At 73.4% G+C, this 56,676-nt stretch carries 56 protein-coding genes and 2 pseudogenes (2 of these 58 only partly in view); 38 read left to right on the forward strand and 20 right to left on the reverse strand.

What is annotated here, in order from left to right; genetic code table 11:
* The 7 genes from QSK39_RS45250 to QSK39_RS45280 form a co-directional block, all read left to right on the forward strand.
* Positions 1-111 carry the 3' portion of a hypothetical protein gene (locus tag QSK39_RS45250; RefSeq protein ID WP_285483987.1) on the forward strand. 510 nt of this gene lie to the left of the window's left edge, so only the last 111 of its 621 coding nucleotides appear in the window; the start codon falls outside the window, past its left edge; it ends in the stop codon at positions 109-111.
* A gap of 351 nt (positions 112-462) precedes the next feature.
* On the forward strand, positions 463-2,676 hold the full coding sequence (locus QSK39_RS45255) for a hypothetical protein (protein WP_285483988.1): 2,214 nt from the start codon (positions 463-465) through the stop codon (positions 2,674-2,676).
* Entirely contained in the window at positions 2,669-3,934 is a 1,266-nt protein-coding gene (locus tag QSK39_RS45260) for a hypothetical protein (RefSeq protein ID WP_285483989.1), read from the forward strand. The genes QSK39_RS45255 and QSK39_RS45260 overlap by 8 nt, the downstream gene beginning before the upstream one ends.
* A gap of 24 nt (positions 3,935-3,958) precedes the next feature.
* The gene (locus tag QSK39_RS45265) at positions 3,959-4,555 is read left to right on the forward strand and encodes a hypothetical protein (RefSeq protein WP_285483990.1); all 597 of its coding nucleotides are present in this window, start codon (positions 3,959-3,961) and stop codon (positions 4,553-4,555) included.
* A gap of 18 nt (positions 4,556-4,573) precedes the next feature.
* Positions 4,574-5,887 carry a hypothetical protein gene (locus tag QSK39_RS45270; protein ID WP_285483991.1) on the forward strand — a complete coding sequence of 438 codons (1,314 nt, stop codon included), beginning with the start codon at positions 4,574-4,576 and terminating at the stop codon, positions 5,885-5,887.
* Between the two features lie 5 nt (positions 5,888-5,892).
* Positions 5,893-7,431, forward strand: coding sequence for a DUF4056 domain-containing protein (locus QSK39_RS45275; protein WP_285483992.1), 1,539 nt, complete (start codon positions 5,893-5,895; stop codon positions 7,429-7,431).
* Positions 7,428-8,522, forward strand: coding sequence for a hypothetical protein (locus QSK39_RS45280; RefSeq protein WP_285483993.1), 1,095 nt, complete (start codon positions 7,428-7,430; stop codon positions 8,520-8,522). The genes QSK39_RS45275 and QSK39_RS45280 overlap by 4 nt, the downstream gene beginning before the upstream one ends.
* Positions 8,523-8,537: 15 nt before the next feature.
* Here the strand turns inward: QSK39_RS45280 and QSK39_RS45285 are convergent, their stop codons facing one another.
* The 3 genes and pseudogenes from QSK39_RS45285 to QSK39_RS53370 form a co-directional block, all read right to left on the reverse strand.
* Positions 8,538-10,379, reverse strand: coding sequence for a bifunctional sugar phosphate isomerase/epimerase/4-hydroxyphenylpyruvate dioxygenase family protein (locus QSK39_RS45285; RefSeq protein ID WP_285483994.1), 1,842 nt, complete (start codon positions 10,377-10,379; stop codon positions 8,538-8,540).
* Positions 10,366-10,680 (reverse strand): annotated as a pseudogene (locus tag QSK39_RS53365) (shikimate dehydrogenase); the annotation flags it as partial. The gene QSK39_RS45285 and the pseudogene QSK39_RS53365, both read right to left, overlap by 14 nt.
* Before the next feature lie 252 nt (positions 10,681-10,932).
* A pseudogene (locus QSK39_RS53370) lies at positions 10,933-11,589 on the reverse strand (shikimate dehydrogenase); the annotation flags it as partial.
* A 111-nt stretch (positions 11,590-11,700) separates the two neighbouring features.
* On the opposite strand from QSK39_RS53370, the gene QSK39_RS45295 reads away from it, so the two are divergent.
* Complete coding sequence (locus QSK39_RS45295) at positions 11,701-12,363, forward strand: TetR/AcrR family transcriptional regulator (protein WP_285483996.1); 663 nt, start codon at positions 11,701-11,703, stop codon at positions 12,361-12,363.
* Here the strand turns inward: QSK39_RS45295 and QSK39_RS45300 are convergent.
* From QSK39_RS45300 to QSK39_RS45310, 3 genes are all read right to left on the reverse strand, one after another.
* The gene (locus QSK39_RS45300) at positions 12,341-13,111 is read right to left on the reverse strand and encodes an N-acyl homoserine lactonase family protein (protein WP_285483997.1); all 771 of its coding nucleotides are present in this window, start codon (positions 13,109-13,111) and stop codon (positions 12,341-12,343) included. The two genes, QSK39_RS45295 and QSK39_RS45300, sit on opposite strands and share 23 nt — an antisense overlap.
* A complete protein-coding gene (locus QSK39_RS45305; protein ID WP_285483998.1) occupies positions 13,108-14,451 on the reverse strand; it encodes an MFS transporter in 1,344 nt (447 codons plus the stop codon). The genes QSK39_RS45300 and QSK39_RS45305 overlap by 4 nt, the downstream gene beginning before the upstream one ends.
* A gap of 132 nt (positions 14,452-14,583) precedes the next feature.
* The gene (locus QSK39_RS45310) at positions 14,584-16,734 is read right to left on the reverse strand and encodes a hypothetical protein (RefSeq protein WP_285483999.1); all 2,151 of its coding nucleotides are present in this window, start codon (positions 16,732-16,734) and stop codon (positions 14,584-14,586) included.
* Positions 16,735-16,908: 174 nt separating this feature from the next.
* Between QSK39_RS45310 and trpM the strand changes: the two genes are divergently transcribed.
* From trpM to QSK39_RS45330, 5 genes are all read left to right on the forward strand, one after another.
* Positions 16,909-17,073: a tryptophan biosynthesis modulator TrpM gene (trpM, locus tag QSK39_RS53375; protein WP_502873372.1), complete on the forward strand. Its 165-nt coding sequence runs from the start codon at positions 16,909-16,911 to the stop codon at positions 17,071-17,073.
* A gap of 94 nt (positions 17,074-17,167) precedes the next feature.
* A complete protein-coding gene (gene trpB / locus QSK39_RS45315; RefSeq protein WP_285484000.1) occupies positions 17,168-18,397 on the forward strand; it encodes a tryptophan synthase subunit beta in 1,230 nt (409 codons plus the stop codon).
* A gap of 2 nt (positions 18,398-18,399) precedes the next feature.
* Positions 18,400-19,188: a tryptophan synthase subunit alpha gene (trpA, locus tag QSK39_RS45320; RefSeq protein ID WP_502873377.1), complete on the forward strand. Its 789-nt coding sequence runs from the start codon at positions 18,400-18,402 to the stop codon at positions 19,186-19,188.
* A 122-nt stretch (positions 19,189-19,310) separates the two neighbouring features.
* Positions 19,311-20,756: a helix-turn-helix domain-containing protein gene (locus QSK39_RS45325; RefSeq protein ID WP_285484002.1), complete on the forward strand. Its 1,446-nt coding sequence runs from the start codon at positions 19,311-19,313 to the stop codon at positions 20,754-20,756.
* Between the two features lie 265 nt (positions 20,757-21,021).
* The gene (locus tag QSK39_RS45330; protein WP_285484003.1) at positions 21,022-21,423 is read left to right on the forward strand and encodes a DUF302 domain-containing protein; all 402 of its coding nucleotides are present in this window, start codon (positions 21,022-21,024) and stop codon (positions 21,421-21,423) included.
* 3 nt (positions 21,424-21,426) lie between these two features.
* On the opposite strand, the gene QSK39_RS45335 is transcribed toward QSK39_RS45330, so the two are convergent.
* The 5 genes from QSK39_RS45335 to QSK39_RS45355 all read right to left on the reverse strand — a co-directional run bounded on the left by QSK39_RS45335 (position 21,427) and on the right by QSK39_RS45355 (position 25,364).
* The gene (locus tag QSK39_RS45335; RefSeq protein WP_285484004.1) at positions 21,427-22,122 is read right to left on the reverse strand and encodes a hypothetical protein; all 696 of its coding nucleotides are present in this window, start codon (positions 22,120-22,122) and stop codon (positions 21,427-21,429) included.
* Positions 22,119-23,003, reverse strand: coding sequence for an ATP-binding cassette domain-containing protein (locus QSK39_RS45340; protein ID WP_285484005.1), 885 nt, complete (start codon positions 23,001-23,003; stop codon positions 22,119-22,121). Before QSK39_RS45340 ends, QSK39_RS45335 begins: the two co-directional genes overlap by 4 nt.
* Positions 23,000-23,368, reverse strand: a complete 369-nt coding sequence (locus tag QSK39_RS45345) for a GntR family transcriptional regulator (RefSeq protein WP_285484006.1) — start codon at positions 23,366-23,368, stop codon at positions 23,000-23,002. The genes QSK39_RS45340 and QSK39_RS45345 overlap by 4 nt, the downstream gene beginning before the upstream one ends.
* A gap of 122 nt (positions 23,369-23,490) precedes the next feature.
* A complete protein-coding gene (locus tag QSK39_RS45350; protein WP_285484007.1) occupies positions 23,491-24,618 on the reverse strand; it encodes a mandelate racemase/muconate lactonizing enzyme family protein in 1,128 nt (375 codons plus the stop codon).
* Positions 24,615-25,364, reverse strand: a complete 750-nt coding sequence (locus QSK39_RS45355; protein WP_285484008.1) for a creatininase family protein — start codon at positions 25,362-25,364, stop codon at positions 24,615-24,617. The genes QSK39_RS45350 and QSK39_RS45355 overlap by 4 nt, the downstream gene beginning before the upstream one ends.
* Before the next feature lie 41 nt (positions 25,365-25,405).
* On the opposite strand from QSK39_RS45355, the gene QSK39_RS45360 reads away from it, so the two are divergent.
* On the forward strand, positions 25,406-26,335 hold the full coding sequence (locus QSK39_RS45360; RefSeq protein WP_285484009.1) for an ROK family protein: 930 nt from the start codon (positions 25,406-25,408) through the stop codon (positions 26,333-26,335).
* A gap of 5 nt (positions 26,336-26,340) precedes the next feature.
* Here the strand turns inward: QSK39_RS45360 and QSK39_RS45365 are convergent, their stop codons facing one another.
* Genes QSK39_RS45365 through QSK39_RS45385 form a run of 5 tightly spaced genes read right to left on the reverse strand, consistent with a single transcriptional unit; the run spans position 26,341 to position 31,310 of the window.
* Complete coding sequence (locus QSK39_RS45365; protein WP_285484010.1) at positions 26,341-27,141, reverse strand: ATP-binding cassette domain-containing protein; 801 nt, start codon at positions 27,139-27,141, stop codon at positions 26,341-26,343.
* Entirely contained in the window at positions 27,138-27,932 is a 795-nt protein-coding gene (locus QSK39_RS45370; RefSeq protein ID WP_285484011.1) for an ATP-binding cassette domain-containing protein, read from the reverse strand. The genes QSK39_RS45365 and QSK39_RS45370 overlap by 4 nt, the downstream gene beginning before the upstream one ends.
* Complete coding sequence (locus QSK39_RS45375; RefSeq protein WP_285484012.1) at positions 27,929-28,816, reverse strand: ABC transporter permease; 888 nt, start codon at positions 28,814-28,816, stop codon at positions 27,929-27,931. Before QSK39_RS45375 ends, QSK39_RS45370 begins: the two co-directional genes overlap by 4 nt.
* Positions 28,813-29,778: an ABC transporter permease gene (locus tag QSK39_RS45380; protein WP_285484013.1), complete on the reverse strand. Its 966-nt coding sequence runs from the start codon at positions 29,776-29,778 to the stop codon at positions 28,813-28,815. Before QSK39_RS45380 ends, QSK39_RS45375 begins: the two co-directional genes overlap by 4 nt.
* On the reverse strand, positions 29,775-31,310 hold the full coding sequence (locus QSK39_RS45385) for an ABC transporter substrate-binding protein (RefSeq protein ID WP_285484014.1): 1,536 nt from the start codon (positions 31,308-31,310) through the stop codon (positions 29,775-29,777). The genes QSK39_RS45380 and QSK39_RS45385 overlap by 4 nt, the downstream gene beginning before the upstream one ends.
* A gap of 69 nt (positions 31,311-31,379) precedes the next feature.
* Here QSK39_RS45385 and QSK39_RS45390 point away from each other — a divergent pair, with 69 nt between their 5' ends.
* From QSK39_RS45390 to QSK39_RS45415, 6 genes are all read left to right on the forward strand, one after another.
* Positions 31,380-32,168 (forward strand): IclR family transcriptional regulator, encoded by a 789-nt coding sequence (locus tag QSK39_RS45390; protein ID WP_285484015.1) that lies wholly within the window; start codon positions 31,380-31,382, stop codon positions 32,166-32,168.
* Positions 32,158-33,159 (forward strand): serine hydrolase domain-containing protein, encoded by a 1,002-nt coding sequence (locus tag QSK39_RS45395; RefSeq protein ID WP_285484016.1) that lies wholly within the window; start codon positions 32,158-32,160, stop codon positions 33,157-33,159. The genes QSK39_RS45390 and QSK39_RS45395 overlap by 11 nt, the downstream gene beginning before the upstream one ends.
* Before the next feature lie 43 nt (positions 33,160-33,202).
* Positions 33,203-34,318: a methyltransferase gene (locus tag QSK39_RS45400; RefSeq protein WP_285484017.1), complete on the forward strand. Its 1,116-nt coding sequence runs from the start codon at positions 33,203-33,205 to the stop codon at positions 34,316-34,318.
* A 43-nt stretch (positions 34,319-34,361) separates the two neighbouring features.
* Positions 34,362-34,970, forward strand: coding sequence for a TetR/AcrR family transcriptional regulator (locus QSK39_RS45405; RefSeq protein ID WP_285484018.1), 609 nt, complete (start codon positions 34,362-34,364; stop codon positions 34,968-34,970).
* An 86-nt stretch (positions 34,971-35,056) separates the two neighbouring features.
* On the forward strand, positions 35,057-35,458 hold the full coding sequence (locus tag QSK39_RS45410; RefSeq protein WP_285484019.1) for an ester cyclase: 402 nt from the start codon (positions 35,057-35,059) through the stop codon (positions 35,456-35,458).
* Positions 35,455-36,141: an SDR family NAD(P)-dependent oxidoreductase gene (locus QSK39_RS45415; protein ID WP_285484020.1), complete on the forward strand. Its 687-nt coding sequence runs from the start codon at positions 35,455-35,457 to the stop codon at positions 36,139-36,141. Before QSK39_RS45410 ends, QSK39_RS45415 begins: the two co-directional genes overlap by 4 nt.
* Here QSK39_RS45415 and QSK39_RS45420 read toward each other — a convergent pair whose 3' ends face one another.
* Positions 36,142-36,345, reverse strand: a complete 204-nt coding sequence (locus QSK39_RS45420; RefSeq protein WP_285484021.1) for a hypothetical protein — start codon at positions 36,343-36,345, stop codon at positions 36,142-36,144. It abuts the gene before it with no gap.
* A 107-nt stretch (positions 36,346-36,452) separates the two neighbouring features.
* Between QSK39_RS45420 and QSK39_RS45425 the strand changes: the two genes are divergently transcribed.
* Positions 36,453-37,820, forward strand: a complete 1,368-nt coding sequence (locus QSK39_RS45425; RefSeq protein ID WP_285484022.1) for a PLP-dependent cysteine synthase family protein — start codon at positions 36,453-36,455, stop codon at positions 37,818-37,820.
* A gap of 28 nt (positions 37,821-37,848) precedes the next feature.
* The gene (locus QSK39_RS45430; RefSeq protein WP_285484023.1) at positions 37,849-38,967 is read left to right on the forward strand and encodes an LLM class flavin-dependent oxidoreductase; all 1,119 of its coding nucleotides are present in this window, start codon (positions 37,849-37,851) and stop codon (positions 38,965-38,967) included.
* A 7-nt stretch (positions 38,968-38,974) separates the two neighbouring features.
* On the opposite strand, the gene QSK39_RS45435 is transcribed toward QSK39_RS45430, so the two are convergent.
* Positions 38,975-39,802, reverse strand: a complete 828-nt coding sequence (locus tag QSK39_RS45435; protein WP_285484024.1) for a LysR family transcriptional regulator — start codon at positions 39,800-39,802, stop codon at positions 38,975-38,977.
* 95 nt (positions 39,803-39,897) lie between these two features.
* Here QSK39_RS45435 and QSK39_RS45440 point away from each other — a divergent pair, with 95 nt between their 5' ends.
* On the forward strand, positions 39,898-40,734 hold the full coding sequence (locus QSK39_RS45440; protein WP_285484025.1) for a TIGR03620 family F420-dependent LLM class oxidoreductase: 837 nt from the start codon (positions 39,898-39,900) through the stop codon (positions 40,732-40,734).
* A gap of 316 nt (positions 40,735-41,050) precedes the next feature.
* Here QSK39_RS45440 and QSK39_RS45445 read toward each other — a convergent pair whose 3' ends face one another.
* Entirely contained in the window at positions 41,051-42,193 is a 1,143-nt protein-coding gene (locus QSK39_RS45445; RefSeq protein ID WP_285484026.1) for an acyl-CoA dehydrogenase family protein, read from the reverse strand.
* A gap of 163 nt (positions 42,194-42,356) precedes the next feature.
* Here QSK39_RS45445 and QSK39_RS45450 point away from each other — a divergent pair, with 163 nt between their 5' ends.
* From QSK39_RS45450 to QSK39_RS45515, 14 genes are all read left to right on the forward strand, one after another.
* Complete coding sequence (locus QSK39_RS45450; protein WP_285484027.1) at positions 42,357-43,466, forward strand: LLM class flavin-dependent oxidoreductase; 1,110 nt, start codon at positions 42,357-42,359, stop codon at positions 43,464-43,466.
* Entirely contained in the window at positions 43,463-44,095 is a 633-nt protein-coding gene (locus QSK39_RS45455) for an alpha/beta hydrolase (protein ID WP_285484028.1), read from the forward strand. The genes QSK39_RS45450 and QSK39_RS45455 overlap by 4 nt, the downstream gene beginning before the upstream one ends.
* A gap of 8 nt (positions 44,096-44,103) precedes the next feature.
* Positions 44,104-44,526 (forward strand): RrF2 family transcriptional regulator, encoded by a 423-nt coding sequence (locus tag QSK39_RS45460; protein ID WP_285484029.1) that lies wholly within the window; start codon positions 44,104-44,106, stop codon positions 44,524-44,526.
* 14 nt (positions 44,527-44,540) lie between these two features.
* On the forward strand, positions 44,541-44,969 hold the full coding sequence (locus QSK39_RS45465; RefSeq protein WP_285484030.1) for a cupin domain-containing protein: 429 nt from the start codon (positions 44,541-44,543) through the stop codon (positions 44,967-44,969).
* 3 nt (positions 44,970-44,972) lie between these two features.
* Entirely contained in the window at positions 44,973-45,671 is a 699-nt protein-coding gene (locus QSK39_RS45470) for a DsbA family oxidoreductase (RefSeq protein ID WP_285484031.1), read from the forward strand.
* 141 nt (positions 45,672-45,812) lie between these two features.
* Positions 45,813-46,781 carry an ABC transporter substrate-binding protein gene (locus tag QSK39_RS45475; RefSeq protein WP_285484032.1) on the forward strand — a complete coding sequence of 323 codons (969 nt, stop codon included), beginning with the start codon at positions 45,813-45,815 and terminating at the stop codon, positions 46,779-46,781.
* Positions 46,778-47,581 carry an ABC transporter permease subunit gene (locus tag QSK39_RS45480; RefSeq protein ID WP_285484033.1) on the forward strand — a complete coding sequence of 268 codons (804 nt, stop codon included), beginning with the start codon at positions 46,778-46,780 and terminating at the stop codon, positions 47,579-47,581. The genes QSK39_RS45475 and QSK39_RS45480 overlap by 4 nt, the downstream gene beginning before the upstream one ends.
* 9 nt (positions 47,582-47,590) lie before the next feature.
* Positions 47,591-48,556, forward strand: a complete 966-nt coding sequence (locus tag QSK39_RS45485; RefSeq protein WP_285484034.1) for an ABC transporter substrate-binding protein — start codon at positions 47,591-47,593, stop codon at positions 48,554-48,556.
* Positions 48,553-49,251, forward strand: a complete 699-nt coding sequence (locus QSK39_RS45490; protein ID WP_285484035.1) for an ABC transporter ATP-binding protein — start codon at positions 48,553-48,555, stop codon at positions 49,249-49,251. The genes QSK39_RS45485 and QSK39_RS45490 overlap by 4 nt, the downstream gene beginning before the upstream one ends.
* A complete protein-coding gene (locus QSK39_RS45495) occupies positions 49,248-50,711 on the forward strand; it encodes an FAD-dependent oxidoreductase (protein WP_285484036.1) in 1,464 nt (487 codons plus the stop codon). The genes QSK39_RS45490 and QSK39_RS45495 overlap by 4 nt, the downstream gene beginning before the upstream one ends.
* The gene (locus QSK39_RS45500) at positions 50,708-51,061 is read left to right on the forward strand and encodes a 4Fe-4S dicluster domain-containing protein (protein WP_284740137.1); all 354 of its coding nucleotides are present in this window, start codon (positions 50,708-50,710) and stop codon (positions 51,059-51,061) included. Before QSK39_RS45495 ends, QSK39_RS45500 begins: the two co-directional genes overlap by 4 nt.
* Positions 51,058-52,116, forward strand: a complete 1,059-nt coding sequence (locus QSK39_RS45505) for an LLM class flavin-dependent oxidoreductase (RefSeq protein ID WP_285484037.1) — start codon at positions 51,058-51,060, stop codon at positions 52,114-52,116. Before QSK39_RS45500 ends, QSK39_RS45505 begins: the two co-directional genes overlap by 4 nt.
* The gene (locus QSK39_RS45510; RefSeq protein WP_285484038.1) at positions 52,113-54,338 is read left to right on the forward strand and encodes a molybdopterin-dependent oxidoreductase; all 2,226 of its coding nucleotides are present in this window, start codon (positions 52,113-52,115) and stop codon (positions 54,336-54,338) included. The genes QSK39_RS45505 and QSK39_RS45510 overlap by 4 nt, the downstream gene beginning before the upstream one ends.
* Complete coding sequence (locus QSK39_RS45515) at positions 54,335-54,826, forward strand: flavin reductase family protein (RefSeq protein ID WP_285484039.1); 492 nt, start codon at positions 54,335-54,337, stop codon at positions 54,824-54,826. Before QSK39_RS45510 ends, QSK39_RS45515 begins: the two co-directional genes overlap by 4 nt.
* A gap of 58 nt (positions 54,827-54,884) precedes the next feature.
* Here QSK39_RS45515 and QSK39_RS45520 read toward each other — a convergent pair whose 3' ends face one another.
* Positions 54,885-56,459, reverse strand: coding sequence for a DUF8189 domain-containing protein (locus QSK39_RS45520; protein WP_285484040.1), 1,575 nt, complete (start codon positions 56,457-56,459; stop codon positions 54,885-54,887).
* A 182-nt stretch (positions 56,460-56,641) separates the two neighbouring features.
* Between QSK39_RS45520 and QSK39_RS45525 the strand changes: the two genes are divergently transcribed.
* Positions 56,642-56,676: the 5' end (the start) of an AfsR/SARP family transcriptional regulator gene (locus QSK39_RS45525; RefSeq protein ID WP_285484354.1), read on the forward strand. The gene runs 2,965 nt beyond the window's last position; only the first 35 of its 3,000 coding nucleotides appear in the window; the start codon lies at positions 56,642-56,644; the stop codon falls past the right edge of the window.

A 56,676-nucleotide genomic window follows, 5' to 3' on the forward strand; every position in this document is an offset into this window, starting at 1 on the left:
AAGTTCGAGACGTGCACGCTGCAGGGCGCCCGCGAAGGCAGCGAGGTCGGCGCCGCGACGTTCGACAAGGGCGACGGCTACGACAAGTCCCCGCTGGTCTGGAAGAACTGACCCACGCGCGGGCACCACGGCCGGGTCGCGGCCGTGGTGCCCGCCCTCGTCACGGCGTGGCCGAACACACCCGCAGCGGCCCGCCGGGCGTGCGGCTACCCGGCCACGGCCCGCGACCGCCCGGGCCCGCGAACGGGCGATCGCGATCTGCGCCGAGCTGGAGCTGGCGGCCGCCGACGGGACACGCGCGGAACTGGCCGCCCTCGGCTGACGACGTTGCACGCGGCCTTTCCCTTCCACGGCAACGATCATGTACACCGTCGCTCCCGAACTCACTGTCGACGAATTGTCGACGGGCGCTGGAACCGTGGTCCGGTACCAGAGGAGTCCGGCGAGGCGAGGGAGTTCCAGATGAGCATGCCAGTGCTCAGGCCGTACGGTCCGGGCGGCGAGGCCGTGACGACCGAAGCGGGCGCGATTTCGCCCTTCGCACCGGTGACCCTGTCGGGCGACGCCGAGCCGAGACCGGCCCCGCCGCCCGGGCAGGTGCTGCACTCCCCGTTCGCCGAGGCCGCGTCCGCGGTGGGTGCGTCCGACCTGGGTGCCGAGGCGACCGGGGCGTTGCTGGCCGAGCTCGACGACGCCCGGTTCGCCGAAGCCCTGGAGATGCTGGAGGACGACGTCGCCGCGCGGCACCTCCGGTCGATCGGCACCTGGTCGAGCGAATCCGCGGCGCCCGTCCTCGCCACCGCCGACACCGCGCAGTGGATGGCGGAACTGGCCGAAGAAGCCGACCGCATGCTCGGCGCCCTCGAAGCACACTTCGGGGACCGGCTGGCGGATTCCGTGCAGGCGAGCGAAATCGACGCGGTCGCCGGCTACCGCGAGGCGGACGGATTCACCAATCCGCTGACCTCCCAGCAGCTTTTCCTCGGCGGGTTGCTGGACAAGGCGAAGAAACTGGCGAAGGGCGTGGGCAAGCTCGCGCGCAAGGGGCTCGCCTTCGCCGGCAAGCTCGCGCTGGGACCGCTGTTCGGGATCCTCCGCAAGCTCGTCCGGCCGCTGCTGCGGAAGGTGCTCGACAGCGCCATCGGCCGGCTGCCCGAGTCCCTGCGCCCGCTGGCCACGCAGCTGGCGGCCAAGCTGCGGGGCAGCGGCGAACTGTCCACCGAGGACACCTTCGCGGAGGAGTTCGACCGCGAGCTCGCCACGGCCGTCACCTCTCCCGGCGAGACCGGTCAGCCGGCCGGGGACCCGGAGTTCACCGGCGACGACCCCGGACCGGGCCACGACCTGGACGACGCCCGGGCCCGGCTGTCGCGCGAGCTGGCCACCGCCGACCCCGGCGTGCCCCCGACCGAGCAGCTGGAGCAGTTCATCCCCGTGGTGATGGCGGCGCTGCCGCTGATCCGGACGGGCATCGGCATCATCGGCCGCGACAAGATCGTCGACGCGATCGCCGGCCCCCTCTCCCAGCTGATCTCGGGCATGGTCGGCGCGGACGCCGCCCAGCTGCTGTCCCGGCACATCGCCGGCGCCGGGCTGGGGCTGCTCGGACTCGAGGCCGGCGGGGACGGCACCCTCGGCGGCGAGGCCCTGGTGGCCGCGGCCGAGGACACCGTCCGGCAGGTCATGACGCTGCCGCCCGAATCGCTGGGGCACGAGCTGCTCGTCGAGACCGAGGTGCAGGACGCCTTCGCCGAAGCGGCCGCCCGGCACCTGCCCGCGGCGGTGCTGCGCGCCGAGCTGGTGGGGCCGGAGCACGGGGTGTGGGTCATGATGCCGCGCGCGACCCGGCCCTGCTTCCGCTACAAGAAGTACGGCCGCGTCATCCCGGTCCGGCTCACCCGGCCGATGGCCCGCGCGGTCGTCCTGGCCGGCGGCGACACGCTCGAACGGCGGCTGCTCGAATCCGGCGTCCAGGCGTGGCCGGTCGAGGGCGAGGTGGAGCTGTACGAGCTGCTGGCCGGCGGCCGGCCGGGCCACATCGCCGCGTACGAGTCGGCCGACGGCGCGAACGCGGCCGAGTTCGAAGAGCTGACGCAGACCGCCGCGACGCTGCTGACCGGCAATCCCCGCTTGGCCGGGCCCCACCGGCACGGGCACCACCGCCGGGCGGGCGGCCGGTACTTCCGGTTCCGCCGGCAGGGGCGTCCGCTGCACCGCGGGTACCGGCAGGGCTTCGTCGTGGGGTTCGACCTGACCGCGCCGCAGCCGGTGCTGCGGGTGAACCTGCTGATCGGCGAGCGGGACAGCCACGAGCTCGCGGCCCAGCTCCAGCGCCGGCAGCTCGTCCAGGTCGTCTCGACCGTGCGGCGGCTGCTCGACGACGCCGCGCTCCAGGCGATGACGACCCGGCTGGAACGGCTGCTGACCAAGCACGGCATCACCGCCCCGGCCGGCGCCGGCAGGCAGCTGGCCCAGCGGCTCGCCGACGGGATGCTGCGGACGGTGTCGGAGCAGCTGCCCGCCTCGGCCCAGACGCTCGCCCAGGCGGCCCAGGACCCCGCCCCTGGGGCGACGCTGACCTTCACGTTCTCCTTCGCCGACCGCGCCGCGGTCGCCGCGGGCACGCCGGCCGGCGACCCGGCCGTCACCATCCGGCCGGGACTGCACCGTGACTGACCTCGCCGCGGACCGGCAGACCGAGGCCGAGCTGGTGCACTGGCAGCTCGCGGTCGAAGCACTGGCCGATCTCGACACGGTGGCCGCGCCCGAGGCGTGGCAGGCGCTGGAGGACTACCTGCAGCGCCAGGTCCGGGGCCGGCTGTCGGAGGTGGTCGCGGTGCTGGTCGCCGAGGGCCGGGCGCTGCACCGCAGGCTGGGCGCGGACGGCGATCCCGCCGGGATCCGGCAGGCGGTCCTGCGGCTGCGCGCCCGGTACCTCCAGGTGGAGACGATCCTCGACTTCTACGGCGACGCGGTGAACAGCCGGACGAACCCGGCGCTGCGAGCGCTGTTGCGCGGGTACGACACGCTGGCGGGCGACAGCATGGCCGCCGTCCTGAACCGGCTGGGCATCGAGTCCCCGCCCGCGCTGATCTACCTGGACCGCGGGCTGGGCGCGGCGATCCTGCGCGCCGGGATCCGGCTGTGGGACCACAGCCACCCGTCGCCGGCCGCGGCGATCAAGCTGACCCGGCACAACCTCGCCTACCCGACCGCGCTGCTGCACGAAACCGGCCACCAGGTGGCGCACCTGACCGGCTGGACCACCGAGCTGGCCGACTCCCTGGCCGCCGTGCTCGCGCCGCGCTCGACGGAGCTGGCCGAGCTGTGGCGGGGCTGGGCCGGGGAGATCGCCGCCGACGTCCACGCCTTCGCGCAGGCCGGGTGGGCGCCGGTGGCCGCGCTGGCCAACGTCGTCGACGGCCCGCCGCAGGCCGTGTTCCGGGTCCGCTTCAACGATCCGCACCCCTTCCCGTACCTGCGGGTGATGCTCAACGCCGAGCTGTGCCGCAGCTGGTTCGGGGCCGGGCCGTGGGACGACGTCGCCGCCGTCTGGCGGCAGCGGAACCCGCTGGCCGACGCCCCCGGCGACGTGGCCGCGCTGACCCGCCTCAGCCTCGCCGCGCTGCCGGACGTCGTCGACGTCTGCACCCGCCGGCCGATGGCCGCTTTCGGCGGCGCACCGCTGTCGGCACTGCTCGATCCGCGTCGCGTTTCCCCCACCGCGCTGGAGTCCCTCGCCCGGCAGGCCGGTCCGTCGCTGCTGGCTTCGGCGTACCTGAGGCGGCGTGAACCGCTGCGGATCCTCGCCCACCTCTCCACGCGCGCGGTGCTCGAACCGGCCAGTGCGGCCGAGCACCAGGCCCGGCTCCTGGCCTGGGTCACCGATGTCGGTGCCGACGCCGCACCGCGCTCCCACCACCAAGCCGCTTGACCCGGAGGGGAACAGGAAACCGCCATGACCAATCCGAAGACAGCCGAATCCCGCGCCACCGCGGGACGGCCGAAACCGGCCACCGCGCCGGCGGCCAAGACCGGGAAGCCGCCCGCCACCACGTCCACGGAGGACAGACCGGCGCCCGGCCCGGCGCACAACGGGCAGAACCCGGTGCTCGACCAGCTGGTCGCGCTCACCCGCTCGATCGGCGACCTCGTCCAGCAGAACGTCGGAACCCGCGACGACCAGCTCACCACCGCGGACACCGACGCCGAGGAGCAGGCCCGAGTCGTCTTCGCCTACGACTTCCTCGGCGTCGTGCTCGGCCGGCGCGCGCCGAGTGTGTTCCAGCTGACGACCGTGACCGTCGTGCGCGACTTCGGCACCCTGACCTTCACCGGCCTCGGCGCGGCGACGGCGGCCAAGATCCGGGCCGCCGACAACACCGTCCAGTTCCTGGAAGGACTGCGGGACGGCATGCCCGTCACCATCGACGAGGGGCCCAAGGCCATCTCCGACAACCTGCGGATCGACTCGATCATCACGTTCACCGCCCTCGGCGGCACGCCGGTGGCGATCGGGCCGTGCCTCGGCCCGGTCGTCGGGGGCGTCGGATAGACGACAGGAGACATCGTCATGTTCTTCCCACTGGCCAAGGCCCTCGGCAACCAGAACGCCGAACTCGGGGCCCAGCGCGTGTTCCGCCTCCACCCGAACCAGATCGCCGCCCTCCTCGACGAAATCTGGGGTTCGGCGCGAAGAACGCCCCAGATCCCCGATCCGTCCGGGGAGAAGGACCTGGTCTTCTTCGCCCGGTTCTTCGACGACACCGTGCTCGACGCGCTGGACCTGCCGACCCAGCCGGGCGACGACCCGTTCCTCTCGACCGACGGGCTCGACGCCTTCCTCGCCCCGTCCGGGGTGAGCACCGCCGGGTCGTTCGAGTGGAGCGGCCGGCCGAACGAGCTGTTCTGCCCGCCGCTGCTGTGGCACCACCTCGCCTACGCCTACGTCCTGGAGAGCACCGGCATCGTCGAGATCTTCGCCGAGGTGGTCCGGCGGCTGGTCGTCGGCGAGACGATGGGGGTCCTGTCCCCGGACAGCATCGCCTGGCTGCGCGCGACCGAGCAGCTGTTCTTCCGCGACCTGCCGACCTTCTCGGTGGCGAGCGTGCTGAGCCAGGTCCGCCCGTTCGACCGGACCAACCGCCGCAACGCCTACTGGCGGATGTTCGGGCTCGACCTCGCGCACGCGGTGCCGCCGCTGTGGGCCGGGTCCGGGCCGCTGGCCGACTGGAAGGACCTGACCGGTCCGGTGAACCACGACTTCCGGCAGAAGTGGAGCGAACTGCTGCGGCAGATCTGGATCGGCGTGGAGAACCGGGCGAACAACAGCGGTGCCAACCCGACCGACCCGAGCTACATCGCGCTGCTTTCCCGTGCGCTCAAGGACCTGCTCGGCAACCGCCGCCGCGGCGGCGCGCTCGCCCGTGAAGAGTTCGCCTACGTGACGATGCTGAACTGGTTCCACCTGACCGTGGACAGCGACACGTCGCTGATCGTCGACCTGCAAGCGCAGGCGAGCAGTGCGGCCGACCGGCTGGGAGCGCTGGGCCAGAAGGTCGGGATCACGCCCGCGTTGCGGTCCCGGGAGCTGTTCGACCTGGCCGAGCCGATGTCGACGCTGCTGCGCGGGATCGAGCTCGGGCTGTTCGACACCGAGTCGACCGCGGCCACGCTGTTCACCGGCGGGACGAACATCTTCCGGGACGTCCTCGACACGATCAACAACTGGCAGTCGGCCACCGGTGAGCGGGTCAAGGAAAGCCCCGCGCGCCAGGTCACGACCGCGACCGGCGGGCAGCCGCTGCGCGTGCCGGTCCCGGCGGCGTCGCCCGCGGCGATGGCACCGCTGAACGGTTCGGCGCCGGCCCTGTCCCCGAAGGGCTGAGCGCCGTGCCGGCCGCGAGCCAGCCGACCTGGGCGTGGACACCGCCCGATCCGCTGGCGGAAGGAGAGGATTCGGGCTACGAGCCCGAATGGCACGACGAGCCGGACGGCTCGCTCACCGAGGAGGAGCCGCGGCGGTGGGCGGGCGAGCTGACCAGCCCGTTCGCGGCCGCTCCCGAGGCCGATCCGGTGGTGCCCGAGGAGGCGGGCCCGTTCTCCGTCGAGGGCGAGCTCCTGCGGTGGGCCACCGAGCTGGCCCAGGCACCGCAGCGGGTCCGGGCGGCTTTCGACCGGCAGGAGGAGACCGAAGCCGTGCGCTTGCTGGTCGGCAGCGGGGTCCGGGACGCGGAGTGGCTGACCGACCTCGTCTTCCACACCCGGCACCGCGAGCTAGGCGGCCAGGCGGTCTCCGGCGATGCCCTGCTGGAGGAGGAACGGCAGGCCATCCACGACGAGGAGATCCGGCCCCGGCTCGCCGGCGACCCGGCGGAGCTGCTCGAAGGCGAGGGCTTCTTCGGTGCTCTCGTCGGCGATGTGCTGGCGACGAACGCCGTCCACGCCGCGTTCGCCGGGGGTGAGCGCGACGAGAACAAGCTCACGGACATCGGCTACCGGGCGGTCCCGGGCACGGCCGCGAAGATCAAGCCGGGTGATCCGCCCGAGCTGAAGGAGCGGTGGACCCGGATCCGGGACCGCATCGTGCGGCCGTTCCTCCGGTTGAAGAAGACCGGTCTCGACCGGCTGGTGCCGAGGGGAAAGCCGTTCGTGCGCCTGTGCTGCCTGCTGTTCGGGCCCGCGGTCCTCGACCTGGCCGGCCTCGGCACGCACGGGACCGCCCCGGTCGACGCGCTCGGCGAGGTCTACACGCGCAAGCTCGGCTTCGTCGACCTCGGCCACGCCCGCGAGACCGCGGACGTGACGCTGTGGGCTCTGAACCAGCTCCAGCACCAGGCGACGGCCGGCGCCACCGTCGCCCTGTTCCACGGTTCGGCCCGCCTGCTGCGCGACGTCCCGCTCGAGCGGCGGCTGGCGCTCGCGCAGCAGCTGGCGTACGTCGATGCGGTCGAGCACGAGATCGCGACGTTCGGCGTCCCCGGGCCGGGCCTGGACAACTCGTCGTTCTCGCCGGAAGACCTGCCGTCCAACCTGTTCGGCACGCTCGTCGCCGCGGCCGCCTTCCGCGCCGACGGCGGTACCGACGCCGCGATCACGCAGCAGCTCAAGCAGCAGCTGACGGCCGCCGGTGCGCAGCCCGTGGCCGTGGCGGTGCAGGTGCAGCAGGCCGCGGCCGGCCGGGGCTGGTGGGGCCCCGCGACGGCGTGGTGGGCGGATGCCCCGCTGCGCAAGCGGAACTTCACCGCGGACCCCTGGCTCATCGACGAGCAGGGCGCGGTGCGGATCGCCCAGGGCGCGCTGCCCGCGGCGCCGCCCCTGGTCGGCGCGGACTTCGAGTACGAGTCGGCGGCGCACCTCAAGAACACCGAGTTCGCGCAGAAGATCGCTGCCATCCGCGCGCAGGTCCCGGCCTCGGCGAGGACGCCGTGACCGTCCCGTTCTCCGTCGAGGGTGAGCTGGAAAGCTGGGCGGACACGCTGCTGCGGCTGCCGGCCGGGGTCCGGGCGGCGCTCCTGGCCGGGCACCCCGAGGAAGCCGTCCGCCTGCTCGCCGCCGGGGGCAAGCGGGACGAGGCCTGGCTGACCGACGTCGTCTTCCACACCCGCCACCCCGAGCTGCGCGGGCGGGCGATCCGCCGCACCGAGCGGGCCTTGGCCCAGGAGTGGCGGGACCTCCGCACCACCGTCGTGCACGCGGCGCTGACGGCCCCGCCCGCTCCCCCACCGGCCCCGGCGGTTCCCGCCGCACCGGCCCGGCCGGTGACGGACTGGCGGCTGCGCGCACTGCGGTCCGCCGGGATCGATCCGGCCAAGTGGGACCCGGACGCGGGGTTCACGGCGATGAAGCCGATCGTCGAGCGGGTCTACGCCTACGACATGGACTTGTTCAACCACAACGAAAATCTCCTATGGGCCGGGATGGCGAAACTGGCCGGCGGTCAGGTCTACCGCGGGCTGAGCGTCACCCAGGCGACCATCGACGCCGCCGCGATGACGGCCGACCAGGTCGTCACGGCCGACGTCCTCATCACCTACGCGCAGAGCGTTCAGGTGAAGCTGCTCTTCGCGCAGCGGGCGATCTTCGGCGACCTGGCGTGGCAGCACCAGGCTTTCGTGGAGGGCGGCCTGCCGGCGCTGGAGGCCGTCTCCCCCGCCGCGCCGGTCGACGCCTGGCGGGACATCGCCTCCGGCGATCCCGGGCGGGTCCGGCGGGGCAACCGGGCGCTGCTGCGCCGCGAGCAGGAAGTGGTGCTGGCGCCGTTCTACGCGTCGATCCGCGACATCCCGGACTTCGACCAGATCCCGAAGCGCATGTCCGCCGAGGCGCTTTCGCCGGTCACCGGCGGGAAACCGTTCCGGGACGTGGTGCCGGGTGGCGACATCACGGTGTTCGCGGACCGGTGGAAGTGGATCGAGACCGACATGCTGCCGGCCTACGAGGTGCTGACGCCGGCGCGCCGCCGTCAGCTCGTCAACGCTCCGCTGGCCGACCTCGCCGCCCGGCGCTGGCCACCCGGCTGACGGTGGCGGGCTCGGTCAGGCTTCGCGCCGCCGGGCCTCGCGTTGCCTGCGGTGCGCCGCCATCCGCACCGGGGAGTTCACCGCACCGTCGCCCGCGTACCCGCCGATGCGGTGCACCACCTCGAAGAACACCCGGCCGCCGAGCACCACCGTGAAGAAGTGCAGCAGCTCGCCACCCTCGTCGCGGTCGTAGAGCACCGACTGCTGCCGCAACCGCGCCAGCAGCGCGGGATCCGGAGCCAGCCGGGCATCGAGGTCGTCGTAGTAGTTGCCGGGGATCTCCAGCAGCGGTGCCCCCAGCTCGCGCATCCGGCGGGCGCTCGCCAGCGCGTCACCGGTCGTCAACGCGACCCGCTGCGGCTCGCGCACCCCCGGCGCCCACTCCCCCCGCCGGAGCAGGGCCGATTCCAGCGCGATGCGGACGCGGCCGGACGGGTCGGCCACCGTGCGGCTGCGCACCAGCCCGAACGGGGCGGCGAACTCCGTCACCGGTTCCGGCTCCAGGCCGAGGACCGCCCGGTAGAACAACGCCGCCTCGTCGAAGTGGTCGAACGGCTGGGTCAGCGCCAGGTGGTCGATCCCGGTCACCCCGGCTTCGCCGCCCGCCGCCGGGGTCTGGGTGAAGTCGCCGAGCCAGCTGTCGGCCGTGTCGGCGCCGGTGCGGCAGAAGAAGACCGACGTCCCGTCGGGCGCGGCGATCGCCGAGAGGTCCGCCTCGTCCGCGCGGTGGGTGCGCGGCAGGATCGGAGCGAGCAGCCGCTGCGCGCGCCGGGCCGAGGCGACCGGGTCGGCGCTCTCGACCGCGACCGCGCCGACCGACGCGCCCCCGGGGCCGGAAGCGTTGAGCAGGATCCGCGCGTCCCCCTGCTGCCACAGCCGGACGGGCTTGGACCGGTGCCGGCCGGTCTCCGCGAACCCGAGGCCCCGCAACGCCTCCGCCATGGTGGGTTCCGTTTCGCCGTCGACGGCCAGCTCGACGAACGCGTGCCCGGCGAGGGCCGGCGCGGGCGGCAGGTCCGTGACCCCGAGCGTCTCCTGCAGGCCGAGCAGGGAGCGCATCGCGTCGACCGCCGCCGGTCCCGGGTCGGCCTGGCGGAAGACGTCGTTGAACACCTCGAGCGACAGCGGCCCGCGGTAGCCGGCCGCCAGCACGTGCCCGGTGAACGCGGTCAGGTCGAACGCGCCCTGGCCGGGGAAGAGCCGGTGGTGGCGGCTCCACTGCAGGACGTCCATCTGCAGCCGCGGCGCGTCGGCCAGCTGCAGGAAGAACAGCTTCTCGCCGGGGATCGTGCGGATCGCGGCCGGGTCGCTGCCCCGCGACAGGATGTGGAAGCTGTCCAGGCACAGCCCGAGCGCGGGGTGGGCGGCGCGGCGCACGATCCGCCACGAGTGTTCGTAGGTGTTGACGAACCGGCCCCACGCCAGCGCTTCGTAGGCGATCCGGATGCCCCGCGCCGCGGCGCGGTCGGCGAGCAGGTGCAGCTGCTCGGCGGCGAGGTCGTCGTCGTCGACCGCGTCCGGGGAGACCGACGAGCACACCAGCATCGTGTCGGCGCCGAGCTGGTCCATGACGTCGAACTTGAGCTCCGCGCGCCGCAGGTTGCGCGCGAGCACGTCCGGCGGGACCGCTTCGAAGTCGCGGAACGGCTGGTACAGGTCGATCGACAACCCCAGCTCGGCGCAGTGTTCGCCGATCTCCTTCGCCGGCCACGACGAAGCGACGAGGTCGTTCTCGAAGATCTCCACCCCGTCGAACCCGGCGCGGGCGGCGGCGGTCAGCTTGTCTTCCAGGGTCCCGGACAGGCAGACGGTGGCGATCGAGCGGCGGGCTTCGGCTGCGGTTTCAGTCGAGGACATCGGCGGGCTGCCTTTCCAGGGAAGCGGTTCCGGTGAGGACGGCGAAGTGCCGCAGCATCCGCGCGGCATCGGGTTCGGAGCCGGTGAAGAGGCGGAAGGCTTCGGCGGCCTGGAAAACGGCCATGCGGCCGCCGTCCAGCACGCGGGCCCCGACGGCGCGCGCGGCGCGGACGAGGTCGGTTTCGAGCGGCCGGTAGACAACCTCGGCGACCCACAGGTCCGGGCGGAGGAGGCCGGCGGGCACCGGGAGTCCGGGGTGGGCGGCCATGCCGGTAGGGGTGGCGTGCACAAGCCCATCCGCGGCACGCATGGCGGCTGCGAGATCGGTGCCCGCCGACGCGCGGCCGGTCCCGAGTCGGCCACCCACTGCGGCCTCGATGTCCGCCGACCCGCGCCCCTCGAAGCCCGGCCCCACCGACCCGCGGCCGCCGACCCCCTTCTCGGGATCCGATCCCGCTGCCCCGCACCCCTCCCCAGCTCGGCCGCCCATCCCTGCCTCAGACCCCGGCCCCGCCGAAGCGCGACCGGACCCGAACTGACCGCCCACCGGCGTCCCCGCATCCGACCCCGCCGACCCGCGACCCTCCACCGCGGCCCCGAGCCCCGCCCCTGCCGCCGCCCGGCCCGACCCGAACCGGTCAGCCAAGGCAGCCGCCAGCTCCGCCGCCCGGCCGGTGTCGAGGTCGAAGACCCGGACGTGGCCCGCGCCCGCCGTGAGCAACCCGTGGGCCACCGCGGCTCCCGCGCCGCCCGCGCCGAGCAGCACCACCGACTCCAGTTCGGCTTCCGGCAGGCCGGTCCGCAGGCCCCGGGCGAAGCCGGACCAGTCGGTGTTGTGGCCGATCGCGCGGCCGTTCTCGAACACCACCGTGTTGACCGCCGCCAGCGCCGCCGCGTCCGGGGACAGCTCGTCCAGGTGCTCCAGCACCACCTGCTTGCACGGGTGCGTGATGTTCAGCCCGCGGAACCCGGCGTCGCGGCCCGCCGCCAGCAGGGGCCCGACGGCGGTCGCCGGCACGCCGAGTTCGTCGAGGTCGAAGCGGGCGTAGACCAGCTCCACCCCGAGCCGGCGGGCCTCGGTCTCGTGCAGCGGCGGGCTCAGCGACGGCCCGATGCCCGCGCCGATCAGCCCGGTGAGCACCGTGCCCGGGGTCGCCCGCGCGGCGTGCGCGCGGATCGCGTCGATCGCTGAAGACAAGGTCACGAGCACTCCCGTAATGTACGAACCAGTACGTTATTTGTACCTCATGGTGTCGCCGCCGTGAAGGGCCCCGGCGAGGTCCTACAGTGGGAACACCACCTGCAGCGAGGAAGGAAGTCCGTGGCCGCACCCTCGTCGGACGCCGTGGCGAACGGCGGACCCGCGCGCATCCGCGACGCGGACCGCACGCGCGCCGAGATCCTCGACACCGCCGCCCGCGAGTTCGCCGAGAAGGGCTTCGACGGCGCCCGGGTGGACGAGATCGCCGCGAAGACCCGCACCACCAAGCGGATGATCTACTACTACTTCACCAACAAGGACCAGCTGTTCGTCGAGGTGCTCGAGCGGGCCTACACAGTCATCCGCTCCCTCGAGCAGGACCTCGACGTCGACCACCTCGACCCCGCCGAGGCGATCCGGCAGCTCGCCGGGCTCACCTTCGACCACCACGAGTCCCACCCGGACTTCGTGCGGCTGGTCAGCATCGAGAACATCCACCGCGCCGAGCACATCGGCCGGTCGAACGCGCTGTCCAACCTGGCCAACCCGGCGCTCGACGTGCTCACCCGCATCCTCGCGCGCGGCCGCGAAGCCGGGCAGTTCCGCGACGACGTCGACGCGCTCGACGTGCACATGGCCATCAGCGCGTTCTGCGTGTTCCGCACCGCGAACCGCTACACGTTCAACGCCATCTTCGACCGCGACATGCTCGACCCCGCCTTCCGCGACCACCACCGGCGCATGGTCGCCGACATGCTCGTCAGCTACCTGACGGCGCGCTGAGCCGCACGACCCGGTCGGCGACGGGCGGGTACCGGGCCAGCACCTCCGGATCGTGGCCCGGGACGACCGGACCGCCCCCGGCCAGCTCCTTGACCCGGTCGAAGGCGTCGTACACGCCGGTCATCGAGTGCAGCAGCGGCGCCGGGCGGTCGTCGTCGAGGTTCTCGTGGAAGTGACTGGCGTCCGAGGCCAGCACGACCGGCCCGGCGGCGGTCTCGACCCGCACGACCTGCATGCCCGCGGTGTGCCCGCCGACGAGGTGGACGCTGAGCCCCGGCACCACCTCGGCGTCCCCGTCGACCAGGTCGACCGGACCCGCCCGCACATGGTCGAGAGCCACGTCGTCGAGCAGCCACCGCTCCCGCTCGATTCGCTTGGCCCACGGGCCGGTCCAATAGTCCACTTCGGACTGCTGGACCACGAACCGCGCGCCCGGGAAGTCCGCCACCGTGCCGCAGTGGTCGTAGTGCAGGTGCGTGAGGACGACGTGGCCGACCTCCCCCGGATCGACCCCGAGCGCGGCGAGCAGCCGGCCGGGCTCGACGTACTCGAGCCCGGCCACCTCCCTCGCCCGCGCCGCCCGGATGCCCGCGTCGACGAGCACCGTGTGCTCCGGCGACACCGCCAGCCAGACGTAGTAGGCGGTCGGGTGGGGTGCCGCGGAATCCCGGTCGTGGCCCAGGAAATGCTCGCCGCGGAACCCCGTGCGCCGGCCGTAGCAGAGCGCGTAGACCTCGAACGCGCTCATTGCGGGACGCTGACCTCGCCGCGCACCGGTTCCTTGAGGCCCAGTCGCGCGGTCGGCACCCGGTAGGTTTCCTTCCCGGTCGCCACGGCGATCACGTTCACCAGGCACAGCGCGGCGGTGAAGACGGCGACGCCGAGCCACGCGCCCCGGCCCGTGCCCGTGACGCCGACCGCGATGGTGGGCAGGAACCCGCTGATCGCGAACCCGATCTGCGTCCCGATCGCGGTGCCCGACAACCGCACCCGCGCCGGGAACATCTCGCCGTAGAACGACGGCCACACGGCACTCGTGGCGGTGTAGACGATGCCGAACATCCCGATGCCGACGACGAAGATCCAGAGGTAGCTGCCGGCCGAAATGGCGCCCAGGTAAGGGAAGATCAGGATCGCGCAGCCCAGCGAACCGGCCATGAAGATCCGCTTGCGCCCGATGCGGTCGGAGAACTTGGCCCACAGCGGGATCGTGATCACCGCGGCGACGTTGGCCAGCACGCCGACCCACAACATCGGCGTCTTGCTCAGGCCCACCGTGTTCACGGCGTAGCTGAGCGCGTAGACGGTGAAGATCGTGCTGACGGAAGCGATCAAGGCGGCCACGACCACGCGCAGGACGTCGGCCCAGTGGTCGCGTAGCAGCACGGCCAGCGGCAGCTTCACCACTTCGCCACTGGCGACCTCTTCCTGGAACACCGGCGTCTCGTCCAGCGAGCGGCGGATGTAGTACCCGACCAGCACCACGACGGCGCTCAGCCAGAACGGCACCCGCCAGCCCCACGACAGCAGCTCTTCCTGCGGCAACGCGGCCACCGGCAGGAACACGGCGGTCGCCAGGATCTGCCCGGCCTGCGTGCCGCTGAGGGTGAAGCTCGTGTAGTACGCGCGCCGGTGTTCGGGAGCGTGTTCGAGGCTCATGGAGTTCGCGCTGGCCTGCTCGCCGCCGGCGGACAGGCCCTGCAGCAACCGCAGGGCCACCAGCAGGATCGGCGCGGCCACGCCCAGCGTCCCGTAGCCCGGCAGGCAGCCGACGAGCACAGTGGACAGTCCCATCAGCAGCAAGGTGATCAGCAGCACCCGTTTGCGGCCGAACTTGTCCCCCAGGTGCCCCAGCAGCAGTGCGCCGAGCGGCCGCGAGACGTAGCCGACGCCGAACGTCGACAGGGCCAGCAGGGTGCCGGTCGCCGGGGAGGAGGCCGGGAAGAAGATCTTGTTGAAGACCAGTGCCGCGGCCGTGCCGTAGATGAAGAAGTCGTAGTACTCGAGTGCGCTGCCGATCCACGCGGCCAAAGCCGCCTTGGCGGGCCTGCCCACGGGCGCGGCTGCGCCATCCGGACGATCGGTCACGTCAATCTCCTCCGTGGGTGCGCCGGTGCAGTCCAGGTAACTAACCGGTCAGGTATGTACCGTACGGTTAATTAGAGAGATTGAACGGCGGCCGCGGGCTTGTCAAGTACCGATTTCCGGCGCGACCGGCCGTCAGCCCAGCCGCCGGCGAGCCTGCTCCCGGAACCGGTCGGGTGTCCGCGGATCATCGAAGATCCGCTGCATCGCCGGCCGCGCGAGCCGCACGTCGTAGTCCATCGCGGTGTCCGCGGCCTCGATGCGGATGGCGTGGCTGCGGTCGTGCCGCGCCACGTAGACGAGAGCTTCGGCGATCGACGAGTGTCCCGGCAACGCGAGCGCCGCGCGGATCCGGATCTGTCCCTCGGCGTCCCGGACGATGGCCCGCAGCGCGGTCTTGGCTGCCGACCGATCGTGGGGCAGCAACGCTTTCGCGGCGGTGAACCGGGCTTGGACCGGACGGGCGGTCGTCGCGAGCCCCCGCAGCGCCCGCACTCCCTCGGCCCCGGCTTCGGTCGCGGCGGTGATCCGCAGGGTGACGTCCGCCTTCGGCCGTTCGGCCACCTTCGCCAGCAGCCGGAGCCCGGCCGGCCCGTACAGTTCGGCCGCTTCTCGGGCGGCGGCCAGCGCCGCCTGATCGTCGGCGTCGCCGACCACGGTGCCGTACCAGGCGACGGCCTGGTCACGGGACAGCTCGGGCCGCGCCACCGCCACGGCCTGCAGCCGGACTTTGCCCGGGACGTGCCGGTCCCGCACGACCTCCGCGAGCGCGGGCACGGCCTGCCCGGGATCGCACTCGTAAGCCTCGCGCAACCAGTTCAGCCCGGCGACGTGAGTGGTCGAGCCGGTTCTCCAGATGGCGATGAACAGCCGGGCCGCCAACGGCCGGTCCACCGCGCGCACCGCCTTCGCCGCGTCACCTCGGCAGGACGTCTCGAGTTCGGCGTCGGCGGCCAGGCGAACCAGCGTGTCCGGGGACCCGCCGTGCGCTTCGACGATTCGCTTGCCCGCCATGACACGCAGCCCGCCCGGCACCCTCGGCAATGCCGCGAACCGCTCCAGCGCGGGAATGGCCACCAGGGGGTCGATCTCCCCGGCGAGGACGGCCGCGCGGAAGCCCGCCTTGCCGTCGGTGAGGTCTTCACGCGCGAGCAGCGCTTTGAGGATCCGCAGTGCCACCGCGGCGTCCCGGCCGCGCACCCGCTCGACGATCCGCACCGCCGTGCCCGCCTCCGCCGCGGCCGCGAACCGCTCGGCCGCCTCGCTCCACTCGGCGCCCGGCAACCCCAGCAAGGCGGACAGGATCTCCGCCCGCTTCGAGTCCGGCAAGCCGTACCCGGCCGTGACGAACTCGCGCATCAGCTCGGCGGAACCGATGAGGACGACGGCCTCCGCACGCAAGTCCCCCATGTCCTCGTCCCCGGCGAAGTACCGCAGCGCGCGGTCACCCAGCGCCGGGTCACGCTCCTGGATCCGGACCGCGGTGGCGAGCCGGTCGGCCGGTTCGCCCGCCAGGCTCCGCGCCAGGACGGCGAGGTTCTTCGCGCCCCGGACCTCGTCGTGGCGCGTGATCTCGACGACCGCGTCCAGCCGGAGCCGGTCCGTGGCTCCCGGACCGGGGTTGGCGACCAGCGACTCCAGTTCGACGAGCGCCTGCCCGGCGTCGAGGTCGACCATCCAGCCGAGCGTCGCCGCCCAGCGGCCGGGCTCGGTGAGCGCGCCGCGTAGCACTTCGAGGACCAGCTCACGGACCCGGTCGTCCGGGAGCAGGCCTCGCCGCACGAGGTCGATCACGAACCGGATGTTCGGGTCGCGGTGCCGTTCCTCCAGCAGGCGGCGGATCCGCCGCTCGACCACGGGCCGGGCCGGGCGCCACCACAACGCCGCCAGGATCTGCTGCATCCCGGCGTCCGGCCACGGCCGGACCCCTTGCGGCGCCAGGTACTTCAGCGCCCGCAGCGACCGCGCACGCGGGTACCGCCGGAACAGGTGATCCGCGACGAGGTAGTCCGCCACTTCCGGACGGCCGAACCGGAACCCGCTCCCGTCGGCCACGACGAGACCCGTCGTGCGCAGGTGCGCGGCCACCCGCTCCCGGCGTTCGGCGTCGGGCATCTCCCGCGGCCAGTCGAACCGGGCCAGCCCATCCCGTTGGCGCGCGACGTCTTCCAGGACCGCCCGCGCCTCCCCCGCCCGCAGGAACGACGCGGTGGCGAGCGCGCGGACCGCGGCCTGCACCACGTGCTCCAGCTCTTCCAACTCGCGGGGCAAGCCGTCGGCGGTCACGATCGACCATGCTAATCGCGCGGGAATCCCCGGCACAGGACAGAAAACGGACACTCCGTGGACAAGCCGGCAACGTCCGCCCTCGGCCGCGAACCGGTCGCCGGAGCGCGACCTCCGTCACCGGCGAACGGTAATTCCTGCCGGGACCGGCCGTCCGCGGGTTAAGCTGCCGTCGTGCCCCTCACCATCCGCTTCGCCCGTGGCCGCCGGCCGCGTGGCTGCCAGGCGCCCGCTCGGCGTGTGCGCGGGCGGCGGGTGCGGTACGCGATCGGCTCCGAGGCGGGCCAGGTCGACGGGATGCGATGGCCGCGTGCGCCGCGCACCACGCCGGATCACTGAACGACCCTTCGTGATTCCGCGTGTTCGTGCGCTCCGGTGATCCCCGACCAGCCACGAACCCACCCGGGACCGCCCGGGTCAGGAGCACATCGCCATGGAGCACGCCTTTTTCTTCCCGGCCGCGCCGGGAACCCCGCCGACCGCCGAGGGGTACTTCGGTGCCTTCGGCGGCCGGTTCGTCCCGCAGGCGCTCGTCGCCGCCGTCGACCAGGTCGCCGCCGAGTACGAGCGGGCCAAGACCGATCCCGCCTTCGTCGCCCGGTTCGAGGACCTGCTCGCCCACTACGTCGGGCGCCCGAGCGCGCTCACCGAAGTGCCCCGCTTCGGCGGGCACGCCGGGGGCGCGCGGGTCTTCCTCAAACGCGAAGACCTCAACCACACCGGCTCGCACAAGGTCAACAACGCGCTCGGGCAGGCGTTGCTGGCCGTGCGGATGGGCAAGACCCGTGTCATCGCCGAGACCGGCGCGGGCTCGCACGGCGTCGCGACCGCCACCGCGTGCGCGCTGACCGGCCTCGCCTGCACCGTCTACATGGGAGAGACGGACATCCGCCGCCAGGCCGTCAACGTGGCGCGGATGCAGCTGCTCGGCGCCGAGGTCGTCCCGGTGACGTCGGGCTCGCGCACCCTCAAGGACGCCATCAACGAGACGTTCCGCGACTGGGTCGCCCACGTCGGCGACACGCACTACCTGTTCGGCACCGTCGCCGGGCCGCACCCGTTCCCCGCCATGATCCGCGACTTCCAGCGCGTCATCGGCGTCGAAGCCCGCCGCCAGCTCCGGGAACGCACCGGGCGGCTGCCCGACGCCGCCATCGCTTGCGTCGGCGGCGGATCCAACGCGATCGGCCTGTTCCACGCCTTCCTCGGCGACCCCGGTGTGCGCCTGATCGGCTGCGAAGCCGCCGGCCACGGCGTGGCGAGCGGGCAGCACGCGGCGTCGCTGTCGGCCGGCGAACCGGGTGTCCTGCACGGCTCCCGCTCCTACGTCCTGCAGGACGACGAAGGCCAGATCCTCGAAGCCTGGTCGATCTCGGCCGGGCTCGACTACCCCGGTGTCGGCCCGGAACACGCGCACCTGCACGACTCCGGCCGCGCCGAGTACCGCCCGGTCACCGACGACGAGGCGATGCGCGCGTTCCGCCTGCTCGCCGAGACCGAGGGCATCGTCCCGGCGATCGAAAGCGCGCACGCGCTGGCCGGCGCCCTCGAGGTCGGCGCCGAGCTGGGCCCGGACGCCGTCCTCCTGGTGAACCTCTCCGGCCGCGGGGACAAGGACCTGGACACCGCGTCCGTCCACTTCGGACTGGAGGGGGCGCGATGAGCCTGCGGTTGCTGACCGAAACCCTCGCCGGGGCGAACCGGGCCGGCCGGGCCGCGCTCATCACGTACCTGCCGGCCGGGTTCCCCACCGTCGACGGCGGGATCGCCGCGCTCCGGGCCACCCTCGACGCCGGCGCGGACATCGTCGAAGTCGGCCTGCCGCACAGCGACCCGGTGCTGGACGGCCCGGTCATCCAGGCCGCCGACGACCTCGCGCTGCGCGGCGGGGTCCGGATCGCCGGAGTCCTGCGCACGGTGCGCGAAGTCCACGCCGCCACGGGCAAGCCGGTGCTGGTGATGTCGTACTGGAACCCGGTGTCCCGCTACGGCGTCGAGCGGTTCGCCCGCGAGCTGGCCGAGGCCGGGGGCTCGGGGTGCGTGCTGCCGGACCTGCCGGTGGCGGAGTCCGCGGCGTGGCGCCGGCACGCCGCGGCGCACGAGCTGGCCACGGTGTTCGTCGTCGCGCCGAGCAGCACGGACGCGCAGCTGGCGGAAACCGCCGCGGCCGGGACCGGGTTCGTCTACGCGGCCGCGCTGATGGGCGTCACGGGAACGCGGGCGTCGGTGGACGACGCTGCCGCCGTCTTGGTGCGCCGCCTCCGCGCGGTCACCGGCCTGCCGGTCTGCGTCGGGATGGGCATCGCGGACGCCGGTCAGGCGGCCGAGGTCGCCGGGTTCGCGGACGGCGTGATCGTCGGCTCGGCGTTGGTCGAGACGCTCCTCGGCACCGGCGACCGGGCCGCGCTCGAGCGGCTGACGGAGCAGCTCGCGGCCGGGGTGCGCGGGGCCTGACGGCGGCCGGGCCGCGCCACGACGCGCGGCCCGGCCGCCCGCTCCGGCCCGGCCACGGGACGCGGTGACCGGAGTCGTTGCGGTACGGTGGAATCCGGCTGGCCGAAGGGGGCGGGTCAACAGTGGGCCCTGCCGGAACCCCGCGCACCGACCGCACCGGAGACCTCGTCACCCTGGCCCGGCTGTCCGCCGGAACCGCCGCGGTCGAAGAGATCCTCGGCTGGCTCGCCGGGCGCACCGGTGGGGCGGTGGCCCTGCTCGACAGCGACGGCGATGTCGTGGCCGCGCCGCCGGGCCAGCCCCCTCCCCACCCCGCGGCCGCCACCGCGGTGACCGGAATGCACCGGCGCGGGACCCCGTCGGCCGTTCTCGGCGATGGGCCGGAAACCGTCGACCTCGTCCGGCTCGGCGCGGACTCCCGGACGTTCCTAGTGGTCACGGGATCGGCGGAGCGCCGGCACGGGGTCCTGCTCGCCGACGCCGCCCGCATCCTGGGCCTGTGCTGGCGCCTCCAGGAGGCCGAACGGGCCAGCCGCCAGGTCGCCTCGGCGATGGCGCACAGCCGCGAGGCCGTGCTCCACCTGCTCATGGTCGGCAGCCTGGCCGCCGCCCGGCGGATCGCCGCGACGCTGGGCCCGCACCTGCCCGACCAATCCCGCGTGTACGTCGTGGAGTGCCCGGCCGGCCGGCGCAGCCGCGTCGCGGACCGCATCGAGCGCTTCGCCGGGCGGCGGGCGTGGATCGTGCCGTGTCCCGTCCACGCCCGTCACCTGATCGCGCTCGTCCCGACCGGGCGCGCCGCCACCCTGGACCGGCTGATCGCCGAAACCGTTCCCGAGGCCCGGGTCGGCGCGAGTGACGAGCTGCCGCTGAGCGAGACGGCGATCGGCTACGAGCAGGCGTTCCACGCCCTCGCGGTGGCCCGCGGCGTTCCCGGCCGGTACGCCCGGTTCGACCGGCACACCGACCTCACGCCACTCGTCGAGGACTCCGGGCACGCCTGGGCGGCCGGGTTCCTGGCCCCCTGCCTGGCCCACACCCCCGCCCGGCGCGCCGATCCCGGCGCCGAAGAGCTTCTGGCCACCCTGTACTCCTGGCTCACCTTCGACAGCGGCGCGAGCCGCCACCTCAAGATCCACCGCAACACGCTCTCGGCCCGTCTGCACCTGCTCGACGGGCTGCTCGGCGTCGACCTGACACGGGTGGCCGACCAGTCGGCCGCCTGGCTCGCGGTGCGCCTGCACGCCGCGCCTCGCGCCACTCCCGCGGCGCCGGGCCGGACCGTCACCCTCGACCGGGTGCTGGCCACCCCGGCGGCGAAAGTCTGGGCCCGGTCCCGGCTCAGTCCCCTCGAACGCGCCGGGTCGCCGGCCGGCATCGAGACGCTCACGGCCTGGCTGCGCACCGACACCCGGCTTTCCGCGACCGCCGCCGCGCTCGGCATCTCCGTTCCGGCCGTGCGCAAGCGGCTGGCCCGGATCGAACAGGTCCTCGGCCGGTCCCTGCTGCACGCGCCGAGCGCCAAGCACGAGCTCTGGCTGGCCATGCGGGCGGCCGGCTCGTTGTGAGCGCTCGTCCTGCCTCGCCGGCTTCCCCGATCACCGGGCACCGGGAAACCACCGCGGCCGCTCACTGTGCACTCTGTGACTCGCCGCACCGCGCGACGCCCGGCTACCGTCGGAGACTCGGCAACCGGGGAAGGTCGCCGCTCGCCGGCCGTCCTGGGGGTGCGGCCGGAGAGCGTTCGCCCCGCCCCGCGCCGGTCTCCGCGACCAGTACGCTGGTGACGGCCTGACGGAGTGGGCGTCCGGCCCGTTCAGCCGAGGAGACCGCGTGGATCAGCAGGGCTTGGTGACCGTCGCGAGCAAGTGGCCGGTGGACACGACCGTCGACCGGTTCGAGCAGGCCATCGCCACCGCCGGGCTCGTCGTGTTCGCCCGGGTCGACCACGCGCGCAACGCCCGCGAGGTCGACCTCGACCTCCGCCCGACGTTCCTGCTCATCTTCGGCAACCCGCGCGGCGGCACCCTGCTCATGCAGGAGAACCAGGTCACCGGCATCGACCTGCCGCTGAAGTTCCTCGTCTGGGAGGACGAGCACGGCCAGGCCCGGGTGACCTACGACGACGTCGCCTGGATCGCGCGACGCCACGGCCTGTCCCCGGAGACGGCCGGCGTCGTCACGGCGACCGCCTCCGCCGTCGAGAACCTGGCGCGCCAGGCGACCCAGGACTGACCTTCAGGCCGTCGCGCGCCGGAGCACCAGCCACGCCACGCCGCCGAGGGCCAGCGCGAGCACCAGCGGATACGCCGTGTACAGCGCGAACGACGGCTGCCCGCCGAGGAAGTCGCCGATCGCGGGCCACCAGCTCCGCTGCGACACCAGGAGCTTGATCCCGGCGAGCAGCGCGACGGCCCCGGCGAGGGCGAGGTAGATCCCGGTCTGCCGCCAGCGCTGGAACACCACGCCCGCCAGCACGCCGATCGCCGACACCGCGACCAGCGGTCCACTGTAGACGAACCACAGCGCGGCCGGGCCGTGCTGCCCCAGCACGTCCAGCCCGAAGATCCGCGCCTCCCGGCCCCAGCCGCCGGTCGACCGCTCGACGACGGCGAGCGCCACCATCACGAGCCCGAGGAGCAGGGCCTGCCCGAGGACGACCAGCGCGGTCGCGGCGGCGAACGTCCGGCGGGTCACGCCGAGCCCCAGTGCGAAGGGGAACACCTGCGTCATCGACTGCAGGTGCGCGGGGGCGACCACGCCCCACAGCGCCGGCAGCAGGTAGAGCTCGTGCGCGCCGAGCGCGCCTGCGCCGTTGGAGACGTCGATGCCCCAGCCCAGCAGCGGCAGCACGGCCAGCAGACCCAGCGGGTAGGCGAGCAGCACCGGCCAGTTGACCAGCTGGATCCGCGCGACGTCGAGCACGCGTGTCATCGGGCTTCCTTCCCGGCGGCGACCGGCCCGCCGTGGCCTTGGGTGGTGCGGACGACCAGCTGCTGCAACGAAACCGGCTCGAAGTCCAGCCCGGGCTCGTACCGGTCCCGGACCCTGGTGAGGGTGACGCGCAGGGAGCCGCCGAACCGTTCGCGGTGCAGTTCCCGGTGGCCGGCGGCGAAGCGCTCGACGGCCTCGGCGGGCCCGGTCACCGCGACGGCCTCGCCGCGCAGCGACTCGGCGTCGGTGTCGATGAGCACCCGGCCCCGGTCGAGCAGCACGACGTGCTCGATCAGCTTGTCGACCTCGTCGATCAGGTGCGTGGAGAGCACGATCGTGCGCGGGTGCTCGGCGAAGTCGGCGAGCAGGCGGTCGTAGAACAGCTGGCGCGCAACGGCGTCGAGGCCGAGGTAGGGCTCGTCGAACAGGGTCAGCGGGGCCCGCGAAGCCAGCCCGATGATCACCCCGACCGCCGACAGCTGCCCGCGCGAGAGCCGGCCGACCCGGCTGCCTGCCGGGACGGCGAAGTCCGCCAGCAGCGCCGCGGCGAAGGCGTCGTCCCAGTTCGGGTAGAGCAGTCCGGCGGCCCGCAGCGCGTGCTTGACGCGGAACTTCTCCGGGTACTGCTGGCTTTCCTTGATGAAGCAGACCCGGGAGAGCACGTCGGCGTTCTCGTACGGGTGCTGCCCGAAGACCTCCACCGTGCCGCCGGTTTCGAAGGCCTGCCCGGTGAGGATCCGCATCAGCGTGGTCTTGCCGGCGCCGTTGCGGCCCAGCAGGCCGTGGATCGTGTTCCCGGCGAGCTCCACGCTCACCCCGTCGAGCGCGGCGAGCGGGCCGTAGCGCTTCGTCACCCCGGTTGTGCGCACCACGTTCGTCACTGCGGCTCCCAGACGTCGATCAGCTTCTTGATCTCCTCGGCGTCCATGCCGAGCTTGCCCGCCTCCGCCATCAGCGGGGCGAGGAACTGCCGCGTGAAGTCCCGGCGCCGCCGCTCCAGCAGCTGCGCGCGGGCGTCCGGCGCGACGAACATGCCGATGCCCCTTCGCTTGTAGAGGATCCCGTCGGCGACGAGCTGGTTGATGCCCTTGGCCGCGGTCGCCGGGTTGATCCGGTGGAAGGCCGCGAGCTCGTTGGTCGAGGGCGCCTGCGTGTCCGCGGCCAGGCTGCCGTCGACGATCGAGTTCTCGATCCCCGCGGCGATCTGCAGGAACAGCGGCCGCCCGTCGTCCTTCACGCCGACCACCGCACGCGGCGGTTCGTCGGTTCATTACTCATGTAACTAACCATGGAGGCTCAGGAGGGTCCTGTCAAGGCGGACGTCGACGCCGACGGTGGCCGGCCCCCGCTGGGGCCGGCCGCCTCCCTTCAGCCCGTCAAGTCGCCTTCCCGCTCGTTGCGTCCGGCGTAGTGAGCCAGCTTCTCTTCGTCCACCGTCACGCCCAGCCCCGGCCCGGACGGCACCCGCAGCCGGCCCGCCGTGAGCTCAAGTGGCTCCACGATGTCGTCCTCGTGCAGGTAGTACATGCTGTCGATCGCCCGGGACAGCACCGGGGTGCTCGCCACCACCGCCAGGTGCGCCGCCGTCGCGATGCCGAGCTCGCCGCCGCTGTGCAGGTTCATCCCGAGGCCGAACGTCTCGCAGTGCGCGGCCAGTGCCTTCGTCGGCGCGATCCCGCCCCACTTGTAGACGTCCCCGTGGATCACGTCGACCGCGCCGAGGCGGACCGCCGGCGCGAACTCCTCGAAGCGGACCACGCACATGTTGGTGCACAACGGGATCCGGACCTTCGCGCGCACCTGGGCCATCCCCTCGATGCCGGTGCAGGGGTCCTCGAGGTACTCCAGGTCCAGCTCCTCCAGCGCCAGCCCGGCGCGGATCGAGTCGGGGACCGACCACGCCGCGTTCGGGTCGACGCGCAGCTCGACCTCGGGCAGGGCGCGCCGCAGCTCGCGCATGATCGCGACGTCGCCGCGGACGTCGGTGGTGCCTTTGAGCTTCACCGCCGTGAACCCGCCCTGCGCGACCACCTTCGCCGCGTGTTCGGCGATGCCCTGGGCCAGCTCGCGGCCCGACGCGCCGGGGGCGTCGGCGCGCGTGACGAGCGCGGTGATCGGCACGTCGTCGCGGACCCGGCCGCCGAGCAGGTCGGTCACGGACTGGCCGGTGGCGTGCCCCATCAGGTCCCAGCACGCGACGTCGAGGGCGGCCAGCGCCGCGTAGCCGAGGTAGCCGTGGAAGAACGGCACCATGTGGTGGCGCCGGTGGAACGCCTCGAGCGCGAACGGGCTCTGCCCGACCAGCTCCGCGCCGAGCTTGCGGACCAGCTCGGCGACCGGGCGGCCCCACATGGTCTCGCCCCAGCCGGTCAGGCCGGTGTCGGTGCGCAGCCGCACCACCGTGCGGGTCTCGCCCGTCTTGGTCTCGAACGAGCTGGTGAACGGGTTGGTCAACGGCAGGTTCACGACCCAGGCGTCGACTTCGGTGATCTTCATGCCTCCCCTTCGGCGTGGGTTGCGCGGGTGGCCGCGTCGAACGCGCGGATCGCGTCGACGAGGGTGGTCACCCGGTTTTCGAGCAGGCCGGCGCCGCCCTCGGCGGTCGCGCCGGTGGCGTCGTCGGTGCTGCCGCCGGCGCGGGCCCATTCGCCGTGGCGTTCGGCGGTCAGGCCCGGGTACGGCGGTTCGGCGAACAGCGGCGGTGGCGTCACGCCGGGCCGCGGCCCGGGCGGGCGGACGAGGTCCGGGTGCGAGGCGAGCATCAGCGACGTCTCGTAGTGCCCCGCGTGCCCGGGCGAGCCGCTGTGCTCGCCGAGCGAGAAGTAGGAGCACGCCCCGAGCGCGACGTCGGCGCGCAGCGCGTACTCCTTGACCGCCAGGCGCATGATCTCGTCGTTGCCGCCGTGGCCGTTGACCACGAGGACGCGCCGGAACCCGCTGGTGGCCAGGGAGTCCAGGACGTCGGCGAGCACGGCCTGCAGCGTCGCCGCGCGCAGCGACACCGCGGCGGCGAACAGGTGGTGCGGGCTGTGGCCGAACGGCAGCGCGGGCAGCCGCACCGCGGCCGGGTCGCCGCCGAGGCGCTCGAGCGCCCGGTCGGTGACGGCCTCGGCCAGCATCGTGTCGGTGCCCATGGGCAGGTGACCGGCGTGCTGTTCCTGCGAGCCGATCGGTACCACGGCGATCGCCGTGCGCGCTGCCGCACGCACGTCTCGCCAGGTCATCCGCGTCAGTTCGGGCACCTTGTCTCCCCTCTCGTCGCCGGTCGTGGCATCGTGGGCCCATGAGCACCGGCGAACGCCCGGCCCTGCGGCTGGTCCCGGCGCCCGCCGCGGCCGACGACGGCGGGCCGCTGCTGGGGGCCGTCGAACTGCTGCCCGGGCGGGTGCGGGCCGCGCTGGTCGAGCTGTCCGGCGCGGTCGTGTGGCGCGCGGAGGCGACGTACCCGCGCGGCACGGCGGACCGGGCCGAGATCGACGCCGCGCTGGCCGAGGTCGCGCGGTTCCCGACGCGGCCGGTGGGGGTCGGCGTGGCCGCCGCCGGGCTGGTCGACGCCGAGGCGGGCGTCATCATCGAAGTCAACGAAGTGCCCGCGCTGCACGGCTACCCGGTCGCGGATGTGCTGTCCACTGTGGCCGGTGCGCCGGTCCACATCGAACACCGGGCGCGGCTGCAGGTCCTGGGCGACCGCTGGTTCGGCGAAGGCCGCGGCCGCACCGCGTTCGCGTCCGTCTCCACCGGCGAGGTGCTGGGCGTGGGGATCCTCTACGGCGGCGAGGTGCTGGCCCCACCGGGCGGCCGCAGCGGCGCGCACATGACGGTCGCCGCGAGCGGGCGCCCGTGCACCTGCGGGGCGCGGGGCTGCTGGAAGACCGTGGCGACAACGCCGTGGCTGCGTGCCGAGGCATCGCGGCGGGGGCTGACCGCGCAGTCGGTGCGCGAGCTGGCCGGGCACCCGTTGCTCGACGAGTACGCGGCCAACATCGCGCTCGGGCTGGTGAACGTCCAGCAGCTGTTCGCGCCGGGCCTGTTCGTCCTGCACGGCGAGGCCGCGGACGGCGGCGAGCACTTCCGCTCCCGCATCGAGGAGCGGCTGCGGGAGGACTCGTCGTGGGCGAGCGGGGCGGAGCCGCCCCGGGTGGTGGTGAGCCCCGGCCCAGCGGATGACGTGGCATTGCTGGGCGGCGCCGGGCTCGTGCTTTCCCACCACTGACCCCCTCACGCCGACACCCGCCGGCGCGCCAGCCGCGGGTCCGGGTTCGGCACCGCGTCCAGCAGACTCCGCGTGTACTCGTGCGACGGCGAACGGAACAACTCCCCCGCTGGCGCCAGCTCGACGATCTTCCCCGCGCGCATCACCGCGACCCGGTCGGCGATCTGCTGCACCACCGCGAGGTTGTGCGACACGAACACGTACGTCAGGTCCAGCCGCTGCTGCAGACCCGCCAGCAAATCGAGGACCTGCGCCTGCACCGACACGTCCAGCGCGCTCGTCGGCTCGTCGAGCACCACCAGCCGGGGCTCCAAAGCCAAGGCGCGCGCGATCGAAATCCGCTGGCGTTGCCCGCCCGAGAACTCGTGCGGGTAGCGGTCCTGCACCTGCGGTGGCAGGCCGACCGCGTCGAGCAGCTCCGCCACGCGGTCGCGCACCCGGGCCCGGCCGCGGCGGCCGCGCAGGGCCGGGTCGTGCGTCACCAGTGGCTCGCCCACGATCTCCGTCACGCGCAGGCGCGGGTTCATGCTCGAATACGGGTCCTGCAGCACCACCTGCATCTCGCGCCGCACCTTCCGCAGCCGGCGCGGTGGCAGCGTCGCCAGGTCGGCGCCGTCGAAGCGGACCGTGCCCGCGGTCGGTTCGGCCAGCCGCAGCAGGAGCCGGGTCAGGGTCGTCTTGCCGCTGCCGGACTCCCCCACCACCGCCAGGGTTTCGCCCGCGACGACGTCGAGGTCGACCCCGTCCACCGCCGCCAGCGCGCCGTAGTCCTTGCGCAGCCCGCGGATCTCGACCAGGTTCGTCATACCCGCTCCAGCTTCGGTGTCGCACGCAGCAGCTCGCGCGTGTAGTCCTCCCGCGGTGCCTCGAACAGCGGCACCACGTCGCCGGTCTCCACGACCCGCCCGGAGTTCAGGACCACGACCCGGTCGGCCACTTCGGCGACGACGCCGAGGTCGTGGGTGATGAGCAGGATCGCCATGCCGTGGCGCCGTTGCAGGTCCACCAGCAGGTCGAGGATCTGGGCCTGCACGGTGACGTCCAGCGCCGTCGTCGGCTCGTCGGCGATGAGCACCCGCGGCCGGCCGACCAGCGCCATCGCGATCATCACGCGCTGGCGCAGCCCGCCGGAAAGCTGGTGCGGGTACTGGGAAGCCCGGCCCTCGGGATCCGGGATCCCGGCTTCCCGCAGCGCGGAGACGGCCGCCGCACGCGCTTCGGCCCGCGACGCGCCCCGGTGCTTCCGGACGACTTCGGCGACCTGGGCACCGACCCGCTTCACCGGGTTCAGGCTCGTCATCGGGTCCTGGAACACCATGGCGACGTCGTTGCCGCGGATCTTCCGAAGCTCCTTTTCCGGCAGCCGCAGGACATCGCGGCCGTCCAGGAGCACCGAACCGCCCGCGTAGACGCACGGCGGTTCGGGGTTGAGCCGCAGGACCGACAGCGCCGTCGCCGTCTTGCCGCTGCCGGACTCCCCCACCAGCGCCAGGGTTTCGCCTTCGGCCACCGCCAGGCTGACGCCGTCGGTGGCGGTCACCGCGCCGGTGTCCAGGTGGAACTCGACGCGCAGGTCGTTGATCTCGAGCAGGCTCATGAGCGGTACGCCTTCGGGTCCGCGACGTCGCGCAGCACGTCGCCGGTGATGTTGACGGCCAGCGCGGTGAGCATCAGCGCGACGCCGGGGAACACGGCCACCCACCACGACGTGCCGAGGTAGAGCTGGCCGTCGGCGAGCATGCCGCCCCAGGTCACGGTCCGCTTCGGCACGCCGAGGCCGAGGTAGCTCAGGGACGCCTCCGCGACGATCGCCGCGGCGACGTGCAGGGTGCCGATGGTCGCCAGCGGCGCCATGACGTTGGGCAGCAGGTGCCGCCGCATGATCGTGAAGTCGGTGACGCCGATCGCGCGTGCCTCGGTGACGAACTCCCTGGTGCGCAACGAAAGCACCTCGGAGCGGATCACGCGGGCGTAGGAGACCCAGCCGGTGAAGCCGAGCACCAGGACGACGTACCAGAGGCCGGAGCCGAGGAACCCGACGATGGCCAGGGCCAGCAGGATCGACGGGAACGCGAGCTGGATGTCGGCGATCCGCATCAGGATCCGGTCGAACCAGCCGCCGAGGAACCCGGCGACCAGGCCGATCGCCGCGCCGACGATGCCCGCGAGCAGCGCCGCGCACGCGCCGACGAGCAGCGAGACGCGGGCGCCGTAGCAGAGCCGGGACAGGATGTCGCGGCCCAGCTGGTCGGTGCCGAGCAGGTGGGATGCGTCGCCGCCGGCGGTCCACGCGGGTGGGTGCAGCCGCACCAGCAGGTCCTGCGCGCCCGGGTCGTACGGCGCGATCAGCGGCGCGAACAGGGCCACCAGCACCATCAAGGTCAGCACGGCGAGCGCGACGACGCCGAGCTTGCTGCGCAGCACCGCGCGCACGACGTTCGGGCGCGCGGCCCGGGCGGTGGGAAGCGCGATGGCGGTCATCCGGTCACCCTCACCCTCGGGTCGAGCAGCGTGTAGGACAGGTCCACCAGCAGGTTCACCACGACGAACGTGGCGGCGAAGAACAGCACCGCGGCCTGCACCAGCGGGAAGTCGCGGTTCTGGATGGCCTCCACGGTGAGCCGGCCGAGGCCGGGCCAGGAGAACACCTGCTCGGTGAGGATTGCCCCGCCGAGCAGCGAGCCGACCTCCAGCCCGACGACCGTGACCACCGGCAGCGCGGCGTTGCGCAGGCCGTGGGCGAGCACGACCCCGCCGGTGCCGAGGCCCTTCGCGCGGGCGGTGCGGATGTAGTCGGCGCCGAGCACGTCGATCAGCGACGTCCGCAGCAGCCGCGCGATCACCGCGACCGAGTACACGGCCAGCGTCACCGCGGGCAGCACCAGGTGCTCGAAGCCGCCGTAGCCGGAGGCGGGCAGCACCTGCAGCCGGACGGCGAAGACGAGGATCAGCAGGATCCCGACCCAGAACGCCGGGGTCGACTGGCCGACCAGGACCCCGGTCATCACGCCGGTGTCGCCCGCGCGGCCCCGGCGCAGCGCGGCGAACGTGCCGGCCGGGATCGCGATCAGCAGGGCCAGCAGCAGGGCCGCGCCGGCCAGCTCCAGCGTCGCCGGGACGCGGGCGAGCAGCACGTCGGCGACCGGCTGGTCGTAGACGAGCGACGTGCCCAGGTGCAGCCGCGGCAGGCCGCCGAGGTAGTCGAGGTACTGGGTGAGCAGCGGCCGGTCGAGCCCGAGGCTCGCGCGCAGCGTGGCCTCCTGCTGCGCGGTGGCGTCCGGCGGCAGGATCAGCTTCACCGGGTCGCCGGAGAGGCGGACCAGGAAGAACGCTGCGGTGGCGACGAAGAACAGCACGACGAGGGCGGTCAGCACCTTGCCGGCGACCGTGCGCAGCACGCCGGCCCCGGCCGCCGGGCGGCGCGTGAGGGCGACGGTGGTCATGCGGTCACCTCGGCTTTCGCCATGTTCAGCACGCCGACCACGCCCGGAGTCCACTGTGGACGCGTGTTGACCGCGCAGACGTTGTCGATCTGGTAGAGGAACACGAACGGCGCCTCCTGCTTCAGAAGTTGCTGCAGGCCGGTGAAGGCCCGCTGCCGGTCGGCGGGCACGAGCGAGAGCTCCTCGCCGTCGACCAGGCGGTCGGCTTCGGCGTTGTGCCAGCGGCTCTGCCGCCGGTCGTGGCGGACGTTGGACTGCACGAGGCTTTCGGCGTCGAGCGTCCAGCCGGTGCTGGCGGCCAGGTAGATCGGGCCGAGGGCACCGCGGTTGTTCGAAGTGAGCCGGCTGCTGTACGTGCCGGCGTCGATCAGGTCGACCCGGACGCGGACGCCGGCGCGGGCGAGCAGGCCGGAGATCGCCTCGGCGAGGTTGCCGTCGGCGGTCTGGGCGGTGAGCGAAGTGTCGAAACCGTCCGGGAAGCCCGCCTCGGCGAGCAATTGCTTCGCCAGGCCGACGTCGCGGGTGAACGGCGCGATGGACGGGTCGAAGCCGAACGACTCGCGCGGGAACATCGTCGGCACCTCGCGCGCCTTGCCGTCGAGCACCGCCTTGATCAGCAGCGGCACGTCGACGGCGTGGTTGAGCGCCCGGCGGACGCGCACGTCGCGCAGCGGGCCGCTGGTGGTGTCGAGCGAGAGGTAGGAGGTGCGGATGCCGGGGAAGTTCCGGATGGCGACGCCCTTGTAGCCCTGCAGCTGCAGGGCCGCGTCCGGGGTCAGGTTGGCGACGATGTCCACCTCGTCGCTCTGCAGGGAGGCCAGCGCCGACGACGCGTCGGGCATCGGGAGGAACACCAGTTCGTCGTAGGCCGGCTTGCCGCCCCAGTACGCGGGGTTCGCGCGCATCCGCAGCCGGTGGTCGCGCTGGAACTCGACGAAGGTGAACGGGCCGGTGCCGACCGGGTGCTTCGCGAACCCGGCGTTGCCGACCTGCTTGAGGTACCCCGGCGGCACGGCGACACCGCCGAACAGCGACACCTTCGCCGGGATGATCGGGTCGGGCTGGGCACAGCGCAAGTCCACGGTCAGGGCGTCGACGGCCACCGCCTGCTTGACGTAGCGCAGCTCGACGATCGGCGACTTCGTGGCGGGGTCGAGCAGGCGGTTGATGCTGAAGGCGACGGCCTTCGCGTCGCACGGCTCGCCGTTGTGGAACGCGACGCCGGGACGCAGCTTGAACCGCCAGGTGAGCGGATCGGGCGAAGACCACTCGAGCGCGAGACCGGGCGCGAGCCGGTTGTCCGGCCCGCGGGTGGTGAGCGTGTCGAACATGTTGGTCAGCACGTTCATCGAGGTCATGTCGCCCTGCTTCTGCGGGTCGAGCGTCTTGGGGTCCGCCGTCTGCGCGACCCGCAGCACGCTGCCGGTGGCGCCGGCGGCGGTGCCGCACGCGGACAGCAGTCCCGGCAGGGCCAGTGCGGGGAGCGCGAGCCCGCCGAGCCGTAGGGCGTCGCGGCGCGACAGTCGGGACACGGCGCCTCCTTTCCGTCTTGCGGAAGAGCGTTCCGTCACATGGAACGCGATTGCGCTAAGCTAGGCCCCGTGAACAACGCTGTCAACGCTTCCCCCGGCTCGCGGGGCGCGGTCGAGAAGGCCTTGGAGGTGCTCGCGACGCTCGCGGGCCCCGGCGGGCCGCACCGGCTGGCCGACCTGGCGCAGGCCTGTGACCTGCCGAAACCGACCGTGCACCGGATGCTGCAGACGTTCGCCGAGGCCGGGTACGCCGTCGGCGCGGGGAGCGGGCACTACGCCGTGGGACCGCGGCTGCTGGGGCTCTCGGCCGCGGCGCTGGCGAGCACGCGACCGCTGCGGCCGGTGCTGGCCGAGCTGCAGCGGCGGACCGGGCACACGGTGCACTACGCGGTGCGCCACGGCGACCGGGCGGTGTACGTCGAGAAGCTCGAGCCGGAGCAGGCCTACCAGCTCAACACCCGGCCCGGCGGCGAGGTGCCGCTGCACTGCACGGCCGTCGGCCGCGCGATCCTGTCGCGCCTGCCCGAGGCCGAGGTGGACGCCGTGCTCCGCGTGCCTCTCGCGGCGCGCACGGCCAAGACGCTGACGGACCCGGCAGCGCTGCGGGCCGAGCTGGCCACCGCGGACAGCGCCGGTTACGTGGTGGACGACGAGCAGTTCGAAGCGCACGTGCGCTGCCTGGGCGCTCCAGTACTGGACGCCGGCGGCGCGGTGCTGGGCGCGGTGAGCGTGTCCGGGCTGACGTTCACGCTGCAGCCGTCGAGCTTCGCCGTGCTGGGCCCGCTGGTGGCCGAGGCGGCGAACCGGCTCTCGGCGGTGCTCGCCGGGACGCCGTTGCGAGCGGTCGATGCTCGCTGAGCTGCTGGCCCGGGCGCGGGAAGAACGAGTCTTCTCCGCGGTGGCGTGGGAGGTCGGCACCGCGGACGACGTGCTCGACCGCGGCGTGCTGGGCACGCGCTGGTGGGACGGACCACCGGTCACCGAGGCGAGCCGCTGGGACCTGGCGTCGGTGACCAAGCCGATCGTGGGCTTGGTGGTCGCCGCACTGGCCGAGCGCGGCGAGCTTTCACTGGACGCCCCGCTCCCGGAGTTCCTGCCGTCCTACGCGGGCACCGACAAGGCGTCGATCACCGTGCGCCGGCTGCTGACCCACACGTCGGGCCTGCCGGGCGGGACACCGCTGTGGCGCACGTTCCCGACGCGAGCGGCGTTGCTGGAAGCGATCCGGACGACGCCGTTGCCCGCCCCGCCCGGAAGCCGGGTGGAGTACTCGTCGCAGGGGTTCATCCTGCTGGGCCTGATCGCCTCGGCGGCTTCGGGGCGGCCGCTGGACCGCCTGGTCGCGGACCTGGTGACGACCCCGGCGGGGATGCGGGACACGACGTTCGGCCCGGTGGACGACGCGGTGGCCACCGAGGACTGCCCGTGGCGCGGCCGGGTCGTGACCGGCGAGGTCCACGACGAGAACGCGGTGGTACTGGGCGGCATCTGCGGGCACGCGGGCTTGTTCGCACCGCTGTCGGACGTCGCCCGCCTGGGCCGGATCCTGGCGGCGGGCGCGTCCCCGCTGCTGAAGCCGCAGACGCACGCGGAGATGATCGCCTGCCACACCCACGGGCTGCGCCGCGGCCTGGCGTGGCAGGGCCTGGACGTCCCCGGCTCCCCCGTCGGGACCGCGCTGCAGCCGGATTCCTACGGCCACACGGGGTTCACGGGCACGAGCCTGTGGGTGGAGCCCGCCCGCCGGCGGTACTACGTCCTGCTGACGAACCGGGTCCACCCGCGCCGGACCCAGGACATCTCGGCAATCCGCGCCGCGTTCCACGACACCGCGGCCCGCCTCGGGTGACCGGTCTGACAGGGTGAGTGCCGGGGAAAACGGAGGGGGAAACGTGGTCGTCCAGTGGGACGAGGGCGGCGAACGGCTGACCGCCGAGTGGCGGTCGGAGAACAACGCGCCGCCGCCGGCGGAAATCGTCGTGGCGGGCGACGAGCTCACCGCGGACGAGGCCTACCGCCTGGCCGTCGAGGGCAAGGCCGTGTTGTGGCGCGGTGACTTCCAGAACGCGCGGCAGCTGCTGAAGGCCGTGGGCAAGCGGATCGACCGGGCCGGCAAGCGACGTCCGGCGAAGGACGCGACCGAGGCGTTCCACCTCCACCGCCAACGGCAGGCCCGGCAGGCCCAGCTGCTGGGCCGGCTGCTCGTGCCCGTCGACCCCGGGCACGTCGTCCCCCTGCGCCGAGCGCCCGACGTGCGGGAGGCGTGCACGGAGGCCTACGGCCCGGCGGAGGGGCCGTCGGTCGTGTCGTTGCGCGAGCTGCTCGGCGTGATCGGCGCGCACGAGTGGCGGCGCAAGGGGGTCGAGGTGCCCGGGCTCGGCGCCCGGATCCACCCGCACTACGGGGTGTTCTCGCCGGCCCGCGGCGAGTACGTCGACCTCGTGGCGACGGCACCGCTGCCGTCGAGCAGGCTCGCGTTCGACATCGGCACCGGCTCCGGCGTGCTCGCCGCGGTGCTGCTCGCCCGCGGGGTGGAGTCGGTCGTGGCCACGGACCAGGACCAGCGGGCGCTGGACTGCGCCCAGGACAACCTCGAGCGGCTCGGGTTCGCCGAGCGCGTGCGGTTCGAGCGGACCGACCTGTTCCCGGCGGGCGAGGCACCCCTGGTCGTCTGCAACCCGCCGTGGCTGCCGGCCAAGCCGACCTCGCCGATCGAGCACGCGGTCTACGACCCGGGCAGCCGGATGCTCCGGGGCTACCTGGACCGGCTGGGCAAGCACCTCGAGCCCGGCGGCGAGGGGTGGCTGGTGCTGTCGGACCTCGCCGAGCACCTCGGACTGCGGTCCCGCGCCGAGCTCCTCGAAGCGATCGACGCCGCCGGGCTGACGGTGGCCGGGAAGACCGACACCCGGCCGCGCCACCCCCGAGCGTCCGATCCGGACGATCCGCTGCACGCCGCGCGCGCGGCCGAGGTCACCTCGCTCTGGCGGCTCGCCGTCCAGCGCTGAGCACTTTTCGCATCGATCGATGCGAAAAAGGTAGACTGCGGCCGTGGAGAGCGGTAAGCGGCGCCCGACCGGCCGGCCGCGGGGGTTCGACCCCGACGCGGCCCTCGAGCGCGCCCTGATGGTGTTCTGGGAGCAGGGCTACGAGGGGGCCAGCCTGGCCACCCTGACCGAGGCGATGGGCATCTCGACCACGAGCATGTACGCGACCTTCGGCAACAAGGAAGAGCTGTTCCGCAAGGCCCTGGAGCGCTACACCGAAGGCCCGAGCGCGTACGTGGTGCGCGCCCTGGAAGAGCCGACCGCGTTAGCCGTCGCCACGGCGATCATCGCGGGCACCATCGCCACGACCACCCGGCCGGCCGGGCCGAACGGGTGCCTGGGCGTCCAGGGCGCGCTGGCCACGGGTGACGCCGGCCGCGGCGCGCGCGACCTGCTGATCGGCTGGCGCGACGACGGTTACGCCACGCTCCGCGACCGGTTCGACCGAGCCGTCGACGACGGGGACCTGCCACCGGAGGCCGATCCGGCGCTCCTCGCCCGCTATCTCACCGCGTTGGCGTACGGCATCGCCGTGCAGGCGGCGAGCGGTGTCGGCCGGCAAGAACTGCAAGAGATGGCCGACGCCGCCCTGCGTGCCTGGCCGCTCGTCTGACCATTTTTGTATCGATCGATGCGGAATCTGCTAGGGTCGAGTTCTGCATCGATCGATGCAGAAGTGGACGAGATCGGAGGCCGCCGATGTCCGACCTGTGTGCGTTCTACCTGCGCTACCTGCACGAGCTCAACGCCCACCGGTTCGACCGGATGGCCGGGTTCATCGCCGACCGGACCACCCTCAACGGCGAGCCGGCCACCCGGGACGACCTCATCGCCGTCCAGCGGGCCGACGTCGACGCGGTTCCCGACCTGCACTGGGAGCTCAAGGACCTCCTCTTCGACGGCGACCGCCTGGCCGCGCGCCTGGTCAACACGGGCACTCCGGTGAAGGAGTGGCTCGGCGTCGCACCGTCCGGCGCCTCGTTCGAGATCGACGAGTACGCCATCTATGAGGTCCGCGACGGACGGTTCGTCCACATGACGGCCCTCCACGACGCCGACGGGCTCCGCCGGCAGCTGACCGAACGAAAGGACACCCCATGACCGTCACCCTGATCACCGGAGCCAACAAGGGCATCGGTTTCGAGACGGCGAAACAGCTTCTGGCCCAGGGACACACCGTCTACCTCGGCGCCCGCGACGTCGAGCGCGGCGAGAAGGCCGCGGCCGAGCTCGGCGCCCGGTTCGTGCACCTCGACGTGACCGACGACGCGTCGGTGGCCACCGCACTGGCCACGATCGACGCCGCCGAGGGCAGGCTCGACGTCCTGGTCCACAACGCGGGCGTCCTCGGCAGCGAAGCCCTCGACGGCCCCACCGCACTGCGGGTCTTCGACACCAACGCCGTGGGGATCGTGCGCGTCACCGAAGCCGCGCTTCCGGTGCTGCGCAAGTCGTCGAACCCCACCGTGGTCACGGTGTCGAGCAGCGCCGGGTCGTTCTGGGCGGTGACCAACCCCGACCGGCCGGAGTTCGGGCTGCCGCTCGCGCTCTACTCCGCGTCCAAGGCGGCGGCCACCATGCTGACGGTCCAGTACGCGAAGTCCCAGCCGGGCATCAAGTTCAACGCCGTCGAGCCCGGCACGACCGCCACCGACATGACCGCGGCCTTCGGGATCGGCCGCTCCCCGGAAGAGAGCGCCCGGGTCGTGGTGCGCCTGGCCACCCTCCCCGCGGACGGCCCCACGGGGACCCTGCAGGACGAAACCGGGGAGCTGCCCTGGTAGTCATCCGCGGCGCAGGCCGGTTCCGGCCGTCCCGGTGAGCACCGAGCCGAACAGCATTCCCGGCAGGGATCGGTGGCTCCGGGCCGCGGCCTCCTCAGCGAGGCCGACCGCCGCCGCGACCTTGCGCATCGCCCAGCACGCGCCGGCCGCGGGCAGCCTCGCCGCGCAGTTCCGCCGGCCGACGCGGCCGGACTTGGCGAGCACCGTCCACCTCGGCTCCTGGGAGCGCCCGGTTTCCACATCCTGAGCAGCCGTGCGGTGACGGCCGCGCTCGGGCTAGCTGTGGAGTACCCGAACCCCAGGGGGCCCGCATGGCATCCGGCGAAGTCGACGCCTTCGACTCCGTGCTCGACGCGATCGGCGGGACCCCGCTGATCCGGCTGGCCCGGATCGCGCCGCGCGTCTACGTCAAGGCCGAGTTCCTCAACCCGGGCGGGAGCGTGAAGGACCGGGCCGCGCTGGCGATGGTGCTCGCCGCGGAACGCTCGGGTGCGCTGCCGCCCGGCGGCCTCATCGTGGAAGGCACCTCCGGCAACACGGGCATCGGGCTGGCGATCGTCGCGGCCCAGCGCGGCTACCGGCTCACGGTCGTGGTGCCGGACAAGACCAGCGCGGAGAAGACCGCGATCCTGCGCGCCTACGGGGCGGAGGTCGTGGTCACCCCCGGTGCGGTGGCGCGCGAAGACCCGGCGCACGTCCGGCAGGTGGCGCGCCGCCTCGCCGCCGAACGCGGGGGCTGGCTCGCCGACCAGTACGACAACCCCGCGAACCCGGCCGCGCACCGCGAGACCACCGGGCCGGAGATCTGGCGGCAGACGCGCGGCCGGATCACCCACTTCGTCGCCGGGATCGGCACCGGCGGCACCGTCAGCGGGGCCGGGGCGTACCTCAAGGAGGTCAGCGGCGGCCGGGTCCGGGTGGTCGGCGCGGACCCCGAGCATTCGGTCTACTCCGGTGGCGACGGCAGCCCGTACCTGGTCGAGAGCATCGGGCACTACCGGCACCCGGACACCGCCGAAGACCTCTGGCCGCAGTCCTACCACCGCGACGTCCTCGACCGGGTCGAAGCGGTCGGCGACCGCGAATCCATCCTGACCGCGCGACGGCTGGCGCGGGAAGAGGGCCTGCTCCTCGGCGCCTCGGCCGGGACGGCGGTGGCCGTGGCGCTGCGGCTGGCGGCCGAGGCGGGCCCGGACGACGTGATCGTCGTCGTGGTACCGGACTCCGGCCGGTCGTACCTGTCGAAGTACTACGACGACGACTGGGTGCTGCGCCTGGGTTTCCCGGTCGAGCAGGCCGGTGGCCCCACGGTGTCGGACGTCATCGGGCCGCTGCCCCCGGCGCCGCCAGGGCTGCCGGCGACGGCCTCGGTCGGCGAGGCGCTCGCGGACGGGCATCCCGCCACGCTCCGGCCGGTCGGGCCCCGGGCGTCTGGCCCGCCGTCGGTCGCGGAGGTGACCGGCACGCTCGACGTCGCCGAGCTCCGCCTGATGCTCACGGCCGGCGTCGCCCGGCCGGCCGACCCGATCGCGGGGTACGTCACGGATCCGTTGCCCGCCATCGGAATCGGGGAGAGCCGGGAGGCCGCCCTCGCCCGGCTCGGCACCCACGAGGCCGCCTGGGGCCTCGTCGACGGGCGGGTCGCCGGGACGATCCACAAAGGACAGCTCGAGTCGTGACCTCCCCGCCCGCCCGAAAGGACCGCTCATGCCCGAAGTCCCGCTGTCCGTGCTCGACCTCGTCCCGGTCAGCTCCGGGTCCGACGTCGGCGAAGCCGTGCGCAACACCGTCGATCTGGCCCGGCGGGCCGAAGAGTTCGGCTACCACCGCTACTGGTTCGCCGAACACCACCTCAACCCCGGCGTCGCGGGCGCGTCGCCACCGGTGCTGATCGCCCTGGTGGCCGGGGCGACGAGCACCATCCGGCTCGGCTCCGCGGGTGTCCAGCTCGCGCACCGGACGCCGTTGGCGACCGTCGAAGAGTTCGGGCTCATCGAGGCACTGCACCCCGGGCGGCTCGACCTGGGACTCGGCCGCAGCGGCAAGCAGCTCGTCCGCGAATACGCCGCGGCGGCGGCGAGTCCGGCCCCGCCCACCCCAGCCGCCAACGGCCTCCTGATCCCGCCGAAGCCGGACTTCAGCGGCCTGGCCCGGTCGGCCCGGATCGGCGTGACCTTCGGGCTCCTGCAGCAACCCGGCGCCGAATCACCCGACTACGGCGAGCAGGTCGACGACATCCTCGCCCTGCTCGGCGGCACCTACCGCTCCGCCGACGGGGTGGAAGCGCACGCCGTACCGGGCGAAGGCGCGAGCCCGCAGATCTGGATCCTCGGCAGCAGCGGCGGGCAGAGCGCGTCCGTGGCCGGCCGGAACTCCTTGCGGTTCGCCGCGAACTACCACGTCAGCCCGTCGAGCGTGCTCGAAGCCGTGGACGCCTACCGGCGGGCGTTCCGGCCCTCGGCCGAGCTTCCCCGGCCCTACATCGCGGTGTCGGCCGACGTGGTCGTCGCCGAGGACGACGCCACGGCCCGGGAGCTCGCCTCGGGGTACGGCCTCTGGGTCCGCAGCATCCGCCGCGCCGAGGGCGCGATCCGCTTCCCCACCCCCGGGGAGGCCGCGGCGCACGAGTGGACCGACGAGGACCGCGCCCTGGTCGCCGACCGCGTCGGCACCCAGTTCACCGGCTCCCCCGCCACCGTGGCCGCCCGGCTGCGGCAGCTGCGGGAAGCCACCGGCGCCGACGAGCTCGTCGTCACGACCATCACCCACGCGCACGCGGACCGCGTCCGGTCCTACGAACTGCTCGCCGAGCACTGGAACCGCTGAGCCGGTGTCAGTCACCGAACGCGGCGCGGTGGGCCGCCGCGCAGGTGGGCGGGAGGTCGTCCGGCACGACGACGCTGCCGGTGATCGTCGTCCGCGGCGCGAGCGGGATCGCCCGCACCCGGGTCGAGCGGATCTCCGCCACCTGGTCGGCGGGCAGCACCGTCCAGGCCCGCGGATCCGCGCCGACCTCGACGATCGTGTCCTGGACCGTCCCCGCCGGACGGCCCGGCCGCACCGGGACACCGGCTTCGCGCAGCACGGCCGGGTCGTGGACGCGCAGGTCGCCGTCGGCCAGCTCGGCCACGCTCACGACCTCGCGGCCGGCGGCGGGGTGCCGCGCGGACACGACCGCGAACAGCGGCTCGGTCCAGGCCGGCAGCACCCGCACCCCGGGTGCCGCGGTCACGCCCCGGGCCAGCGCCAGGTCGATCTCCCCCTGCCGCAGGGCGTCCAGGCGCTCGGCCGGTGGCAGGTCGACGAGCACGAAGCCGAACGCCGGGGACTGCTCCCGCAGTGCGTCGATCCCGCGCTCCAGCCGCGCGGTGGCCCCGGCCGCGGTGCCGATGCGCAGGACGCCCGCGGGCCCGGCCGCCGCACTCCGGACCCGGTCCGCGGCCGCGAGCGCGTCCCGGGCGGCGGCCAGCACCCGGTGCCCGGCCGCGGTCAGCCGGACCCGGCGCGGCGACCGGTCGAACAGCCGCTCCCCCAGCTCGCGTTCCAGCCGCGCGATCTGCCTGCTGACCGCGGGCTGGGCGATGTGCAGCCGCTGCGCGGCGCGGCCGAAGTGCAGTTCGTCGGCGACCGTGACGAAGTACCGCAAGGCCCGTAGTTCCACCGGTGCTCCCCTGGGCTGGGACGATGCCTCCAGGTTATCGCTGCGCGTCGGCACTGGCGCTGGTTCGCGGCGGCCCGCGGTGCTGGAGTCGGCTCATGAACCTCGATCCCGGTCTGCTCGGCGCCCACCTGCGCGAGCACGAAGTGACCCCGGAAAGCGCCGCCGAAGTCGAGCGGGCCGGCTACGGCACGCTCTGGCTGGACGCCTCGCCGCCCGCCGATCTCGCCTTCGCCGAGGCGCTGCTCGACGCCACCACGCGGCTGGTCGTCGGCACGAGCGTGGTGAACGCGTGGACCGCCGACGCGGAGACGGTCGCCGCGTCCTACCACCGGATCGTCGCGAAGCACCCCGGCCGCTTCCTGCTGGGCGTCGGCATCGGGCACCGCGAAGTCCACGCCGAGTACGCCTCGCCGTACGCCAAGCTGGTGTCCTATTTGGACGCATTGGCCGACGCCGGTGTGCCGTCCGTGATCGCCGCGCTCGGGCCGCGGATGCTGCGGCTGGCCCGCGACCGCACCGCGGGCACCGTCCCCTGCATGGTCACGCCGGAGCACACGCGGCGGGCGCGGTCGGTCCTCGGCGCGGGAAAACTCGTGCTGCCGGGCCATTTCGCCCTGGTCGAGCCGGCCCCGGACCGGGCGCGCGCGATCGCGCGATCGGCCCCGCCCGGGACCGCGCTGGGCGTCACCAACTACGCGAGCAACCTCCGCCGGCTCGGCTTCACCGACGAAGACCTCGCCGACGGCGGCAGCGACCACCTCATCGACGCCCTCGTCGCCCACGGCGACGCGCCCACCGTCGCGAGGCGGCTGCTGGCCCACCGGGACGCGGGCGCGGACCAGGTCGGCGTCTACCCCCTCGGCGACGACCCGATCGCGACACTGCGCGCGGTCGCCGAACCGGTATTCGCGCTTACTCGGGCAGCCGGTTGATCCTCACAGTGGCGTGAAGGTCCGGTCGGCCGGACTGGCGTTGGACGGCGTGACGATCGTCGTCGGCGGTGACTGCGCCCCCCGCACCCTTCGGCACCCGGCACTCTGCCGGCCGGGGCGGCCCGGCCGGATCGAACCCCCCGGCTTGCCGAGGTCCGGCGGCGCTGCCCGAGCCCAGCGTGACGATCGTCGTCGGCGGTGGCCGAGCCCGCCGCACGCTTCGGCACCCGGCAGGCCGGGCCGAATCACCGGCTCACCGAGATCCGGCGGCGCTGCCCGAGCCCAGCGACGCGCCCCACCCGAGGAGGTGACCGGCTCAGGCCAGGATCGACCGTCCCAAGCCGGTGAGCACCGCGTCGTCCTGGGGCGTGTGGACGCGGCTGCACAGCACGTCGCGGTAGTGGCGCTGCAGGGGGTTGCCGTGCGTCAGCCCCGGGTTGCCGGCCAGGGCGACCGCCTGCTCGACCGCCTCGATGAGCAGCCGGGTCGCGAGCACCTTCGCGACACCCGCGTGCGCCGCCGCATCGGGGTCGCCCTCGTCGACGCGGCGGGCAAGCCCGAACAGGATCTCCTGCGCGCCGGTGATCCGGGCGGCGATCTCGCCCACGCCCGCCTGGAACCGCGGCAGCGTGGCCAGCGGCTTGCCCAGCCCGCTCGGGACGCGCTCGCGCAGGAACCCGGTGAGCCAGTCCAGCGCGTTGCGCGCCACGCCGAGGTACAACGCGGGCAGTGCCAACGGGAACGTCGGCACCGGCGGCCGCTGGGTGTCCGGTGTGGACAGTCCGGCGGTGGCGCCCTCGGCCACCGGCACGTCGGTGAACACCACGTCGTGGCTCGCGCTCGCGCGCAGCCCGAGGTGGTCCCACGTCGGCTCGATCGCGATGCCCGGCGCGTCGGCCCGCACCAGGAACCCGCCGACGCGCGGCTCCGGCTCGTCGGTCCGGGCCCAGACCACCAGCCACCGGAGGCCCACCGAGCCGGTCGAGTAGATCTTGCGGCCGGACAGCCGCCAGCCGTCCGCGGTCCGGCGCGCGACCGTCGCGGGCAGGCCACCGCGCGTCGGCGACCCCAGCTCGGGTTCGACGCGCAACGCGTTGATCAGCACCGGTCGCGAGCCGGATTCCGCGAGCACTTCCCGGTAGACCTCGTCCGGCCAGGCCGGGTCGAGTCCTTGCCCCGCGTGGACGAACAGCGTCATCGCGGTCACCAGCGCGACCGACGGATCACCGCGCCCCAGTTCGGCAAGCAGCCGCGCGGTGTCGAGCACCCCGGCGCCGGGACCGCCGTAACGCGGGTGCACGGTCGTCGTCAGCAACCCGGCCGCGTGCACGAGCTCGACGCCCTCGTGCGGGAACGTCGCCTCGCGGTCGTGTTCGCCCGCACGCGACGCCAGCGCGGCCACGACCGACGGCAACGCGGCGAGGTCGGGCGGCGGCACGGTGGCGACGGTCGTGGTCACGAAGTCCTCCGGAGGGGTCGGCGAGCGGGGAGACGATAAGCCGCCCGGACCGCTCGCGGCCAGCGGCGTCCACCAAATGGACACCTGAAGATGCCCAATTGACAGGGCGACCGCGGATGCCGTTCCCTACCGTTGCGTTTGTCTTGCGGCGAAAGGAAAGCAGATGCCCGTCGAGTTCGTCGGCATGATCGGCACCCAGGACGCGAGCGAGACCCGGCCGGCCAGAGGACCGGTCATCGACCCCGCCTACGTCCGCCGGTTCGCCCGGGCGCACGAGGACGGCGGCTTCGACCGCGTGCTCATCGGCTACGGCGCGGGCTGGCCGGAGGGCCAGCAGGTCGCCGCCTACGCGGCCGCCCACACCGAACGCCTCGGCGTGCTGATCGCGCACCGGCCCGGCTTCGTCGCGCCGACGCTGGCGGCGCGTGCGTTCGCCACCCTCGACCACTTCAGCGGCGGGCGCGTCGCGGTGCACACCATCACCGGCGGCAGCGACGTCGAGCAGGCCCGCGACGGCGACTACCTGACCAAGGACGAGCGCTACGAGCGCACCGGCGAGTACCTCGAGATCCTCAAGCGCGCCTGGACGTCCGGGTCCGCGTTCTCCCACCACGGCAAGCACTACCGGCTCGACGACTACACCCCGCAGGTGCGGCCGCTGCAGAACCCGCGGATCCCGCTCTACTTCGGCGGTTCCTCGGAAGCGGCCTACCGCGTCGGCGGCGAGCACGCCGACGTCTTCGCGCTCTGGGGTGAACCGCTGAAGGAAACGGCGGAGCAGATCGCGTCCGTCCGGGCGGCGGCGAAGGCGGCCGGCCGGCTCACCCCGCCCGGGATCAGCGTGTCCTTCCGGCCCATCCTCGCGCCGACCGAAGAACTGGCTTGGGAACGCGCGGAGCGGATCCTCGACAAGATCACCGCGACCGGCGCGGCGAAGGCGGCGCGCGAATGGCGGGACGGCGGGGCGCCCACCAACGTCGGCAGCGTCCGGTTGCTGGCCGCGGCGGCGAAAGCCGACCGCCACGACCGTGCACTGTGGACACCGCTGGCCACCGCGACCGGGGCCGCCGGCAACTCGACCGCGCTGGTCGGCACGCCCGAAACCGTCGCCGAGGCGCTGCTGGACTACGTCGGCATCGGCGTCACGACGCTGCTGATCCGCGGCTACGACCCGCTCGACGACGCGATCGACTACGGCAGGTACCTGCTGCCACTGGTGCGGTCCGAGCTGGCCCGCCGCGAGCGCCGGCCCGCCACGGCGGCCGCCGTATGACCCTCGCCGCCGAGACCCGCTGGGCTCCTCCCGGGGGAGTCACCGTCCGCGGCACGGTCGTCCTGCTGCCCGGCCGCGGCGAGCACCCGGCGCTCTACCACCGGCTCGGCACGCGGCTGGCCTTCGACGGGTATCACGTCACCACGTCCGAAGCCGACGCCGGGCCGGGCCCGGTGGTGCTGCTCGGGCACGACACCGGCGCCCTGCGCGCACTCGAGCTGGCGACGCGACCACCGGTCGCCGCGGTGGTCGCCAGCGGCCTGCCGCTCGGCGCGCCGGGCGGCTGGACGGACGAGCTGGACGCGCGGACCGCGTGCCCGGTCCACCGTGCCCTGCTCGACGGCGACCCCCGGTTCTCCCCCGGCGAGCTGCGCGGCCCGGTCCCGGACCGGGCCGCCGAACCGGACGTGCCCGTCCTGGTGCTGCACGGCGAGGCCGACCGCGTCGCGTCCCCCGAGGCCGCACGCACCTTCGCCGCAAGCCTCCCCCGGGCCCGGTTCGTGCTCGTCGCCGGTGGCCGCCACGACGTGCTCAACGACCTGGACCACCGCAGCGTCGCCGCCGAGCTCGTCCAGTTCCTGGAATGGCTGCGGGCCGGGACGAGCGCCCCGGCGCTGGTCCGGGGATGATGGCGGGCATGCGCATCTCGGCCAGAGCGGACTACGCGATCAGGGTGCTGCTCGAGCTCGCCGCGGACACCACGCGGCCAATCACGTGCGAAGCCGTCGCGTCCACCCAGGACATCCCCGCGCGGTTCATCAAGGCGGTCATCCGCGACCTGCGCCAGGCCGGGCTGGTCCGCAGCCAGCGCGGCTGCGAGGGCGGCTACTGGCTGGCCAGGGCGGCCGGCGAGATCACCGTGCGGGACGCCGTCGTGGCGGTCGACGGCGAGTTCCTCTCCGTCCGCGGCGAGCCCCGGCCCGCACTGGCCTACCACGGCACCGCCGCCGGCCTGACCCCGTTCTGGTCGGACGTCGAAGCCGGGCTCGACGCGATCCTGCGCGCGACGACGATCGCCGGCCTGCTGACCGACGCGGCCCCCGCCCGGGTCGCCACCTGAGGAGGAGCAATCCCATGACCGACCTGTGGCACCAGCCGCTGCGGCACATCCGCGGCGCGGACCTGACCGGCGACACCAACCAGACCACCGGGATGACGCGCCTGGAGGCGATCTCCGGCAAGACCGTCGGCTCGTCGAAGGTGTGGATGGGCGAGACGCACGTCGCGCCGGTCACCAACTCCGGCGACCACCACCACGGCGAGGCCGAGACGGCGATCTACGTCAAGTCCGGGCACCCGGTGTTCGTCTTCGCCGACGGCGAGGAGGAGATCCGCATCGAAACCGGGCCCGGGGACTACATCTTCGTGCCGCCGTACGTGCCGCACCGCGAGGAGAACCCGACCGACGAAGAGGCGGTGGTCATCATCGCCCGCAGCAGCCAGGAGGGCATCGTGGTCAACCTGCCGAGCCTGTGGTCCCCGGTCGACGTGCCCGAGGACTGACGCGTGGCGCCGGCGCTCGAAGTCGTCGAGTACACCGACCCCGCCTGCCCGTGGGCGTGGGGTTCGGAGCCGAAGTTCCGCCGGCTGCGGGCGGAGCTCCCCGGCGTCCGGTGGCGCCGGGTCTTCGGCATCCTCTTCGACGACGACGAGGACCCCGCGCCGGACCCGGCCGCGGAAGCCGCCTGGTACGCGAAGTTCATCGACGGCGTCACCGAGCACACCGGCGCGCCGAAACCGCCTCGCCTGTGCTGGGTCGCGAAGACGAGCTGGCCGGCCTCGCTGGCCGCGAAAGCGGCGGAGGCGCAAGGGGAAGCCGTCGCCGAGCTGGTCCTGAGACGGCTGCGCGAGACGACGTTCGTGCACGGCACCCCGGCCGATGACACCGAGGGTGTGCTCGCGGCGGTGAAGGACGTCCCCGGCCTCGACCTCGACGCGTTGCACACGGCCATGCTGAGTGACGAAGTCCGCCGAGCCGTCCGCGCCGACTGGCGTGAGACGCGCAACCCGTGCCCGGAAGTCCTCGACATCACCGCGCCCGGACCGCACAGCGGTCGCGCGAAGCACCTCGAACACCACGTCCGCTACGCCCTGCCGACGCTGACCTTCACCGGTCCCGGCGGCCGGTTCGTCGTGCCCGGCTGGCGCCCGCTGCGCGAATACCTCGACGCCGTGCGCGCGGCGGCCGCCGACCGTCCACTGTAGATCCTTCCCGGCTCGTGGGAACCGCGGCGCGAGCATTGACTCTCCCCCGGCCCCGGGGAAAATAGACACATGCCGGTGACTGATTAGCCCGGCCCCCGACACCGAATCTCCGCGGCCGACACCGCATTGGGGAGTTCCCGCATGCCCTCGAAACCCCGGCTCGCCCTGCTCGTGGCCGCGTTGCTCGGCCTCACCACGCTGACGGCGTGCGGATCGTCCACTTCGGACGCTTCCGGCGAGGTCGTGCTGCGCGTCGGCGACCAGACCGGTGCCACGCAGTCCCGGCTGAAGGCGGCCGGGCTGCTCGACAACCTGCCCTACAAGATCGAGTGGTCGCAGTTCGCCGCCGCGGTCAACCTGCACGAGGCCCTGCGCGCGGACGCCATCGACATCGGCGGCGCCAACGACTCCCCCACGGTGACCGCGATCGCCGGCGGCTCGAAGATCAAGGTCGCCGCGGCCTGGAGCAACGGCGGCAAGGGCACCTACCTGCTGGTGCCGAAGGACAGTCCGGCCCGCACGGTCGCCGACCTCAAGGGCAAGCGCATCTCCCCCACGACCCGCGGCAGCGTCGCGCACTACCTGGTGATCGGCGCCCTGAAACAGGCCGGTCTCTCGGACAAGGACGTCACGCTCAACTTCCTCGCCCCGTCCGAAGCGAACGGCGCGTTCTCGACCGGCAACATCGACGCCTGGGCCACCTGGAGCGTCTACGCCGCCCGGGCCCGCGGCGAGCTCGGCGCCCGCGTCCTGTCCGACGGCGCGGGCATCAACTCCGGCCTCAACGTGTTGTCCGCCACCGACAAAGCCCTGGGCGACCCGCGCAAGCGCACGGCCATCCAGGACTTCGCGAGCCGCGTCGACAAGAGCTACGCGTGGTCGAAGGACAACCCCGAAGCGTTCGACAAGTGGTACGCCGGCTTCGCCCACCAGCCGATCGAAATCGCCACCCAGGTCCGGCCGGACGAAACCACCTACCAGCGGATCCCGGTCGACGCCGCGCTCGCCGCGCAGCTGCAGAAGACCTACGACACCTGGGTGCAGCAAGGCCTGTTCCCGGGCGGCAAGAAGCTGACCGAGTACATCGACTCCGGGCTCGATCCCCGGTGACGCGCGTCCTCGACCGGCCGGCCGCCCGGGTCCGGTTCCCGTACCGGGCCGTGTCGTGGCTGACGCCGGTGGCCCTGCTCGTCTTCTGGGAACTGCTGGCCCGGGCCGGGATCCTGCCCCGGCAGGTCCTGCCCGCGCCGAGCAGCGTGCTGGTCAAGGCAGGCGACCTGCTGGCCGACGGCGAGCTCGTGACGAACCTGCTCGCCAGCCTCCAGCGCTCGGCCACCGGGTTCGCGATCGGCGCGAGCCTCGGCCTCGGGGCCGGGCTGCTGGTCGGTCTGTCCAAAGTGGCCGAAGCGCTGCTGGACCGCAGCATCCAGATGGTGCGCGCGGTGCCGTTCCTGGCCATCCTGCCGCTGGTCATCGTCTGGTTCGGGATCGGCGAGGCCGGGAAGATCTTCCTGATCTCACTGGGGACCGCGGTCCCGCTCTACCTGACCACCGTGCTCGGCATCCGGCAGATCGACCCGAAGCTGCTGGAGATGGCCGACATCGTCGGCCTCGGCCGGGCCGCGCGGATCCGCTGGGTCGTGCTGCCGGGCGCGCTGCCGTCGATCCTCGGCGGGCTGCGGCTGTCGCTCACCGCGGCCTGGCTCGCGCTGGTGATCGCCGAGACGCTCGGTGCCGACGCCGGGCTCGGGTTCATGGCCACCAACGCCCGCGAGTTCCTGCAGACCGACGTGATCGTGCTCGTCGTGCTCATCTACGCCGTGATCGGGATCCTCTGCGACCTCGTCACCCGCCTGCTCGAACGCCGCCTGCTGCGCTGGCACCCCACCTACGCCCGCCTGACCGCCTGAGGAACCGCCATGACACTTTCGCGCCGCACGTTCCTGACCGCAGCCGGACTCACCGCGCTGGCCGCCCCGCTCGCCGCCTGCGCCGGTTCGGCCGGCGGCGCCACCCAGGGCAAGGTCCGGCTGACCTACAGCACCATCTCCGTGCCCAAAGCCCGTGGTGTGCTGGAAAAAACGCTGAAGGACCAGGGCCTCTCGGTCGAGTGGGTGGGACCGTTCCCCAACCACGCGCCGACGCTGCAGGCCGTCGTCGGTGGCACCGCCGACTTCAGCTTCGGCGGCAGCACCACCCCGGCCGACCAGGCGATCCTCTCGGGCGCCGACCTCGTCTACGTCGCCTGGGCGGCGTCGACCCCGCGGACCACCGCGATCGTCGCCGGCGCGCACACCGGCATCGAGAAGGTCACCGACCTGGCCGGCAGGACCGTCGCGGTCAACAAGGCCGGGCTCGGTGAGTTCCTGCTGGTGGCCGCGCTGGAGAAGTACCACGTGCCGCGCGAGTCGGTGAAGGTCACCTACCTCAACCCGCCCGAGGCGTCGGCCGCGTTCGGCGCCGGGAAGATCGACGCCTGGGCCATCTGGCAGGGCTTCCGCGAGATCGCCGAGGTCCAGTACGGCGCCAAGCCCATCTTCGTCGACGGCGACGAGCTGGACTTCCAGATCGACTTCACCAGCTACCTCGTCCGCCGCGACTACGCCGAGCAGAACGCCGACACGATCCGCAAGGTGATCGCCGCGTTCCAGGCCGACTACGACTGGCAGAACCAGCACTACAAGGAGTCCCTGGACATCGGCAATGCCGTCTCGCACTACCCACAGGCCGTGCTGGACAAGATGGCCGCCAAGAACGTGCAGACGAAGCTGGCGCTGATCGACGACGAGGGGATCGCGCAACTGCAGCGCGGCGCCGACTGGCTCACCCAGCGCAAGATCCTCAGCGGCCCGATCACGATCGCCGACCACGCGGTGAAGCTGTGACGACCGCCGTCCGCGTGCGCGGGCTCACCAAGAGCTTCGGCGACCGGACCGTCCTGAGTGGACTCGACCTCGACATCGCACCCGGCGAGTTCGTCGCGCTGATCGGCGAAAGCGGCTGCGGCAAGACGACGTTGCTGCGCCTGCTCGCCGGGCTCGACGCGGCCGGCGGCGGCGAGCTCGAGGCCCCGGCCGAGCGGATGGTGGTCTTCCAGGAGCACCGGCTGCTGCCGTGGCGGCGGGTCTGGCAGAACGTCGCCGTCGGCCTGCCCCGCGCGGCCGCGGCCCGCGCGCTGGCCGAAGTCGGCTTGGCCGGGCACCTCGACGCCTGGCCGGTCACGTTGTCCGGCGGCGAGGCCCAGCGCGTCGCGCTCGCCCGGGCCCTGGTGCGCGAGCCGCGGCTGCTGCTGCTCGACGAGCCGTTCGCCGCCCTCGACGCGCTCACCCGGATCAAGATGCACGCCCTGGTCCGGCAGCTGGTCGCCGCGCACCGCCCGGCCGTCCTGCTCGTCACCCACGACGTCGACGAGGCGATCCTGCTCGCCGACCGCGTGGTCGCCCTCCGCGAAGGCCGGCTCGCCGCCGACCACCGCGTCGACTTCGACGGCGAACGCAGCCGCCGCAACCCCGCGTTCGACGAGCTGCGCCATCGCCTGCTCGCCGAACTCGGCGTCGCCGAACTGGCCGAGACCCGGTGAACGCCGACGTGCTGGTCATCGGGGGCGGCCTCGCGGCGACCTGGACGGCCTTGGCCGCGGCCCAGGCCGGTGGGGACGTCGTGCTCGCGGACAAGGGCTACTGCGGCACCAGCGGCGTCACCGCCACGGCCGGGGTCACGCACTGGTTCGTCCGGCCCGAGGACCACGAGCGCGCGGTGACCGAGCGGCACGCGCACGCCGGCGGGCTCGCCGATCACGAACAGGCGCTGCGCGTCCTGCGCACGACCTGGGAGCGACTGCCCGCTTTGGACCGGTACTACCCGTTCCCGGTCCGCGACGGCGTACCCGACCGCACCCACAACGTGCGCGGGCCGGAGTACCTGCGCGCGATGCGCGGTCTCGTCCACCGCGCCGGGGTCCGGATCCTCGACCACCACCCGGCGCTCGAACTGCTGCTGCGGCCGGACGGTTCGGTGGGTGGCGCGGCCGGGGTCCGGCGCCAGGCGGGCGGGACCTGGCAGGTCCGCGCGGGTGCGGTCGTGCTGGCGACCGGCGGGACGGCGTTCCGGTCGCACCTGCTGGGTTCCCGCGGCAACACCGGCGACGGGCACCTGATGGCCGTCGAAGCCGGCGCCCGCCTGTCGGGCATGGAGTTCTCCAACTACTACACGCTCGCCCCGGCGTTCTCGACGATGGCGCGGTCGATGTCGTACCTGTTCGGCACCTACACCGACGCCGGCGGCCACGAGATCGCGCTGCCGTCCGGCCCGGACCGCAACCGCGTCCTCGCCGCGGCCCTGCTGCGCGGCCCGGTGTTCACCACCCTCGACCGGGCGCCGGACTGGGTGCGCCGCACGATGCCGGTGGTGCAGCCGAACTTCCTGCTGCCCTTCACCCGCCGCGGCCTCGACCCGTACACCGACCGGTTCGAGGTCACGCTGCTCGGCGAAGGCACGATCCGCGGGGTCGGCGGGCTCACCGTCACGGCCCCGGACTGCGCCACGGACGTACCCGGCCTGTTCGCCGCGGGCGACGTCGCGAGCCGGGTCCCGATCGTCGGCGCGATCTCCGGCGGCGGGTCGCCGAACTCCGCGTGGGCGGTGTCGTCGGGCACCTGGGCCGGCCGCGCCGCGGTCCGCCACGCGCGTACGGCCGGCTCGGCACCGCTGCGTCCGGCGGGCCGCGCGGGGATCCGCCCGAGCGGCCGGACGGCCACCGTGGACACCGCCGGCGTGATCGACGTCGTGCGCGACGAGCTGAACGCCTACGACAAGAACATGTTCCGCGACGGGCCGGGTCTCCGTGCCTCTTTGTCTACATTGAATACTTTGTGGACGGAGGTCGAGTCCGCGCTGACCGGCGAAGGCCGCGACGCCGTGGCCGCGCGCGAGACGGCGGCCCTGCTCGCCATGGGCCGCTGGGTCAAGGAGGCGGCGCTGCGCAGGCGGGAAACCCTCGGCATGCACTGGCGTACCGACGGGCAGGAGGCCGCCGCGTGATCGAACTCGTGCTCGCCGATCGCTGCATCGCCTGCGACAAGTGCGTCCAGGTGTGCCCCAGCGACGTCTTCGACGCCGTTCCCGATGCCGTGCCGGTCATCGCGCGGCAGTCCGACTGCCAGACCTGCTTCCTCTGCGAGCTCTACTGCCCGGTCGACGCGCTGTTCGTCGATCCGGACTGCCGCACGCCCGTCACCGTCGACGAAACCGCCGTGCGGGCCGGTGACTGGCCCGCGCAGTACCGGCGCGACTCCGGCTGGGGCCGGGCGCGCCGCACCCACCCGAACGAAAGCTGGCGGATGAGCGACATCTTCGCCGCCGCCCGTGCCCTGGGACAGGAGACCCCGTGACGCTCGAGTTCATCGGTTACGCCGCCGGCCGCCAGGCCAGCGAGATCATCGCGCCGGAAGGCCCGATCATCCAGCCCGGCTACCTGCGCGAAGTCGCCCGCACGCACGAAGAGGCCGGGTTCGACCGGGTGCTGATCGCCCAGTCGGCGAGCAGCCCGGACGGGTTCGTGCTCGCCGACCAGGTCCTGGCCGCCACCGAGCGGCTCGGCGTGCTGCTCGCCCACCGGCCCGGGTTCGTCGCGCCGACCCAGCTGGCCCGCAAGTTCGCCACGCTCGACGCGTTCCACCCCGGCCGGATCGCGCTGCACGTCATCACGGGCGGAGACGACGCCGACCAGGCCCGCGACGGCGACTTCACCGACAAGCCCACCCGCTACCGCCGCACCGACGACTTCCTCTCGGTCGTGCGGCGGACGTGGGACTCGGCCGAGCCGTTCGACCACGAGGGCGAGTTCTACCGGGTCCGCGGCGGCCTCTCCGACGTCCACCCGGCGGGCGGGATCCCGGTGTACTTCGGCGGCGCGTCCGCCGACGCCATCCGGGTCGGCGGCAAGCACGCCGACGTCTACGCGTTCTGGGGCGAGCCGCTGGCCGGGATCGCCGAGCGCATCGAGCAGGTCCGCGCGGCGGCGGGCGGCCGGGACATCGCGTTCAGCGTCAGCCTGCGGCCGATCCCGGCGGCGACCGAAGCCGAGGCGTGGGAGCGGGCGCGCGAGATCCTGCGGCTGACCCAGGACCGCGTCGGCGAGTTCAAGGGCCGCCGCGACTCGAGCGAAGCCGTCGGCTCGCAGCGGCTGCTGGAGGCCGCGGCGACCGGTGAGGTGGTCGACGAACGGCTGTGGACGGCGGTGGCGAAGACGACCGGCGCGGCCGGGAACTCCACCGCGCTGGTCGGCAGCTACGAGCAGGTCGCGGACTCGCTGCTGGACTACGTCCGGCTCGGCGTCGGCACACTGCTGATCCGCGGGTTCTCGCCACTGGCCGACGCCCGCGACTACGGGACGCTCGTCAAGCTCGTCCGGGAGCGCGCGGCCGCGGTTACCGTCGGGGCATGAAGCCGAGCACATCGCACTGGGGCGCCTTCTCCGCCGAGGTCGACGCCGACGGCCGGCTGCGGGTCGAGCCGCACCCGGCCGACCCGGCGCCGTCGCCGCTGCTGGGCAACCTGGCCGCGGCGCTGGATCACCCCACGCGGGTGGCCCGGCCGGCGGTCCGCCGCGGCTGGCTGGAAGACGGCCCGGGCCCGGACACCCGGCGCGGCCGCGACGAGTTCGTCGAGGTGCCCTGGGACGACGTCCTCGACCGGCTCGCCGGCGAGCTCGGCCGCGTCCGGGCCGAGCACGGCAACCAGGCGATCTTCGGCGGCTCCTACGGCTGGGCGAGCGCGGGCCGGTTCCACCACGCGCAGAGCCAGCTGCACCGGTTCCTGAACACCATCGGCGGCTTCACGGCGTCACGGAACTCCTACAGCAACGGGACGTCGTCGGTGCTGCTGCCGCACGTCGTCGGCGACACCCACGCGGTGCTGCGGCAGGCGTCGACCTGGCCGACGATCGCCGCGCACACCGAGCTGATCGTCGCGTTCGGGGGTGTGCCGGAGAAGAACGTCTTCGTCACGCCCGGCGGCGTCACGGTCCACGGGACTCCCGGGCACCTCGCCCGGTTCGGCGGCCGGGTCGCACTAGTCAGCCCGCTGCGCGACGACATCCCGTCCACAGTGGACGCCCGGTGGTACCCGATCCGGCCCGCGACCGACACCGCGCTGATGCTGGCCCTGGCTCATACGCTCGTCGTCGAAGGCTTGCACGACAAGGACTTCCTCGAGCGCTACACCGTCGGCTACCCGGAGTTCGAGCGCTACCTGCGCGACAAGGACCCGGCTTGGGCCGCCGGCCTCACCGGCATCCCGGCCGCCGACATCGTCGCGCTCGCCCGCGAGATGGCCGCGAAGCGGACGCTGGTCACCGTCACGTGGTCGCTGCAGCGCACCGAACACGGCGAGCAGCCGGTGTGGGCGGGCATCGCGCTGGCCGCGATGCTGGGGCAGATCGGCCTGCCGGGCGGCGGGTTCGGCCACGGCTACGGCTCGATGGGCGACGTCGGCGACACCGGCCCCGAACTGCGGATCCCGTCCCTGTCCCAGGGCGCGAACCCGGTCGGCGAGTTCATCCCCGTCGCGCGGATCGCCGATCTGCTGCTGCACCCCGGCGAGGAGTACGACTACGACGGCGAAGTCCGGCGCTACCCGGATATCCGGCTCGTGTACTGGGCGGGTGGCAACCCGTTCCACCACCACCAGGACCTCAACCGCCTGCGCCGCGCGTTCACCCGGCCGGACACGGTGGTCGTCCACGAGCCGCACTGGACGGCCACCGCCCGCCACGCCGACATCGTGCTGCCCGCCACGACCGCGCTGGAGCGCGAGGACCTGGGCTCCGGCCGCCGGGACACGCACGTGATCGCCATGCACCGGATCGCGCCGCCCGCGGGCGAAGCACGGGACGACTACGCGATCTTCTCCGGGTTGTCGGCGCGGCTCGGCGTTGCGGAGAAATTCACCGAAGGCCGGACGGCCCGGCAGTGGCTGGAACACCTCTACGACGGCTGGCGGGACACGCCGTCGTTCGCGGAGTTCTGGGCCGCGGGCGAACTCCGGCTGCCGCCCGGCCGCGAACACCACACGCTGTTCGCGGACTTCCGCGCGGATCCGGCCGCCCACCCCCTGCGCACCCCGAGCGGCCGCATCGAGATCACGTCGACGACCGTCGCGGGGTTCGGCTACCCGGACTGCCCCGGCCACCCGGTCTGGCTGCCGCCGAGCGAGGCCGGGCCGCTGTGGCTGATCGCAAACCAGCCGCACACCCGCCTGCACAGCCAGCTCGACGCCGGCGACACGAGCCGCGCGGGCAAGGTGGCGGGCCGCGAGCGGATCCGGCTCAACCCGGCCGACGCGGCGGCCCGCGGCATCGCGGCCGGCGACGTCGTCCGGGTGTTCAACGGCCGCGGCGCGTGCCTGGCGGGCGCGGTCCTTGACGAAGCATTGCGGCCCGGCGTGGTCCAGCTCCCGACGGGCGCGTGGTTCGACCCGGTCGACGACCACCCCTCGGGCCCGCTGTGCGCGCACGGCAACCCGAACGTCCTGACCGCCGACGTGCCGTCGTCGCGGCTGTCGCAGGGCTGCGCGGGCCAGCACGCGGCCGTCGACGTCGAACGCTTCGAGGGCCCGGTCCCGGAAGTGCGAGTCCTGCGTCCACCGATCGTGAAAGGACATCGATGACCGCCCTGCAGCCCGTGACGTCCGAAAGCCGGTTGCGCGAAGCGTTCGGCTGCTTCCCGTCCGGCGTCACCGCCGTGTGCGCCCTCATCGACGGCCGTCCCCACGGGATGGCCGCCAGCTCGTTCACGTCGGTGTCGCTGTCCCCGCCGCTGGTGTCGCTCTGCATCCAGCGGACGTCGTCGACCTGGCCCCGGCTGCGCGACCGGCACCGCCTCGGGCTGAGCGTGCTGGCCGAGGGCCAAGACGAGGCGTGCCTGTCGCTGTCGGCCCGCCACGGCGACCGGTTCCGGGACATCGCGTGGCAGACGGGCCCGGACAGCAGCGTGTTCATCACGGGGTCGAGCGCGTGGCTCGAGTGCTCGCTGGAGGAGGAAGTCCCCGCGGGCGACCACCTGATCGCGCTGCTGCGCATCCACGGCGTGCAGACGGCGGAGAACCCGCCGCTGGTGTTCCACGGCAGCCGCTTCCGCCGGCTCGCCGCCGTCTGAGCCCGCCGGTGGGGCACCGCGAACCCCCTGATCCCCCGGTGCCCCATCGGCGCGCGCCTCAGTCGCCGACGACCGCGTGCCCGCCTTCGACCACCGTCAGCGGCCCGTGCTGCAGGTCGCTGCCCAGGTAGGTGTGGACCAGCAGGTCGCCGTCGCCGCGGGCGTAGATCTCGACCGACCGGCGGGACTCGTGGTAGATCGCCGTCAGCAGCCCGCGCACCGGGGTGGGGCTGACCACCGACCACGCGCCGTGCTGCCCGTTCTTGTCGAGGTAGGAGTGGATCAGCAGGTTCTGCGCGTCGTGCCCGTAGATCTCCACCGCGCCGGAGTTCGGGTTGTAGACCGGGACCGGCGGCGCGTAGATGTGCCAGTCGCCGACGACCGACCACGGGCCGTGCTTGAGATCGCTGCCCAGGTACGTGTGGATCAGCAGGTTCTTCGTGTCCTGGGCGTAGACCTCCACCGAGCGGCGGTAGTCGTCGTAGACCGCGACCGGGCGGCTCGCCAGGTGCCAGTCACCGACGACGTCCCACGGCCCGTACTGCCCGTCGGCGCCGAGGTAGCTGTGCACGAGCAGGCCCAAGGTGTCGCGCCCGTAGACCTCGACGGCGCGCGACACGGGGTTGTAGACCACCGAAGGCGAGTCGGTCAGCACCCACTCCCCCGCCACCGTCCACGGGCCGTGCTCGAGGTCGGCGCCGAGGTAGGTGTGGACGGGCTTGCCGTCGGTGCCGACGGCGTAGATCTCGACGGCCCGGGAGTTCGGGTTGTAGACCACCGACGGACGGCCGGCGATGTGCCGGTCGCCGACGACGTCCCAGGGCCCGTACTGCCCGTCGCGGCCGATGTAGGTGTGGATCAGCAGGCCCAGGGTGTCGCGGGCGTAGACCTCGACGGCCCCGGAGTTCGGGTTGTAGACCGACACCGGCTGGCTGGCGAGCGCCCAGTCGCCGTGGCCGGTCCAGGCGCCGTGCCGGCCGTCGGGCCCGAGGTAGGTGTGCCCGAGCAGGTTGTCGGTGCCGCGCGCGAACACCTCGACCGACGCCGTGAGCGCGTTGTAGGTGCCCTGGCTGCCCTGGACGGGCGCGAGGCCGGATGCCGGCGCGTCCTGGATCCCCGCCGGGCGGACGATCGTCGGGGTGGCGTTCATGTCCGCGCCCGGCCGGTGCCAGTCGGTGAAGCTGACGATGCCCGGGGGCGGGCCCTGGTTGCCGCCGATCGTCTGCACCAGGCCGTCGTCGCGGACGGCGGTGACGATGTTGACGTGGTCGGCGTAGCCCGCGCCGTTGTAGTTGTAGACGATCGCGTCGCCGACGTGCGGCGTCCCGGTCACCGTGCCGCGGCTGTTCCCGTAGACGACGACACTCCCGGCCGCCGCGGTGATCCCGTTCGTGTCGATCCCGGCCCGGTCCCAGACCCACTTCAGGAAGTCCGCGCACCAAGCGCCGGGGTCGCACTGCCAGCCGTTTCCTTGGCACCCCTTGCCGAGCTGGCCGGAGGCGACCTGGACGACGTCCTGGCCGGTCGCGGCGCTCGCGGGGGCCGCCCCGAGCGGGAGGGCCAGCAGCACCGTCAGCGCGGCCGTGACCAGCAAGCCGGCCGGCCGGAGCCGGCCCGGCGGTTTCGTTCTCATCGCAAGACTCCCGTGCCCATCGCGGCGACGGGCGGCGGTTCCGCCCGTCGATCCCGCTCAGCGTCGTGCACCGCTCTGCGAGAAATCTGCGAGCCGGTCTTGAGAAGTCCGCGATCACCGGCAAGGCTACGTTTGGTCCGGTTCGTCCGGTCGCGGATCCTTGGGGAGGGGACGGCTTGCGGGTGGGATTGCTCGGTGCGGTCGAAGTGCGGGACGG

Source organism: Amycolatopsis sp. NBRC 101858 (genome assembly GCF_030269325.1).
Classification (GTDB): domain Bacteria; phylum Actinomycetota; class Actinomycetes; order Mycobacteriales; family Pseudonocardiaceae; genus Amycolatopsis; species Amycolatopsis ponsaeliensis.

Coding starts and splice junctions, on each gene's coding strand:
- QSK39_RS45410 (WP_285484019.1), top strand. CDS start 35,057: ATGTCCGACCTGTGTGCGTTCTACCTGCGCTACCTGCACGAGCTCAAC.
- QSK39_RS45425 (WP_285484022.1), top strand. CDS start 36,453: ATGGCATCCGGCGAAGTCGACGCCTTCGACTCCGTGCTCGACGCGATC.
- QSK39_RS45255 (WP_285483988.1), top strand. CDS start 463: ATGAGCATGCCAGTGCTCAGGCCGTACGGTCCGGGCGGCGAGGCCGTG.
- QSK39_RS45375 (WP_285484012.1), bottom strand. CDS start 28,816: ATGACCGCCATCGCGCTTCCCACCGCCCGGGCCGCGCGCCCGAACGTC.
- QSK39_RS45285 (WP_285483994.1), bottom strand. CDS start 10,379: ATGTCCTCGACTGAAACCGCAGCCGAAGCCCGCCGCTCGATCGCCACC.
- QSK39_RS45365 (WP_285484010.1), bottom strand. CDS start 27,141: ATGACGAACCTGGTCGAGATCCGCGGGCTGCGCAAGGACTACGGCGCG.
- QSK39_RS45515 (WP_285484039.1), top strand. CDS start 54,335: ATGACCGCCCTGCAGCCCGTGACGTCCGAAAGCCGGTTGCGCGAAGCG.
- QSK39_RS45370 (WP_285484011.1), bottom strand. CDS start 27,932: ATGAGCCTGCTCGAGATCAACGACCTGCGCGTCGAGTTCCACCTGGAC.
- QSK39_RS45520 (WP_285484040.1), bottom strand. CDS start 56,459: ATGAGAACGAAACCGCCGGGCCGGCTCCGGCCGGCCGGCTTGCTGGTC.
- QSK39_RS45485 (WP_285484034.1), top strand. CDS start 47,591: ATGACACTTTCGCGCCGCACGTTCCTGACCGCAGCCGGACTCACCGCG.
- QSK39_RS45440 (WP_285484025.1), top strand. CDS start 39,898: ATGAACCTCGATCCCGGTCTGCTCGGCGCCCACCTGCGCGAGCACGAA.
- trpB (WP_285484000.1), top strand. CDS start 17,168: ATGGAGCACGCCTTTTTCTTCCCGGCCGCGCCGGGAACCCCGCCGACC.
- QSK39_RS45380 (WP_285484013.1), bottom strand. CDS start 29,778: ATGACCACCGTCGCCCTCACGCGCCGCCCGGCGGCCGGGGCCGGCGTG.
- QSK39_RS45265 (WP_285483990.1), top strand. CDS start 3,959: ATGACCAATCCGAAGACAGCCGAATCCCGCGCCACCGCGGGACGGCCG.
- QSK39_RS45455 (WP_285484028.1), top strand. CDS start 43,463: ATGACCCTCGCCGCCGAGACCCGCTGGGCTCCTCCCGGGGGAGTCACC.
- QSK39_RS45510 (WP_285484038.1), top strand. CDS start 52,113: ATGAAGCCGAGCACATCGCACTGGGGCGCCTTCTCCGCCGAGGTCGAC.
- QSK39_RS45450 (WP_285484027.1), top strand. CDS start 42,357: ATGCCCGTCGAGTTCGTCGGCATGATCGGCACCCAGGACGCGAGCGAG.
- QSK39_RS45300 (WP_285483997.1), bottom strand. CDS start 13,111: ATGAGCGCGTTCGAGGTCTACGCGCTCTGCTACGGCCGGCGCACGGGG.
- QSK39_RS45335 (WP_285484004.1), bottom strand. CDS start 22,122: ATGACACGCGTGCTCGACGTCGCGCGGATCCAGCTGGTCAACTGGCCG.
- QSK39_RS45465 (WP_285484030.1), top strand. CDS start 44,541: ATGACCGACCTGTGGCACCAGCCGCTGCGGCACATCCGCGGCGCGGAC.
- QSK39_RS45350 (WP_285484007.1), bottom strand. CDS start 24,618: ATGAAGATCACCGAAGTCGACGCCTGGGTCGTGAACCTGCCGTTGACC.
- QSK39_RS45270 (WP_285483991.1), top strand. CDS start 4,574: ATGTTCTTCCCACTGGCCAAGGCCCTCGGCAACCAGAACGCCGAACTC.
- QSK39_RS45430 (WP_285484023.1), top strand. CDS start 37,849: ATGCCCGAAGTCCCGCTGTCCGTGCTCGACCTCGTCCCGGTCAGCTCC.
- QSK39_RS45415 (WP_285484020.1), top strand. CDS start 35,455: ATGACCGTCACCCTGATCACCGGAGCCAACAAGGGCATCGGTTTCGAG.
- QSK39_RS45475 (WP_285484032.1), top strand. CDS start 45,813: ATGCCCTCGAAACCCCGGCTCGCCCTGCTCGTGGCCGCGTTGCTCGGC.
- QSK39_RS45460 (WP_285484029.1), top strand. CDS start 44,104: ATGCGCATCTCGGCCAGAGCGGACTACGCGATCAGGGTGCTGCTCGAG.
- QSK39_RS45360 (WP_285484009.1), top strand. CDS start 25,406: ATGAGCACCGGCGAACGCCCGGCCCTGCGGCTGGTCCCGGCGCCCGCC.
- QSK39_RS45395 (WP_285484016.1), top strand. CDS start 32,158: ATGCTCGCTGAGCTGCTGGCCCGGGCGCGGGAAGAACGAGTCTTCTCC.